Here is a 55,588-nt window from a genome sequence, read left to right as displayed (position 1 = left end):
TACGTGGTGATCACCTCGGTGGACCGCGACGACCTGCGTGACGGCGGTGCCCAGCACTTTGCCGACTGCATCCGCGAGATCCGTGCGCTGTCCCCGGGCGTCCAACTGGAAACCCTGGTGCCGGACTACCGTGGCCGCATGGACGTGGCCCTGGCCATCACTGCCCAGGAGCCGCCGGATGTGTTCAACCACAACCTGGAAACCGTACCGCGCCTTTACAAGGCCGCGCGTCCGGGTTCGGACTACCAGTGGTCGCTGACCCTGCTGGAGAAGTTCAAGGAGCTGGTGCCGCACGTACCGACCAAGTCCGGCCTGATGCTGGGCCTGGGCGAGACCGACGAGGAAGTGATCGAGGTGATGCAGCGCATGCGCGAGCACAACATCGACATGCTGACCCTCGGCCAGTACCTGCAACCATCGCGCAGCCACCTGCCGGTGCAGCGTTTCGTGCACCCGGACACCTTCGCCTGGTTCGCCGAGGAAGGCTACAAGATGGGCTTCAAGAACGTCGCTTCCGGCCCGCTGGTACGTTCCTCGTACCATGCTGACCAGCAGGCGCACGAGGCCAAGATCAAGCTCTGATCGCGCGGCCATGAAAAAGCCCCCGTACCTGTGAAGGTCCGGGGGCTTTTTGTTGTCTGTTCGGGCCTCATCGCTGGCAAGCCAGCTCCCACAGGGACCGCGGTGCACGCAATCCTTGTGGGAGCTGGCTTGCCAGCGATAGGGCCCGGGAGAGCTCAGCGAGTCTTGAGGCTATCCAGCAGCTTATGGGTCGGATATCCATCCGCCGGCCAGCCCCGCTGCTGCTGGGCATTGCGAATCGCCTTGCGGGTATTGGCGCCAATGATCCCGTCTGCATTCCCCGCCTCGTGCCCGCTGGCATTGAGCAGCTCCTGCAGCTCGATCCGCTCGCTGCGGCTCAGCGGCAGGTCATCCTTGGGCCAGGCACCACGAATGAAGCCCGAGCCCTCGAAGCGCTCGCTCAGCAGGCTGACCGCCAGGGCGTAGGCTGACGAGTTGTTGTACTTGAGAATGGCGCGGAAGTTGTCCAGCACCAGGAACGCCGGGCCACGGTAGCCCGCGGGCAACAGCAGGGCAGCGGAAAGTTGTTCGCTGCCGGCCGGGACACGGGCACCCGCCGGCAGTTGCACGCCCAGGCGCAGCCATTCGGCAACGGTCTTGCGCTGCGCGCCATCGGCGATCCAGTAGTCGAAGCCGCTCGGCACGGTGACCTCGAAGCCCCACGGCTCGCCACGCTTCCAGCCCGAACTCTGCAGGTAATGGGCAGTGGAGGCGAGGGCGTCGGCTGAGCTGTTCCAGATATCGCGGCGGCCATCGCCATCGAAGTCCACCGCATGCGTGTCGTAGGTGGTGGGAATGAACTGGGTCTGGCCCATCGCGCCGGCCCAGGAGCCACGCATGGCCTCGGGAGCGATGTCGCCGTTCTGCAGGATCTTCAGCGCGGCCAGCAACTGCTCCTGGGCAAACACGGGGCGGCGGCCTTCATAGGCCAGGGTCGCCAGGGAGCGGATCACCGACTTGTTGCCCTGGAACTGGCCGAAGTTGCTTTCCATGCCCCACACCGACACCAGTACGTCCCGTTCAACGCCATAGCGCTGTTCGATACGCCCCAGCAACTCGCTGTTTTGAGCCAGCAGGGCTTTGCCATTGCGCACACGCACCGGCGACAGGGCGCCCTCGAGGTATTCCCAGACTGGCCGGGTAAATTCAGGCTGGCTGCGGTCGGCCTTGATCACATCCATGTCCGGAGTGATGCCGGCGAACACGCGGTCGAACAGGCTGGCCGAGACACCGGCCTGCAGGGCTTGCTGACGGAAGTTGGCCTGCCATTGGGCGAAGGTCTGCTGCGGCAGGATTTCGATATCGGCGGCCGGGGTGGCCTGGGTGAGGACTGGCGCTGGCTGCACCGGCGCGATGGGCAGGGCATCGGCGGCGGTAGGGTGTTCGGCGCAGGCAACGAGCAGGACGAGGCTGGAAGCGGCGCTCAACTGGCGGAATTGCCGACGGCGGGGAAGGCGGAAAGGCATGCACTAATCCAGGTAATACGGGTCAGGTGACGACCATATCATGCCTGCGGTTTTCCTGCCTTTTCATGCAGCCATAAAGGAAGAAGCCTCCCAATCTCTCGATTGGAAGGCTTCGCGGCGGTAGCTGCCTTTGCCCTTTTCCGCTCGTTCCTGACGGCAACGGAACAGGGGCTGGGCGACGATGGATTTGGCCTTGTTGGGCCGGGACTTTGCCGGTTTTTTGCTCATGGCGGGGATCCTGCCTGGGTGGATTCGCGCGCACTATAGGACTGCTGTGCGTCCACTGCAAGACCGTCGGTCCCTCACTCCGCCGGCAACGCCAGGCGCTGGCCGGCCATCAGCAGCGACAGGCGGGTCAGGCTGGTCCATGGCGACCCCTGGGCCTGGCCCTTGATCTGCGCATCGATGCGCTGGGCGTCGAACAGCAACTGGCCCCAGCGTTGCGCCGAATGGCGCTGCAGGGCCTTGCTCATCAGCGGGCGGCGTTTGTCCCACACCGGTGGCTTGGCCTGGCTGAAGGCCTTGTCCAGTGGCACGCCCTGGCTGAATTGCTGGGCCAGGCCGGTCAGCACCCGCAGCTCCCGGGCCAGGGCCCAAAGGATCACCGGTGGCTCGACGCCTTCGCCGCGCAGGCCCTCGAGCATACGCAGGGCATGGGCCGCTTCGCCATTGAGCACGGCGTCTACCAGGCCGAAGACATCGAAGCGCGCGCTGTCCGCCACGGCACCCTGCACGGTTTCCACGGTGATGGTGTTGCCGTCGGCCAGCAGCTTGAGCTTTTCGATTTCCTGGGCGGCCGCCAGCAGGTTGCCCTCGACCCGCGCCGCGATCAGCTCTACAGCGTCGCGTTGCGCAGAGAGCCCGGCCTGGGCCAGGCGCTGGTTGATCCATTGCGGCAGTTGCTGGGTATCCACGGGCCAGATCTGGATGAACTGGACCTGCTGGCCATCGATCAGCGCCTTGCCCCACTTGGTTTTCTGCGCGCTGCCATCAAGCTTGGGCAGGCTGACCAGCAGCAGGGTGTCGTCAGCGGGGCGCGAGCAATATTCGATCAGCGCTGCGGCGCCTTTATCGCCGGGCTTGCCGGAGGGCAGGCGCAGCTCCAGCACGCGTTTCTGGGCGAACAAGGAAAGGCTGGCACCGGCCTGGAGCAGGGTGCCCCAGTCGAAGTTGGCGTCGGCGCTGAATACCTGGCGCTCGTCGAAGCCTTGCTGGCGCGCGGCCAGGCGAATGGAATCGGCGGCTTCCTGGCACAGCAGCGGATCGTCGCCGCTGACCACGTAGACCGGGGCAAGGGCGCCTTGCAGGTGTTTGTTGAGTTGGGCGGGGGCAAGTTTCATAAAGAAGTCGGGGCGCCGAAGCGCCCCGTCCGCTCTCAGTTGGCCGGAATTTCCAGCGGCGATTGCTGTGGCTGGGCATCCTGGGCACGTTGGGCGGCTTCCAGTGCCGCCGCTTCGGCTTTGGCGCGGTCGTCAGCCTTGGCTTGCAGTTCATCCAGTTGGGCAGGCGTCAGTTGCTGCAGGCGCAGGATCATCCGTTGTACCAGCTCGCGGCGCATTTCCTTGCGAATCTGTCCGGACTCCTGGCCGGAGCCTGTGATGTTGTTGCCGTCATACAGGTAGACCTTCTGCACTTCGAGCTTGTCGCTCAGCAGGACGGTGTTGTTGCGGCCCTGGATGTCGTAGCTCAATTGGGTTTGCAGTTCGTACTCCACCGAACGGCCGCTGCCGGCATAACTGGCTGCACGCTGGGTTTCGGCCTCGTTGGTCAGAACCAGCCTGTACGGTGCGCCGCTATGGACGTTGACGCCGCTGTTCTTCAGAACGTCGCGCAGTTGGGTGACCGTCTCGCCGTAAGCGTTGCGCGCGCTGACTTCGAGCTCCTTGATCGCCAGCTCGTTGCTATCGGTACCGCGCAGGTGGAAACCGCAGGCGCTGAGCATTACGGCCAGGCCCATCACCAGCAGATTGCGTTTGATCATCTTGTTGCTCCCTGGAAACCTTTGGGGATATCTGTACGGGCGCCCCGCAAGGCGCCCGATCCTGTCAGTTGGCGACGATGTTGACCAGCTTGCCGGGAACCACGATGACCTTGCGGATGCTCAGGCCTTCGGTGAAGCGCAGCACGTTCTCGTTGCTGCGCGCGGCGGCTTCTACTTCCTCGCGGCTGGCACCGGCCGGCATGTCGATCTGGCCACGGAGCTTGCCGTTGACCTGGATGACCAGCTGGATGCTGTCCTGTACCAGCGCGCTGTCGTCGACGCTCGGCCAGCCGGCATCGATCGCCGCACCCTGGTGACCCAGGCTCTGCCACAGGCCGTGGCTGATGTGCGGGGTGATCGGGGCGAGGATCAGGGTCACGGCTTCCAGGCCTTCCTGGATCAGGGCGCGATCCAGTTCGCTGGTTTGCGAGGCTTTTTCCAGCACGTTCATCAGGGTCATCACCTGGGCGATGGCGGTGTTGAACTTGTGGTGCTGACCGACATCGATGCTGGCCTGACGGATCGCCAGGTGCGTGGCGCGACGTACGGCTTTCTGTGCGTCGTCCAGCGCCGAGAAATCAGCCTTGGCCGGCAAGCCCTGGGCCACATGGGCCTGGGCCAGGCGCCAGACACGGCGCAGGAAGCGGCTCGCACCCTCGACACCGGAGTCGGACCATTCCAGGCTCATGTCGGGCGGCGAGGCGAACATCATGAACAGGCGGCAGGTGTCGGCGCCGTAGGCATCGATCATGGCCTGCGGGTCGACGCCGTTGTTCTTCGACTTGGACATCTTCTCGGTGCCACCGATTTCCACCGGCAGGCCGTCGGTCTTCAGGCGGGCGCCGATGATCTTGGCCTTGGCATCACGCTCGATCTCGACGTCGGCCGGGTTGAACCAGTCCTTGCCGCCGTTGGCCGCGACGCGGTAGTAGGTCTCAGCGACCACCATGCCCTGGGTCAGCAGGTTCTTGAACGGCTCGTTCGAGCTGACCAGGCCTTCGTCACGCATCAGCTTGTGGAAGAAGCGCGCGTAGAGCAGGTGCAGGATGGCGTGTTCGATACCGCCGATGTACTGGTCGACCGGCAGCCAGTGGTTGGCGGCTTTCGGATCCACCAGGCCACCCTCGTAGTTCGGCGAGGCGTAGCGGGCGAAGTACCAGGACGACTCGACGAAGGTGTCCATGGTGTCGGTTTCGCGCTTGGCCGCAGTACCGCATTTCGGGCAGGTGCACTCGTAGAACTCGGGCATCCGCGCCAGTGGCGAACCGGCGCCGTCCGGCACCACGTTCTCCGGCAGGGTGACCGGCAACTGGTCTTCCGGCACCGGCACATCGCCGCAGGACGGGCAGTGGATGATCGGGATCGGGCAGCCCCAGTAGCGCTGGCGGCTGATGCCCCAGTCGCGCAGGCGGAACTGGGTACGGGATTTGCCCAGTTCCTTGCTGATCAGCGCGGCTTCGATGGCGTCGAAGGCGCCGGCGAAGTCCAGGCCGTCGAATTCGCCGGAGTTGATCAGTTGGCCATGCTCGCCGTACGCGGCCTGCCACTCAGTACCGACTTCGTCGCCGGCGCTGGTGCGGACCACGGCCTTGATCGGCAACTGGTACTTGCTGGCGAACTCGAAGTCACGCTCGTCGTGGGCCGGAACGGCCATGACCGCACCGTCGCCGTAGTGCATCAGCACGTAGTTGGCGACCCATACCGGCAGTTTCTCGCCGGTCAGCGGGTGGCGGACCATCAGGGAAGTGGCAACGCCTTTCTTCTCCTGGGTGGCGATGTCGGCTTCGGCCACGCTGCCGCTCTTGCACTCGTCGATGAAGGCTTGCAGCGCCGGGTTGCCCTGGGCGGCCAGGGTGGCCAGCGGGTGCTCGGCGGCAACGGCGACGTAGGTGGCGCCCATCAGGGTGTCCGGACGGGTGGTGAAGACTTTCAGTGCGCCGGACTGGCCGATGCTGGCCTCGTCATAAGGGAACTGCACTTCCATGCCGCGGGACTTGCCGATCCAGTTGCGCTGCATGGTCTTGACCTGCTCGGGCCAGCCCGGCAGCTCGTCGAGGCTTTCCAGCAGCTCGTCGGCGTAGTCGGTGATCTTGAAGTAGTACATCGGGATTTCGCGCTTCTCGATCAGCGCGCCCGAACGCCAGCCACGGCCGTCGATGACCTGCTCGTTGGCCAGCACGGTCTGGTCGGCCGGGTCCCAGTTCACGGTACCGTTCTTGCGGTAGATCACGCCTTTTTCGAACAGGCGGGTGAACAGCCATTGTTCCCAGCGGTAGTAGTCCGGCTTGCAGGTGGTGACCTCGCGGGACCAGTCGATCGCCAGGCCCAGGCTTTTCAGCTGGGCTTTCATGTAGGCGATGTTCTCGTAGGTCCACTTGGCCGGCGCGACGTTGTTCTTCATCGCGGCGTTTTCTGCCGGCATGCCGAAGGCGTCCCAGCCCATCGGCTGCAGGACGTTCTTGCCGAGCATGCGCTGGTAGCGCGCGATCACGTCGCCGATGGTGTAGTTGCGCACGTGGCCCATGTGTAGCTTGCCGCTCGGGTACGGGAACATCGACAGGCAGTAGTAGGTGTCCTTGCCTGGCTGTTCACTGACTTCAAAAGACTTGTGCTCGTCCCAGTAGGACTGGGCGGCGGCTTCGATTTCGCGGGGCTGATAGTGTTCGTGCATGGCTACTTTGCGCTGAGAAATGGGAGACCTTATCCAGGCTGGTCGCTGACCGTTTTCGCCCGGCAATCCGGTGTCAAGAAACGCCGTAGCATACATGACCCCCAATGGTCGTGGGAAACCCTGATTGCATCGCCAGGCGCCGCCGCGGGCCGTTGGTCGCGGCGTCCGGCCGGTTTCCCGGGTGACGCTAAGCTCATTCGTGGGGGAGATGAATTTTATCTTCAATGAGGTGAACGGATGGGAGAGTCGCAGCAACATGCACCGAAACCGGAAGTCTACGAACGCCTGATCGACCGCCTGGGACTGGCCCTGGACACGGCCCGCACCTCGCTGCGATTGCGCGATGAAATGCCCGCCGAGCTTGAGTTGCGCGGCCTCAGCCGTGCCGAGTTCGACGTCATCAAGGCCTGGCTGGAAGCCGCTCCGGCGCGGGGCCAGAAGATTTCCGTCGCTTTACCCCCGGTAGAAACGCCCACCCCGGGCCGGGTCATCTGGCTCAAGGACCGGAAACGTTCCGCCACAGCACTCAAGTCCAGAACGCTGAACTGCAAATAATCGTTCGGGATATCAACGGCGCAGGATGGAGTGCGCCACGCGGGATTCTCGTCTCTGACCGGCGCCTGGTTTTGCCAGGCGCCGTTTTTCATTAGGCTTGCGGCACTTTCAGGGAGATGCCCAATGCCGCTTCGCTTTTTCATCAAGCAATGGTTGATGCCGCCAGGTGTGCTGCTGCTTTTGCTGCTCGTGGCCTGGTGGTTGCGCACATCGTGGCCGCGCACGGCGCGCGTGTGCTTTATCGGCGGGCTGGGCGGGTTGTGGCTGATGAGCCTGCCGGTGGTGATGCAGCATCTGGCCGGACGAATCGAGACCGTGCCGCCCCTGGCGGTGAGCGAGTGGGCGGGGTTGGCCGGGCGGGCAGATGCGATCGTTGTCCTGGGGGCGGGGCGTGAGCGCGGTGATCCGGCCTGGGGCGGGCAGGACCAGCCGACCGGCGTGGTCCTGGAGCGCATGCGCTATGCGGCGCAGTTGGCCAAGGCTTCGGGGCTGCCGCTATTGACGAGCGGTGGTCTGCACTACGGCTCGCCGCCGAGCGAGGCGCGGTTGATGGCGGACTCGTTGCAGCGCGATTTCGGAGTGCCAGTGCGTTGGCTGGAAGAGGAGAGCCGCACCACCTGGGAAAACGCCGAACTGAGCGCGGCGATCCTTCTGCCACAAGGCGTCAGGCGGGTGGTGGTGGTGACCCAGGCCTGGCATATGCAGCGCTCGGTGTGGAGTTTCCAGCGGGCCGGCTTCGACGTGGTGGGGGCGCCGGTGGGGTTCATGGGGGTCGACAACGGACGGCCGTTCGGCGGCTGGGTGCCGGATAGCAAGGCGGTGTGGCAGAACGGCCAGCTGTTCAATGAGGTGGCCGGGTTGATCGGTTATCGGCTGTTCTATTGAGTTGTTTTTGATGGCCTCATCGCTGGCAAGCCAGCTCCCACAGGGTTCTGCGGCGCACGCAATACCTGTGGGAGCCGGCGTTGCCGGCGATGAGGCCATTAGCAACACTCCAAATCAGACGGTCTTGGCGATCCGGCTGGTAACCAGCGCCCAGCCCAGCAGCAAGGTGCACAGGATGATCAGCGGCCACGAACGCCATTGCAGATACGGCGTCAACTGCTGCATCGGCACCACGTCACCATAGAGAATCCCCCGCTCGAACTGCGGAATCTGCGCCGTCACCCGGCCAAACGGGTCGATCAACCCGGTCACCCCGTTGTTGGTCGCGCGGATCATCCAGCGTCCGGCCTCCAGCGCACGCATCTGTGCCATCTGCAGGTGCTGCAGCGGGCCGATGGACTTGCCGAACCAGGTGTCGTTGCTGATGGTCAGCAGAATGTCGCTGCGCGCCGCCAGGCTGGCGGCCAGCTCCGGATAGACCACTTCGTAGCAGATGAACGGTGCCAACTGGTAGCCCTTGGCCTGCAGCAGCGCCTGGTCGGCCGGGCCGCGGGCGAAGTCGGACATCGGCAGGTCGAAGAACTCGATCACGCCGCGTAGCAGGTCCTGCAGCGGTACGTATTCGCCGAACGGCACCAGTTTCTGCTTGAGGTAGGTACCGTCGCCTTCACCCATGGCGGTGATGCCGTTGAAGTAACGGCGTTGCCCATGCTCGAACAGACGTACCGGTACCCCGGTGATCAGCGCCGAATGCCGGTCGCCGGCAAAGCCGCTCATCATGTCCAGGTAGCCCTGGACGCTGTCCTTGAACACCGGCACCGCCGTTTCCGGCCAGACGATCAGGTCCGCCGGCTTGCTGGTGAAGCTCATGTCGCGGTACAGCTCCAGTTGATGACGCAACTGATCCGGTTCCCACTTCAGGCTTTGTTCGATATTGCCCTGGATCGCCGCGACCCGCAGCGGCTCGCCGGACGGCACGGTCCAGGCGTGGCCTTTCAGTGCGAGGCCGACGGCCCATGGACCGATCAGCAGCGCGATGCCGGCAGCCAGGAATGCCTTGCGCTGGCGCAGGCGATGCAGGTTGCACAGCAGCGCAGCGGTCAGGGCCAGGGTGAAGGAGATCAGCCACATGCCACCCAGCGGCGCAAGGCCGGCCAGGGGGCCGTCGAGCTGGCTGTAGCCAGCGTAGAGCCAGGGGAACCCGGTGAGGAACCAGCCACGGAAGGCTTCCTGGCCCAGCCACAAGGCGGCAAAGCCGAGGGCGTCAGCCAGCGGTGCTTCGTTGCGCCGCAGCCAGCGCGCCCAGACCCAGGCGGGCAGGGCGAAAAACCAGGCGATGGCGGCGAAGAAGGCCAGCATCAAGCCACCGGCCAGCAACGCCGAGGCGCCGCCGTAGTCGTGGATGCTGACGTAGATCCACCAGGTGCCGGCGGCGAACAGGCCGAAGCCGTAGTGCCAGCCGCGCCAGAGTGCCTGGCGCGGGCTCAGCTCGCGCAGGCCGAGGTAGAACAGGCCCAGGGCGACCAGGGCCAGAGGCCAGAGGTCGAACGGGGCCAGGGCCGGAGTGGTCAGGGCGCCGGCCGCCACGGCCAGCAGGTTACCGGGCCAGCCGGGGCGGGTGATCCAGCGCATGGTTGTCCTTAACGGGTGACGGGTGTCAGGCGCAGCAAGTGTATCCGGCGGCTGTCGGCGTTGAGGATACGGAAGCGGTAAGGCCCGATTTCAGTGGTTTCATTGCGCTTGGGCAGGTGCCCGAAGGCGCTCATGACCAGGCCGCCAACGGTGTCGAACTCGTCGTCGGAGAACTCGCTGTCGAAGAACTCGTTGAAGTTCTCGATCGGCGTCAGTGCCTTGACCAGGAAGTCACCGCTGGGCAGCGGCTTGATGTAGCTGTCTTCCTCGACGTCGTGCTCGTCCTCGATATCGCCGACGATCTGCTCCAGCACATCCTCGATGGTCACCAGCCCCGCCACGCCGCCGTATTCGTCGATGACGATGGCCATGTGGTTGTGGTTGGCGCGGAATTCGCGCAGCAGCACGTTGAGGCGCTTGGACTCGGGCACGAAGGTGGCCGGGCGGAGCAGGTCCTTGATATTGAAGCTGTCGCCGTTCTCCTTGAGGATCAACGGCAACAGGTCCTTGGCCAGCAGCACGCCGAGGACATCGTCATGGCTTTCGCCGATCACCGGATAGCGCGAGTGCGCGGCGTCGATGATCGCCGGCAGGAACTCCCGCGGCGACTGCGAGGCCTTGATGCTGATCATCTGCGAGCGCGGCACCATGATGTCGCGGACCTGCAGGTCGGCGACCTGGATGGCGCCTTCGACGATGGTCAGGGCTTCGCTGTCGAGCAGCTTGTTCTGGTGGGCTTCGCGCAGCAGCTCAAGGAGCTCCTGGCGGTTTTTCGGCTCATGGGCAAAAGCCTGGGTCAGCTTGCCAAGCCATGACTTCTGCCCGTTGCTCGATCGATCTTCGCTCATGGCGGTTACTCGTGATCCTTGCTGTTTTCAGTGTGTGGGGTGTCGTCTTCGTCGTCGGCGTAAGGGTCCGGATGACCCAGTTCGGCAAGCAACGTTCGTTCCAGCGCTTCCATTTCCTCGGCCTCATCGTCGTCGATGTGGTCGTAGCCCAGCAGGTGCAGGCAGCCGTGGATGACCAGGTGCGCCCAGTGGGCCTCGAGGGATTTGCCTTGCTCGGCGGCCTCGCGCTCGACCACCGCGACGCAGATCACCAGATCGCCCAGCAGCGGGATATCGAGCATGTCGTCAGGTACGTCGGCGGGGAAGGACAGGACGTTGGTGGCGTAGTCCTTGTGCCGGTAGGTGTGATTCAGCTCGCGGCCTTCGGCTTCATCCACCAGACGGATGGTCATTTCCGAATCCGCCGTGCGCTGGCGCAGGGCCAGTTCGCACCAGCGGCGGAACAGGGCTTCGTCGGGCGCGGCCGCTTCGGTCGCGATCTGCAGGTCCAGTTCAAGCATTGCGTGGGTTGCCTTCGGCCTGCTGGTCGTCGAAACGCTCGTAGGCTTCGACGATGCGCTGTACCAGTGGGTGGCGCACCACGTCCTTCGGCTGGAAGTGGGTGAAGCTGATGCCCGGCACGTCCTTGAGCACCTGGATGACATGGGCCAGGCCGGACTTGGTGCCACGCGGCAGGTCGACCTGGGTGATGTCGCCGGTGATCACGGCGGTGGAGCCGAAACCGATGCGGGTCAGGAACATCTTCATCTGCTCGACCGTGGTGTTCTGGCTTTCGTCGAGGATGATGAAGCTGTTGTTCAGGGTGCGGCCGCGCATGTAGGCCAGCGGGGCGATCTCGATCACCTGGCGCTCGATCAGCTTGGCCACGTGTTCGAAGCCGAGCATTTCATACAGTGCGTCGTACAGCGGACGCAGGTACGGGTCGATCTTCTGCGCCAGGTCGCCGGGCAGGAAGCCGAGCTTTTCGCCCGCCTCGACCGCCGGGCGCACCAGCAGGATGCGCCGCACTTGCTCGCGTTCCAGCGCATCGACGGCGCAGGCCACGGCCAGGTAGGTCTTGCCGGTACCGGCGGGGCCGATGCCGAAGTTGATGTCGTTGTTGAGGACTTCCTTGACGTAGCGCTGCTGGTTGAGGCCGCGCGGACGAATGACGCCCTTGCGCGTGCGCAGCGATACGCTGACTTCGTTGACCGCCGGGTTTTCCAGCGCTTCGACGGAGGATTCCTGCAGGTAGAGATGGACCATTTCCGGCGACAGCTCGGTGGCCTTGGTCTCGCGATAGAGACGGCGCAGCAGCTGCTCGGCGGTGGAGGTGACCCGGGGCTCGCCGATCAGTTCGAACTGGTTGCCGCGGTTGCGGATCTCGATGGCCAGGCGTTGCTCGATCAGGCGCAGGTGCTCGTCGAACTGGCCGCACAGATTGGCGAAACGGTGAGCTTCGAAAGGCTCGAGCATGAAACGATGGGGTTCGATGGGTGCGTTCAAGGTTGTTTTAAGCCGCCCTTGGGCAAGGAATATGGTTTCAAGAATAACCTCGACTGCCTGGCCGCGAAAGCGCTGAAACGATCAATGGGGTGCCAGGGCGCGAATGGCGGGGCAGGCTGTCGATCCGCCCGGGCATTGTCGCAGTGGAAGTTGACGATTCGGTTATGCCGTCAAGGCAAGCAACTGCCAGCCGGCCAAGGCCCCTGTGCTATGATTCGCGACCTTTTTGACTGCCATTCTCCCTGCCGAACATGACCAAGCGCGAAGCCCCCATCTACAAAGTGATCTTCCTCAACCAGGGCCAGGTGTTCGAGATGTACGCCAAGCAGATCTACCAGAGCGATCTGTGGGGCTTCCTGGAAATCGAGGAGTTCGTTTTCGGCGAGCGCACCCAGGTGGTGGTCGATCCAAGCGAAGAAAAGCTCAAGGCGCAGTTCGAAGGGGTGACCCGCAGCTTCGTGCCGATGCATTCCATCGTGCGCATCGACGAGGTGGAGCGCCTGGGCACGCCGAAGATCAGCGAGGCCAAGGGCACGGGCAATGTCATGCCCTTCCCGATGCCGATGCCGGAAAGATAAGCAGGCTCAGGGAAGCGGCGAGAAGGGCGTGCGTCCGTCGGCGGACTGCAGCTCCAGCAGGTATTTGCGGAAGATCTGGCCCAGCACCTGGGTGGCGTTTTCCAGCTCGTCGCGCTGCATCCGCGCCGACACTTCGTCGGCCTCGTCCAGCGCATCCTCGGCGCCGTTGACCGCCGCCATCTTCAGCAGGATATAGGCCTGCACGTTGTTGGCCGCCACGCCTTCGCCGCGGGCGAACATCATCCCCAGCTTGTATTGCGCATCGGCATGGCCCTGCAGCGAGGCCTGTTCGAAGTAGCTCAGCGCCTGGTTCAGATCGCGGGGAGTGTTCTTGCCATCGAAATAGAACGCGCCCAGCTCGTATTGCGCCTGCGCATCACCGGACTGCGCGACCTGCTTGCAGCGGTTCACGGCGTCGGCGAGCTCTTCGGGGGACGTGTTGAGGGTGCAGCGGCCCGTGGTGGGGATCAGCAACGAGTTACCGCCTGCCGCAATGGCCAGCAGGGGCTGAAGTAGCAACAGGCAGCCCAGGGCGAGGGCGCGGCCGGCGCGGTTCATGGTGATCGACTTACCTCTGCAAAGCTGCGGCCAAAGTGTGTCTGGTGGCACATTATGGGTTAAGCAGCGCCCACCTTACAAAGTCTTTACCAGAATTTCTGCCAATGAGGCGCAATTCCGTCATAAGGCTGTGGGGCTTTCTTACAAAACAGGGGCGAAAGGCTTACCTGCCTGACGCCCCTGCCTTTTTCCCGAACGCCTTATTTCAGGGCGGCAAATGCCCGCTCGGCGGCATCCAGGGTGATCTTCAGCTCGGTCTCGCCGTGGGCGATCGAGGTGAAGCCGGCTTCGAAGGCACTTGGCGCCAGGTACACGCCGCCTTCCAGCATCAGGTGGAAGAAGCGCTTGAAGCGCTCGACGTCGCTGCCCATCACGTCATCGAAGGTCACGATATCGTCGGCACCGGTGAAGTACAGGCCGAACATGCCACCGGCTTGCGTGGTGACGAACGGTACGCCCGCCGCATCGGCGCGCTGTTGCAGGCCATCCAGCAGGCGGCTGGTGAAGGCGCTCAGTTCGTCGTGGAAGCCCGGGCGGCTGATCAGCTTCAGGGTGGTCAGGCCGGCGGCCATGGCCAGCGGGTTGCCGGACAGGGTGCCGGCCTGGTAGACCGGGCCCAGCGGGGCGATCTGCTCCATGATGTGGCGCTTGCCGCCGAAGCAGCCGACCGGCATGCCGCCGCCGACGATCTTGCCGAAGGTCGACAGGTCCGGGGTCACGCCGTAGTGCGCCTGGGCGCCGCCGAGGGCGACGCGGAAACCGGTCATCACTTCGTCGAAGATCAGCACCACGCCGTGCTGGTCGCACAGGCTGCGCAGGCCTTCGAGGAAGCCCGGCGCCGGCGGGACGCAGTTCATGTTGCCGGCCACCGGCTCGACGATGATGCAGGCCACGTCCTTGCCGACATTGCCGAGCATCTCGGCGACCGCGTCGATGTCGTTGAACGGCAGGGTCAGGGTGTGCTTGGCGAAGTCCGCCGGCACGCCGGCAGAGCTCGGTACGCCCTGGGTCAGCAGGCCGGAGCCGGCTTTCACCAGCAGGCTGTCGGAGTGGCCGTGGTAGCAGCCTTCGAACTTGATGATGCTGTCGCGACCGGTGAAGCCACGGGCCAGGCGGATGGCGCTCATGGTCGCCTCGGTGCCGGAGCTGACCATGCGCACCATTTCCATCGACGGCACCAGCGAGCAGACCAGGTCGGCCATCTCGGTTTCCATGGCGGTCGGAGCGCCGTAGGACAGGCCGTGGGCCAGTTGCTTGCGCACCGATTCCAGCACGTCCGGGTGGCTGTGGCCGAGGATCATCGGACCCCAGGAGCCGACGTAGTCGACATAGCGCTTGTCATCTTCGTCGGTGACGTAGGCACCTTCGGCATGCTTGAAGAACAGCGGGGTGCCGCCGACGCTGCGGAAGGCGCGGACCGGCGAGTTCACACCGCCGGGAATGTGTTTCTGGGCGCTGGCGAACAGGCTTTCGGAACGGGACATGGGAGTTCCTCGTAAATCAGAGACTGGAGAAAAGGGCGTTGAAGGCACGGGCGCGGCGTGTCACTTCTTGCGTGCTGTCGGCACCGAACAACCCGTGGATCACCGCCAGCAGGTCGGCACCGTGCTCGACCAGCGGCGTGGCGTTGTCCAGGGTGATGCCGCCGATCACCGCCACCGGCAGCTTGACCCGCGCCTTGGCCTGGCCGATCAGGGCGAGGTCGCAGGCGGGGGCACCGGGTTTGGTCAGCGAATTGAAGAAGCGTCCGAAGGCGACATAGCTGGCGCCTTCCTGGCTGGCCTGCTCGGCCAGCTCTAGTTGTGCGTGACAGGTGGAGCCGATGATCGCGTCCTTGCCCAGCAAGGTGCGCGCCGGGGTCAGCGGACCGTCGGTCTGCCCCAGGTGCAGGCCGACGCCCAGGCGTGCGGCCAGTTCGGCGTCGTCGTTGATGATCAGGCGGGTCTTGTAGCGCTCGCACAGATCGCGCAGGGCCTCGGCCTCGCGCAGGCGCTGGGCCTGGTTGTCGCTCTTGTCGCGGTACTGCAGCAGGGTCACCCCGCCTTCCAGCGCGGCTTCGACATAAGGAAGAAAACGTCCGGCCAGCAGTTGGCTGTCGGTGATCGCATACAGACCGCGTAGCTTCATTACAGGCGCCTCACAGCGAAAAAACCTGCTTCAGGAGCAGAAATCCAGGGGCAGGCGACGGGGCACGTATTGGCCCTTGCCCAGTTGTTCGGCGTCGCGCAGGGTCCGCCAGGTGTAGTCCAGGGCGCTGCGCACGGCGCTGTGCAGTTGCTCGCCGAGGGCCAGGCGACCGGCCAGGGCGCTGGCCAGGGTGCAGCCGGAACCATGGTAGCTGCCCGGCAGGCGCTGGCAGGTCCAGGTATGACGCTGGCCGTCGCGGCTGTACAGGCGGTTGTGGATCTCGGTCTCGTCGCCGTGGCCGCCGGTGATCAGCAGGTGCTCGACATACGGCAGCAGCTTCTCTGCGCATTCATCGGCGCTGCCTTCCGGCAGTTCGGCGAGGATGCGCGCCTCCGGCAGGTTCGGCGTGGCGATCGTGGCCAAGGGCAGCAGGCGTTCGCGCATGGCGTAGCCGACTTCGTCCTTGCCCAGGCGACCGCCACCACCGGCGCGCAGCACCGGGTCGCAGACCATCGGCAGGTGCGGGTGGGCCGTCAGCAGTTCGACCACGGTATCGACCATTTCCAGCGAACCGAGCATGCCCAGCTTGACCGCCGCGACGTCGGAGTCGGCGAGGACGATATTGGCCTGGGCCAGTACCCATTCGCGGTCGAGCACGCGGAAGTCCTGGACATTGACGGTATCCTGCACGGTCAGGGCGGTCACGGCGGGAGCGGCGTGACAGCCTTGCGCGATCAGGGCTTCGATATCTGCCTGCAGGCCGGCGCCGCCACTGGGGTCGTGGCCGGAGAGACAGAGGACAACGGGGCGGGAGCTGTAGATAGTCATAGGTGCGCGAGCTTACCACCAAACGCTTTTGCCGGGATGGCCGTCGCTTGGGAGTTTTCTGGTCGATTGGTCAAGAATTGTTCTTGTATGCGCTGAAAGTGCCGTTCCAGAGCCGTCAAAGGCATATTAGCCTCGCCGGCGGTGGTGCGAAGCCGCTATGCTAGAGTGCTTTGAAAATGACATCAGGCTCTGCCGGATCTCGTCGTCTCACAAGGACTGGGGCATCACGACGCGACCGTACAGGCCACGCTGGGGCTGTATGCGCTATCTGCTGATCGTTCTACTGGGCTGGCTGCCCTTGCTGGCCGGGGCCGTCGACTTCGACGACTCGACCCGAAACCTGCCCCTGGGCCGCGTCATGCAGGTCTTCGAGGACGTTGATGGCAGCGCCTCCATCGAACAGGTCAGTTCGCCTGCCTTCGCCGCTTCCTTCAAACCCCATCATGCCGATGTGCTCAACGCCGGGTACTCGAGTTCCGCGTTCTGGCTCAAGGTCGACCTGCGCTACATCGCCATGCCCAAGGCCGCGCCACGTACCTGGCTGCTGGAACTGGCCTATCCGCCGCTGGATCATCTCGAACTCTATCTGCCCGATGCGACGGGCCACTACCGCCTGGTCCAGCGCACTGGCGATGCCTTGCCCTACGCCAGTCGACAGATCGAGCAGGCCAGTTATGTTTTCGAACTGCCGATGGCGCCGGACCAGGAGCTGACCGCCTACCTGCGCCTGCAGAGCGAAGGCTCGGTGCAGGCGCCGCTGAGCTTGTGGTCGACCCAGGCCTATATCGAAGCGTTGCCGGCGAAGATCTATGTGCTCGGGCTGATCTACGGCGTGCTGCTGGGGATGCTGGTTTACAACCTGTTCATCTATGTCAGCGTCCGCGATATCAGTTACCTGTGGTACATCCTCTATATCGCTTCGTTCGGCCTCTACCAGCTCTCGGTCAACGGCGCTGCAGTGGCCTATTTCTGGCCCGATAGCCCGTGGTGGGCGAATGCCTCGACACCGCTGTTCATCGGTGCGGCGGGACTGTTCGGTTGCCAGTTCGCCCGCAGCTTCCTGCGCCTGGCCAGCCATGGCCGGGCCTTCGACCGGCTTCTGCAAGGGCTGGTGCTGTGTTCGGCGCTGGTTATGCTGATGTCGCTGGCCTCCAGCTACGGCCTGGCCCTGCGCCTCGCGACCCTGCTGGCCCTGGCTTTCACCCTGTGCATCTTCGCCGCCGGGCTGTTCGCCTGGTGGCGCGGGCTGCGGGTGGCGCGCTACTTCATCATCGCCTGGTCGGCGTTTTTGCTCGGTGGCCTGGTCAACACGCTGATGGTCCTCGGCCATCTGCCCAATGTGTTCCTGACCATGTACGCCAGCCAGATCGGCGCGGCGCTGGAGGTCTGCCTGCTGTCCCTGGCCCTGGCCGACCGGATCAACGCCATGCGCGAGGACAAGGCTGCGGTCCTGCGCGAAACGGGGCAGAAGCTGGAATTGCTCAACCGCCAACTGGCCCACAGCAACCAGCTCAAGGACCAGTTCCTTGCTACCGTCACCCACGAGCTGCGCACGCCGATGAACGGCGTGATCGGTTCGCTGGAGCTGATGCAGACCCAACCGATGGGCGCCGAGCTGGGTCAGTACCAGCACACCGCCAGTATCGCGGCGCAGAACATGCTGCGCATGATCGACGGCATCCTCATCCTCAGCGAACTCCAGGCCGGTCATCTGCAGGCCCGGGTCGAGTCGTTCAGCCTGCGCGGACTGGTCCAGGAACTGCGCACGCGTTTTATCTCGCCAGCCATGGACAAGGACCTGCTGCTGCACCTGGACGTCGCCGACGACCTGGCCGACCGCCTGCTTGGCGACCGCCACAAGCTGGCCCTGTGCCTGGGCTACCTGCTGGACAACGCCATCAAGTTCACCCATCGCGGCGGGGTCAACCTGCAGGTGCGCGGCACGCTCAGCCAGCACTTGCTGGCCCTGACCTTCACCGTGCGCGACAGCGGGATCGGCTTCGTCGCCCTCGACGATTCCTTGCTGTACCAGCGTTTCTTCCAGGTCGATGGCTCGATGAGCCGGGAATACGGCGGTCTCGGCATCGGCCTGTCGATCTGCCGCAAGCTCGCCGAACTGATGGGCGCGCGCCTGAGCCACAACTCGGTGCCGGGCCAGGGCAGCAGCTTCGAGCTGAGCATCGCCCTGGCCGTGGCGGTGCCGCTGGAGCATGGGTAGGTACACATCGTTTCTGAATAGTGGTGGCTGCGAGGTGCTTGTCAGAGAACCGCGTTATGGCCACTAGGCGCATGCCGGTAGATCTTCAGCGCCCTCAAGATCGAGCGCCGCCCGCGCGGCGCATCGCTGGCAAGCCAGCTCCCACATTTGTTGCAACGCGCCATGGCCTGTGAGATCTCCGCTGCCAGCCTTTGGCGGCTCGGCGATACATAGTGGGGAGGCTGTTGAGCTCGACGCGACATAGCGTCGTACAAACAAGGCGGTCAACTATGGCCTCACAGGCATAGGTACGTTGCAACAAATGTGGGAGCTGGCTTGCCAGCGATGCGCCGCGCGGGCGGCGCTCGATCTCAAGAGCGCTAGAGAAGTCGTGGCAAGCACCTGTCAGCCCTGACGCGATCTACTGCCGGGGCTTCTCAGTTCAAAAGGTGTGTAGATACCCATACCGCTGGACGGCGGATATATCGCGCCGCGTTAGGCGTTTTTGTCACTTTGTGCCGGGTTCGAGGCGTGATTCACTGGGTTTTTCAGATACGTCCTATCAGGAGCCCCGGATGAACCTGCATCAGTACGCTGAAACCCATGACGTCACCAACCAGCCGCCGTCCCTCGATGGCGCCAACCTCTACCGCCTCGACCTGCCACTGCAGGAGTGGGGCCGCAGGTTCGGAGCCGGTTGGGCCGAGTCGCGGATCGATGCCTACGGGGCCCTGGCCGGCGGGCCACTGATGGAGGCGGGTTTTCTCGCGAACCAGAACAAGCCGCAGTTCGCCAGCCATGACCGCTTCGGTCACCGTATCGACCTGGTGGAATTCCACCCGGCCTATCACCAACTGATGCGCACGGCCATCGAGCACGGCCTGCCGTCGCTGCCCTGGACCGACCCCCGTGACGGCGCCCATGTCGCCCGGGCCTGCATGACCTACCTGCACAGCCAGGCCGAAGCCGGCAGCGGCTGTCCGTTGACCATGACCTTCGCCGCCGTACCTGCGCTGAAGCTGCAACCCGAACTGGCGGAATACTGGCTGCCCAGGGTCCTCGCCACCGAATACGACCCGCGCAATGTCGGCGACCGGCACAAGGCCGGGGTGACCATCGGCATGGCCATGACCGAGAAGCAGGGCGGCACCGATGTCCGTGCCAACACAACCCGGGCTTATCCGGTGGGCGCGCCGGGTTCGGGCCAGGCCTATGAACTGGTCGGCCACAAGTGGTTCTGCTCGGCGCCGATGTGCGACGCCTTCCTCACGTTGGCCCAGACCGACAAGGGCCTGAGCTGCTTTCTTCTGCCGCGCCATCGCCCGGACGACCAGCGCAACCAGTTCTATATCCAGCGCCTGAAGAACAAGCTCGGCAACTGGTCCAACGCCTCCAGCGAAGTGGAGTTCCGGGGCGCCCTGGCCTGGATGATCGGCGAGGAGGGGCGCGGCGTACCGACCATCATCGAGATGGTCGCCATGACCCGTTTCGACTGCATGGTCGGCTCCAGTGCCCTGATGCGCCAGGCCCTGACCCAGGCCGCGCACCACTGCGCCCACCGCCAGGTCGGCGGCCGGGTGCTGGCAGACCAGCCATTGATGCAGAACGTCATCGCCGACCTGGCCCTGGAAAGCGAGGCGGCGCTGGCTTTGAGCCTGCGCATGGGTCAGGCCCTGGACCATCTCGACGATCCGCAACAGGCGCATTTCTCGCGGCTGGTGACGGCGGTGGGCAAGTACTGGATCTGCAAGCGCGCCCCGGCCATGATCAACGAGGCCGCCGAGTGCATGGGCGGCGCCGGCTATGTCGAGGACAGCATCCTGCCGCGGCTCTACCGCGAAGCGCCGGTCAACTCCACCTGGGAAGGCTCCGGCAATGTGCAATGCCTGGATGTGCTGCGCGCCCTGTCCAAGGAGCCGGGCGTGCTCGACAGCCTGTTTATCGAACTGGGCGATGGCCATGGCGACCGCCGGCTGGCGGCCCATATCGCCAATCTCAAGACTGCGTTCAGCGATACCAGTGATATCCAGTACCGCGCCCGCCAGCTCACCGAGGACATCGCCGTCGGCCTGCAGGCCAAGCTGTTGCTGGAGGCGGGCAATGCCACGGTCAGCGACGCCTTTATCGCCAGCCGCTTGGGCCAGGGCGGGAGGGTCTACGGCACCTTGCCGCGGGGCATCGACGTCGCCGCCCTGGTCCAGCGCTCGACGCCGAACTGGCCGCAATGAACGTGCGTGCCTTTGCAACAGGATGTAGGCAAGATGGAAACCTGCATGTCAGACAGGAAGTAACCCGTGAGCCGTTTTGATGAAGCCTTCGTTGTCGTAGAAACCGCCGAGCAAGCCGTCGATCGTCTGGCGTCCCTGCACCAGACTGCCACCGAGGCCCTGAGCCAGGCGCTCAAGCGCTACCTGAAGGACCGCACCGAGCCGGACGCCGACGAGCGTTCGCTGTTCCGCTACCCCGAGCTGCGCCTGACCTACCACTGCCATGGTGAAGTGCCCGCGACCACCCGGGCCTACGCCAAGGTCCAGCTGCCGGGCACCTACAGCGTCACCGTGACCCACCCGGCGGCCTTCCGAGGCTACCTGCTGGAGCAGTTGCGGCCGTTGATGAAGGACTTCACTGTCAAGGTCGAAGTCGGTGTCAGCGAGCAGAACATTCCTTACCCCTACGTGGTCGAGCAGGGCGATGAACTGGCCGGCACCGGCATCACCGCTGCCGCGCTGGCGCGGGTTTTCCCCAGCACCGACCTGTCCGCCGCCACCGACGGCATCGCCGACGGCCTGTACGACTGGGGCCGCGCCGAAACCCTGCCGCTGGCGCTGTTCGACGCTGCACGGGTGGATTTCTCCCTGCGTCGCATCGTCCATTACACCGGCAGCGACTGGCGCCATGTGCAGCCGTGGATCCTGCTGACCAACTACCACCGCTATGTCGACCAGTTCATCAGCCATGGCCTGGAGCGCCTGCGTGACGACCCGCGTTTCGTGCGCATGGTCCTGCCGGGCAACGTGATCATCGAAAAGGCCATGGACAACGGCGAGGCCCAGGCCCTGGTCGCCGGGGTGGTCTGGCACCGCTACCAGATGCCGGCCTACCACCTGATCGCCGCCGATGGCGACGGCATCACCCTGGTCAATATCGGCGTCGGTCCGTCCAACGCCAAGAACATCACCGACCACCTGGCGGTGCTGCGTCCGCACTGCTGGCTGATGATCGGCCACTGCGGCGGCCTGCGGCAGTCGCAGACCATCGGCGACTACGTGCTGGCCCACGCCTATATGCGCCGTGACGGCATTCTGGACCGCGTGGTGCCGCCGAACATCCCGATCCCGGCCCTGGCCGAAGTCCAGCTGGCCTTGCAGGAGGCGGCGGCGCAGGTCACCGGCGAGCGTGGCGACGAGCTGAAAAAGCGCCTGCGCACCGGCACCGTGCTGACCTACGACGACCGCAACTGGGAACTGCGCTGGGCCGAGGAACGACCGCTGATCAACCTGTCCCGCGCCGTGGCGGTGGACATGGAAAGCGGCACCATCGCCGCCCAGGGTTATCGCCTGCGGGTGCCGTACGGCACGCTGCTGTGCGTCTCGGACAAACCGCTGCACAGCGAGATCAAGTTGCCGGGGGCGGCCAACGCCTTCTACAACCGTGCGGTCAGCCAGCATTTGAAGATCGGCATCGCCGCCCTCGACCTGCTGCGCACCGAACTCAACTCGCTGCACTCGCGTAAACTGCGCAGTTTCGACGAGCCGCCGTTCCGCTGAGGTTTCATGCCGCTACCCCCACGCAACACGCCGCGCCGCCCCGCGGCCAAACCCGCCGGTCCGCGACGCCCGCCCAAGGCGCCGCCGGCCGAGCCGCGGTTGATCCTGTTCAACAAGCCCTTCGACGTGCTGACCCAGTTCAGCGACGGCGAGGGGCGGGCGACCCTCAAGGATTTCATCGCGGTGCCCGGTGTCTATCCCGCCGGACGCCTCGACCGCGACAGCGAGGGCCTGCTGCTGCTGACCAACGATGGCCAGTTGCAGGCGCGCATCGCCGACCCGAAGCACAAGCTGCCGAAGACCTATTGGGTACAGGTGGAAGGTGAGCCGACGGCAGAGCAGATCCAGCGCCTGCGCGATGGCGTCGAGCTGAACGACGGCCCGACCCTGCCGGCCCAGGCCCGTCAGTTGGATGAGCCGCAGCTGTGGCCGCGCAATCCGCCGGTGCGCTTTCGCAAGAGCGTGCCGACCAGTTGGCTGGAATTGATCATCAAGGAAGGTCGCAATCGCCAGGTGCGTCGGATGACGGCGGCGGTGGGTCTGCCGACCCTGCGCCTGGTGCGGGTCAGGATCGGCGACTGGACGCTGGACGGGCTCGAGCCTGGCCAGTGGAAGGAAGTGCCCGCGAAGCGTTGAGGCTTACTGGTTGAGCTCGATCCAGGTGATCACCACGCTCTTGATGATGAAGGCAAGGATGCCCAGCCCGAGCACGAAAAACAGGATGAACGTGCCGAACTTGCCGGCCTTGGATTTCTTCGCCAGGTCATAGACGATGAAGCCCATGAAACCAATCAGGACGGTGACGAGGATGGTCATCATCCACTCTTCGAACAACACAGGATCCATCGATTCTCTCCGGCAGCGTGAAGCGCCGGATTATACGCCTATCGCAGGTGGGTCAATGGCAGCTCGGTCGAGGCCAAAACCTGATTCAGGACAAAACTCGAGCGAACACTGGTGACACCCTCGATGCGGGTCAGGTGGCCGAGCAGCAGTTTCTGGTAGTGATCCATGTCCGGCACCACCACCTTGAGCTGGTAGTCGGCGTCCATCCCGGTCACCAGGCTGCATTCCAGCACCTGGGGCAGGTTGCGGATCGCCGCCTCGAAGGTCTCGAAGCGCTCGGGGGTGTGCCGGTCCATGCCGATCAGCACGTAGGCGGTCAGGCTCAGGCCAAGCTTCTTGCGGTCGAGCAGGGCGACCTGGCGGGAGATGAAGCCGTCGTCTTCCAGTTGCTTGACCCGCCGCGAGCAGGGCGATGGCGACAACCCGATGCGCTCGGCCAGTTCCTGGTTGGAGATGCGCGCATCGCGCTGCAATTCGGCGAGGATGCTCAGGTCGTAGCGGTCCAGCTTGCTCATGGATCAGGCCTTTTATGGATGGATTGCTGGTAATTATTAATATTTAGCGAAAAATTGCGCAAGTGGTGTTTATATCCGCAATCTTCGCAATCCTGTGCCTGCACGCTTTCCCTATCATTGTTTCCAGAATCACTGCTCGGACACATGTCCACGGCGACCTCCCCAATCAGGAGGGTCGCGGCCAGCAATCCCACAGGGTTGTGCTCGGCCCCCGAGCTACACACGGTCCACAAGACAGGTGTGAGGTGAGCCGGCGTCACAAGCGTCGAGCCAGGACAAGTTTCTCGAAGGGCGGCCCATGGGTCGCCCTTTTTTATTGGAGCTGCAAGCTATAAGCCGCAAGCGATAAGAAAAGGCTGCGGCGGCGCGGACTGCTTTTTCTTGCAGCTTGAAGCTTGTGGCTTACAGCTCCCATATTTCACCTGCCGAGCCGGAGCGCCCCTGCTAGAGTGGCCGTGAGATTAATCCCACGTGGGTAGAGGAACAGCATGACATCGCGTATCTGGCCACTGGCAGCCATCGGCCTGCTGTGCGTGAGCCTGAATGTATTCGCCGAGGGCGACTATGACCATCGCGGCGATGACCGTGGTCGTGGCGAACAGCGAGATCAGCGTGAGCAGCGTCCGGGCGGCTCGCCCCTGCAGTCCAAGCCCGGAGAAGTCTGGCAGACCCAGGAGCCGCGTCAGGGCTATTACCAGGACATCCCCCGGCGCAACGACGGCAACCAGCACTGGCAGACCGGCCCGCGTGGCCAACAGCCGAACTGGGCAGGGCGGCCGAGCGGGCATGGCAATGGCTGGGGCCCTGGGCCGCAGTACCGGCCGGGGCATGCCATCGACCGCTTCCCGGATCGTTATTGGAAAGTGCCGTATCGTGGGCAGGACTACTTCTACTCGGGCGGCTACTGGTATCGCCCGCATGGCTCGGGCTACGTGGTGGTGACGCCGCCGTATGGCGTGCGGGTGAGCTACCTGCCGGACTATGCGCGGGAGATGTGGATTGGCGGGGCGCTGTTCTTCCTGGTGGCGGATACCTATTACCAGTATCAGCAGGCCAGCCAGGAATATGTGGTGGTGAACCCGCCGCAGGTGCAGCAGCCGGTACCGGTGCAACAGGGTAGCGGGTATGACGTGATCGCCTACCCGATGCAGGGGCAGTCGCCACAGCAGCAGGAGCAGGATCGCTACCAGTGCCATCGCTGGGCGGTGGACCAGAGTGGTTTCGATCCATCCTATGCCAACCAGGCGCCGCCGGCGCAGGTGGCGGATACCTATCGCCGGGCGATGGGCGCTTGCCTGGCTGGGCGCGGGTATAGCGTCAACTGAAGACTTGCTGTGTGTTCGAGGGCCCTATCGCTGGCAAGCCAGCTCCCACAGGTTTCGCGGCGCACGCTGTACCCTGTGGGAGCTGGCTTGCCAGCGATGAGGCCCTAAAGAACACCCACTAAACCGGATCTGCATGCACCAGCACTTCAGCCCGCGGATACTCCCGACTGATCGCCGCCGAAGCCTCCACACACAACGCATGCGCCCTGGTCAGCGGCAGTTCCCCCGGCAACTCCAGATGCACCTGCACGAACCACCGGTTCCCCGAAACCCGCGTGCGCAGGTCATGCGCCCCGACCACCCCGGGCACCGCACAAACCAGCGCCAGCATCCGCTCGCTGACCTCCGCCGGCAACTCTTCATCCATCAAGGTGGCAAAGCTCTCCCGGGCGATGGTCAGCGCACTCCAGAAGATGTATACCGCGATCCCCAGCCCGAAGAACGCATCCAGTTGCGGCCAGCCATAGGCTGCCAACAACAGCGCCACCAGGATGCTGGCGTTCAGCAACAGGTCCGAGCGGTAGTGCAGCGAGTCGGCCCGTACCGCCGTCGACCCGGTCTCGCGGATCACCCGGCCCTGCACCATCAGCAGCGCCACGGTCAGCACCAGCGACAACACCATCACCGCCACGCCAAGCCCGGTATTGCCCAAGGGCTGCGGATCCTGCAAACGCTCATAGGCCTGGAACGCGATCAACACCGCGCTCACCCCGATGAACAACGCCTGCGCCATCCCCGCCAGCGACTCGGCCTTTCCATGTCCGTAACGGTGATCCTCATCCGCCGGCCGCAACGCATAGCGCACCGCCAGCAGATTGAGCAGCGACGCCGCGCCATCCAGCAGCGAGTCGGTCAGCCCGGCCAGCAAACTGACCGAGCCGCTCAACCACCAGGCGATCGCCTTGCTGACGATCAGGATGCACGCCACCGCGAGCGAGGCCCGGGTGGCGAGGCGCAGCAGGCGCGCGTGTTCGCTGGAAGTGGCCGTCATGTCAGGCAGCAGGCACCAGGCCGTACATCGCCAGTTGCTGCAGGCTGCCCTTGTGCTGGACCAGGCGCGGGTCGTTCAGCGGCAGGTTCTGGCCCAGTTCGCTTTCGAGGATGGCCTGCAGGCGGCTGTTGTCCACCTTGCCGTCGGCGCCGATGGCTTCGTTGAGTTTTTCCGGCGACACCTGCGCGGTGCTGCCGCCCGGCAGGTAGATCGCGCCGGTGGCGAAGTCGATACCGAAGGCAATCAGCCCGGGAATGACATAGAAGAGGATGCCGACGGCGTCGAGGGCGACGATCACCGGGTCGACCTTGCCTTCGATCTGGCCGCGACGATCCGGATAGAACAGGGTGCCGCAGGCCGTGAGCTGGGTCAGCAGGGTTGCGACCAGGATGCCGCCAGTGACACGGGAAGGAATACGCATTGAAAATCTCCGCAAGGATAGCCGCAACGATACCGGCAAAAGGCCGGCTTCAGAGGATAAGACCATGATAGGGCAGGCCGGGTTCGCCGTTATACTCGCCCCTCTGTTAGAGGGCTACCATGATTTCCTTACCGATTGATGCCGTACTGCCATCGTTGCGCGAAGCCCTGGCGGCGCGTCACGAAGCCGTGCTCGAAGCACCGCCCGGCGCGGGCAAGACCACCCGTGTGCCGCTGGCGCTGTTGCACGAGCCGTGGCTGGCCGGGCAGACGATCCTCATGCTCGAACCCCGCCGCCTCGCCGCCCGCGCCGCCGCCGAGCGACTGGCCAGCGTGTTGGGGGAAAAGGTCGGGGAAACCGTGGGTTACCGCATCCGCCTGGACAGCAAGGTCGGCCCGCGGACGCGGATCGAGGTGGTCACCGAAGGCATCCTCACCCGTCGCTTGCAGGATGATCCGGCGCTGGACGGCGTCGGCCTGCTGATCTTCGACGAGTTCCACGAACGCAGCCTCGACGCCGACCTCGCCCTGGCCCTCAGCCTCAATGGCCGCGAACTGCTGCGCGACGAACCTCCGCTGAAGATCCTGTTGATGTCCGCCACCCTCGAAGGCGAGCGCCTGTCGGCGCTGCTCGACGATGCTCCGGTGATCAGCAGCCAGGGCCGCATGTTCCCGGTGCAGATGCGCTGGGGCCGACCGTTCCAGCCGGGCGAGTACATCGAGCCGCGTGTCACCGACACCGTGTTGCAGGCGCTGGACGAGGAAAGCGGCAGCCTGCTGGTGTTCCTGCCCGGTCAGGCGGAGATTCGCCGGGTGCATCAATCGTTGCAGGACGCCCTCGGCGAGCGCCCGGATATCCTGCTCTGCCCGTTGCATGGCGAGCTCGACCTGTCCGCCCAGCGCGCCGCCATCGAGCCGGCGCCGGTCGGCACGCGCAAGGTGGTGCTGGCGACCAATATCGCCGAGACCAGCCTGACCATCGACGGCGTGCGCGTGGTGATCGACGCCGGGCTGGCGCGGGTGCCGCGTTTCGATCCGGGCAGCGGCATGACCCGGCTCGACACCCAGCGGATTTCCCGCGCCAGTGCCACCCAGCGCGCCGGCCGGGCGGGGCGCCTGGAGCCGGGCGTGTGCTACCGGCTGTGGTCCGAGGCGCAGCATGAGCAGCTCGCCGCTTATGGCACCGCTGAAATCATCCAGGCCGATCTGTCCGGGCTGGCCCTGCAGTTGAATCGCTGGGGTGTGACGCCTGAGCAACTGAGCTGGCTGGATGTGCCGCCAACTGCGGCCTATGCCCAGGCGCAGGATCTGTTGCGTCGCTTGGGAGCCCTGAGCGATGACCGTCTCACCAGCCACGGACAGGCGATGGCCGAGCTGCCGGCTCATCCGCGTATCGCCCACCTGCTGTTGCGCGGCCAGGATCTTGGTCTGACCGCCATGGCTTGCGATGTCGCCGCCTTGCTTGGTGAGCGTGACATCCTGCGCGGTGCGGGTGCTGATTTGCACAGTCGTCTGAGCCTGCTCAGCGGCGAGACCCGGGCCAATCGCGGCAGCCAGGGCGGCGTGCAGCGCGCCCGGCAACTGGCGCGGCAGTACCGTGGTTATCTGCGGGGCAAGCCCGGTGCGGCGGTGGCCGATCCGGAGCATCCGCGCTGGCTCGGCGCCTTGCTGGCGCTGGCCTATCCCGACCGTGTCGCCCAGCAGCGGCGTGCCGGTGGTGCTGAATATCGTCTGGCCAACGGCCGTGCCGCGCAGTTTGGCGAGGTCGATGCGCTGATGAAGGAACCGTGGCTGGTGGTGGCTGACCTGGGTAGCCGCCAGGGGCAGCGCGAGGAGCGAATCTACCTCGCCGCCGAACTCGATCCCGGGTTGTTCGACGAGGTGCTGGCCGAGCAGGTCAGCGTGGTCGAGCAGCTTGAATGGGATGAAAAGGAAAATGTCCTGCGTGCCGAGCGCCAGCGCAAGGTGGGTGAACTGGTCCTCAGCCGCGAACCGCTGACCGGCCTGGACGACGACGCCCGGGCCCGCGCCTTGCTCGACCTGGTCCGGCGCAAGGGGCTGGCGCTGTTGCCGTGGACCCCGGAGCTGCGCCAGTGGCAGGCGCGGGTCGCCTTGCTGCGTCAGCTTGATCTCGCCAACGGCGGCGACAGCGAATGGCCCGACTTGAGCGACGATGCCCTGCTGGCGACCCTGCCCGACTGGCTGCAACCCTACCTGGGCAAGGTCACACGCCTCAGCCACTTCGCCAACCTCGATCTCTCCTCGATCCTGCGCAACCTGCTGCCCTGGCCGCTGCCGCAGCGCCTGGACGAATGGGCGCCGGTGCATATCGGCGTGCCGTCGGGATCGAATATCCGTGTGGATTACAGCGAGCACCCGCCGGTGCTGGCGGTGCGCATGCAGGAGCTGTTCGGGCTGGCGGATACGCCGCGTATCGCTCAGGGTCGGCAGAAGGTCCTGTTGCACCTGCTGTCGCCGGCACGGCGGCCGGTGCAGGTGACGCAGGATCTGGCGAACTTCTGGCGCAGTACTTATGCGGAGGTGAAGAAGGATTTGAAGGGGCGGTATCCGAAGCATTACTGGCCGGATGATCCGCTGGTAGCGGAAGCCACCGCGCGGGCCAAGCCGCGCGGGACCTGAGGTTCAGCCGGCTTCGGAGAAGTCGGCAACTTTCACGTTACGCCGGAAGCCACCCGTCAGCACCAGCAGATAGGCGATACCGATAGCGAACCAGATCAGCCCGATGGTCAGGGTCAGGCTCGACAGGCTGGTCCACAGCCACAGGGTCAACGCCAGGCCCACCATTGGCACCACGCCATGGAGCAGCAGGTTCTTCGGTCGCCCCTTGGCCAGCAGGTGGGTGCGCAGCACCGCCATGTTCACCGCCGAGAAGGCCACCAGCGCGCCGAAGCTGATCAGCGAGGCCAGGGTTTCCAGGCTGATCACCAGGGCGATCAGCGAAACCGCAGAGACCAGCAGGGTGGCATTCACCGGCGTGCCGAAGCGCGCCGACAGGGTGCCGAAGAAGCGCTCCGGCAGCAGCCGGTCGCGGCCCATGCTGTAGATGATCCGCGATACCGCAGCCTGCGACGCCAGCGCCGAACCCAGGCTGCCGGCGACATAGGCGGCGGTGAAGAAGTTGGCGAGGAACTGGCCGCCGATCTGCAGCATCACTTCATTGGCGGCTGCGTCGGCATTGTCGAAATGGCTGCCCGGGATCGCCAGCTGGCTGAGGTAGGCGAGCAGGGTGAACAGGGCTCCGGCGACCAGGGTGGTCAGCATGATCGCCCGCGGTACGTCACGGCGCGCGTCGCGGGTTTCCTCGGCGAGGGTGGAGACCGCATCGAAACCGAGGAACGACAGGCACAGCACGGCGGCGCCGGCCATCAACGGATCGAAGCCCGGCTTGCTGCCATCGCCGACCAGCGGCGCCAGCCAGTCCACCGGGCCGTTGCCCAGCGAATGGCAAGACAGCGCGATGAACAACACGATAAAGATCACCTGCGCCCCGACGATCAGGTTGCTGGCCTTGGCCACCGAGCGGATGCCCATCACGTTGAGCACGGTCACCAGGGCGATGCACACCAGCACGAAGACCCAGGCGGGCACGGCGGGGAAGGCGATGTTCAGGAACAGCCCGATCAGCAGGTAATTGATCATCGGGATGAACAGGTAATCCAGCAGCAGCGACCAGCCGGCGAGGAAGCCGACATTCGGGCCGAAGGCGATATTGGTGTAGGAATAGGCCGAGCCGGCCACCGGGAAGCGCTTGACCATGATCCCGTAGGACGCGGCGGTGAACAGCATCGCTGCCAGGGTCACCAGGTAGGCCCCGGCGGTGCGGCCACCGGTGGTCTCGGTGACTATGCCGTAGGTGGTGAAGATGGTCAGCGGGACCATGTAGACGAGCCCGAAGAAAACCAGCGCCGGAAGGCCGAGCACGCGGCGAAGTTGATCATCGCCAGCGGCCGCTGTCGTGGAGTGCTGCTTGGTCATGGATGTCCCTTTGTACTTTTTATAGGGCTGCACGCGTGAATCGCGAACGGGTGAGGTGGCGATACCTGCCGGTGGGTCCGTGTGTGCGGCCTAGGCTAGCGGGGTGAGGGGGGAAAGAACATTGCAGTGGTGCAAGGGGTGATTGCCGGGGTGCCATATGGCTGGTTTCGATGTTGTTCTCTCGGCCCCTATCGCTGGCAAGCCAGCTCCCACAGGTACTGCACATGACTCAAGGCATGCAGTGACCCTGTGGGAGCTGGCTTGCCAGCGATAGGGCCATCAGCATCACCCCGAAACCGCCTGCCGTTCGATGCTCTTCAAGAGCGACGCAACGATAGCTTTCGAAGCTTCCAGACCATGCTGCGTCGCCAGCACCATCTTCGCCAGCCGCCCCTCTGCGATCTCGCTGGCCTGAAAGTTGTTTTCATGAGCCAGGCGCAGGAGGGACATGAGCTGTTCGAGCGCATGCTTCATCTCCACACCATCACGCACGGCGAACAGCGCGGTTTCGCCTTCATCGCAAAAGCAGAATTCGGTGTAGGTGGTGGTGAGGTCGGGGAGGGCGAGGTCTTTTTTCTTCATGATGTCCGACTGGCAAGTGTGGGAACCCGCTAGTGGCTGTCTGCCGCTATGTACGGGTAGGAAATCAACTTGCACGGTCTGTCAAAACCGGTCACTGGAAATCAATGACCCGCCAAGACTAGGCAACCCTTCCCCCACAGCGCAACGGCTGAAAAGCCGGAAAAGTGTGCTTGGGAAATTGCCTACGAGTTAGTCGGAGATTGAGGCAGATTGTTGCGCCAGCCTCCGCCTCAATCCCGAAACCCCAAGGCCGCCGATATCTCCCGACTCGCCCCCAGCAACGCGTGCAGAAACGCCTCCTGCGCCACCGCCGTATCCATCACCGCATCCGGCCCCGACAGGTTGATCGCCGCCGTGATCGCCCCACTGTGATCGCGAATCCCGGCAGCGATCGCGGTCGAGTAATCCGACCGATGCAGCACCCAGCCCCGTGCCCGGTCCTCGGCAATCAATTGCTGCAACTCCGGCAAGGTGCGCGGTGCCGGGGGCGGGTAATCATCCAGCCGCACATGCTGGTACAGCTGGCTCAACGCGCCCTCGGTCAAACCCGTCAGCAACACCCGGCCCAAGGCCGTGCCATGGCAGGGCAGGCGCGTGCCGATGGGAATATTGACGGTCAGCCGCTGCGGCGCGAAGGCGCGGTAGACGTAGAGACTGTCGGTCTGCTCGCGAATGCTCAGGTGACACGACAGTGAAGTCCGGTCCCGCAGGTCATTGAGATAGGGCATCGCCACCTCGACGATGTCGCGGCTGGCGAGGTAGGCGAAGCCGTCGGAGATGACCCGGCTGCCCAGCTCGAAATCGCTGCGCCCGGCCTTGCGCAGGTAGCCCATGTCCACCAGCGTCTGGACGATGCGGTAGACGGCGGAGGGGCTGATTGCAAGGCGCTCGGCCATGTCCTGCATACTCAGGCTGCGCTGGCGGGCGTTGAACATGCCGAGGATGGTGAGGCCGCGCTGGAGGGCGGGGACTCGGTAGTCCATGGGTTCTATTACAGTCATGGTTGAAGTCCTGTGGTGACTGGGCGGGCCTCATCGCTGGCAAGCCAGCTCCCACAGGATCCGCGTGTACCGCCGAACCTGTGGGGGCTCAACAACACATCAGCTGAGCAAGTTCTCCAGGTCCACCGGCACCCCACCAAACTCCCCCATGGCATCCAGCACCGCACCCTGGAAATACGCTACCGAAGCCCGATCACACAGCAGATAGAACCTGGCCAGCTCCGCACTCCCGGCATTGATCACGATCACGTTCAACCGCGCCACCGAAGTCTGCGCCACGCTCCCCACCGGGAACGCCTCGGCGCGCAGGTCCACGCCGCAGATCTTCGCCATCACCTCGGCCACATGTTTCCCGGACAACTGCAACCAGGCATGGCTGTCCTGGCGCGGCAGCAGGTAATTGCGCTCCTCGCCCAACACCCAGCCAGCCTCTTCGGCGGCAATCCGCTGCCCCCGGTCCGCCAGGCTGCCCAGCAGGAAATACTCGGTCTGCGACAACCGCGCCACCAGGGTTCCATCGTCACAGGCCACAGCCTGATTGGCCGCCGATGGCAGCGAGTACCCTCGCGCCGTCAGCCACCCGGCGGCATCCACGCCACGGAAACCCACCCGTGGCAGATCGGTCAGGTCGATGAGCGCGCAGCGCTCGATAGGATTGAGACTGGTCATGGCTCAGAGCTCCTGGCGCTGGTTGTCGGGATCGAAGAACGGCAGTTTCACCACGGTGGCCTGGACGATTTCACCACCCTCCACGCGGATCGGAATGCGCATCCCAGGCTCCGCCTGATCGGCACCGGCATAGGCCAAGCCAATGATCTGCCCGAGGGTCGCGGAGTATTCGCAGGAGGTGACGTTGCCGCTGATATCCGCACCGCTCAGCACCAGGTGGCCTTCCAGCGGCTGCGCACTGCCCTTGGGTAGGCTGAAGCCGACCAGCTTGCGCTTGAGCGGCTGGCGCTCGAGGATCTCGATGGAGCGCTTGCCGACGAAGAACGGCTTCTTCCGGCCGATCGCCCACTGCATGTCGATCTCTCCCGGATGGGTCATGCCATCGGTGTCCTGGCTGATGATCACGTGGCCTTTTTCCAGGCGCAGCAAGCGCTGGCTTTCCACGCCGAACGGACGAATCCCGAACTCGGCCCCGGCCTCCATCAGCACATCCCAGAGCTTGCCGCCGTGACGGGCCGGCACGTGGATTTCATAGCCCAGCTCACCGACGAAACCGACACGCATCAAGCGCGCCGGAATCCCCGAAACGCTGCCGGTCCGCACGCCGAGATAAGGGAAGCCTTCCGCCGACAGGTCCACATCGCTGCAGATCTTCTCCATCACCTTGCGCGACAACGGGCCGGCCACGTTCACCGCCGCCAGCGCCGCAGTGACGTTGGCGATATCCACATCCAGGCGCCATTGTGCGTTCCACTTGAGCATCTGCTGGTAGATGCGATCGACGCCGCTGGTGGTGGCGGTCACGTAGAAATGCCGCTCGGACAGACGGGCGATCACGCCATCGTCGATCACCACGCCATGCTCGTTGGTCATCAGGCCATAGCGGGTCCGGCCCACCGGCTGCTTCTTGAACGGCATGGTGTACATGCGCTCCAGCAGTTCGGCGGCATCCGGGCCGCGTACGTCGAGGCCGCCCAGGGTGGAGACGTCGATCAGGCCGACCTTCTCCCGCACATGGCGCACTTCCTCCTGCATGCAGCGCTCGCGCTCACCCGGCTTGCCGTAGTAGGCGGGGCGCTGCCAGATACCGGCAGGCATCAGCTTGGCACCCGCAGCCACATGGCGGCTGTGCATGGCGGTATGGCGATACGGATCGAAGGCACGTCCGGCGACATGCGCCAGTTTCTCCGCCTCGAACGGCGGCCGCGCCGTGGTCACCCCGGTCTCGCTGATGCTGCGCTTGGTCGCCTGGGCCACCAGCCGGGCCGTCGGCAGCGCCGAATGACGACCTTGGGACGGGCCCATGCCCACGGTGGAGAAGCGCTTGACCAGTTGTACATCGCGATAGCCATGGCGGGTGGCGTTGACGATATCGCGCACCTGCAGGTCCTCGTCGAAGTCGACGAAGTCCTTGCCTTTCGGGTGGGCGAAGATCGGCCATTCGAAGTTGACCCGCGCCTCGCCGGCGAACTCGGCAGCGCCCACGCCCGGCTCCAGACCCAGCGCCTGCACGGCGGCAGCGGCAACCCGGCTGCCATCCAGCAGCACGTTGTCCAGTTGATGACGACCATTCACCGAGCCGGCGACTGTCAGTCCGTCCGGCAGACCGCTGATGGCGAACTCCGCACGCTGTTCGTCATACGCCAGCTTGCCGCCGGCCTGGCACAGCAACTGATAGACCGGCATATAGCCCGCCGACATGCACAGCAGGTCGCACGCCAGGCTCAGCCCCTGCTCGGCCACCTGGCCTTGGGCGGTGATGCGGCGAATTTCCACGCCGCTGACATGACGCATGCCTTTCTCGTGCTGCGCCTCGTACACCGTGCTGCCCAGGTGCACCGGAATCCCGCGCTTCTCCAGCGCCACTTTCAGCGCCACATCGGCGGGCTGCACACGCATGTCCACCAGCGCGACGACCTGCACGCCCTGGTCCGCCAGGTCGAGCGCGGCGAGGTAGCCGTCATCGTTGCCGGTCAGCACCACGCCGCATTTGCCCGGCTTCACCGCATACAGCTTCATCAGGCGTTGCGCGGCGCTGGCGAGCATCACGCCCGGCAGGTCGTTGTTGCGGAACACCACCGGCTGGTCGAAGGACCCGGCGGCGACGATGCATTGTTTGGCCCGCACCTTGTACATGCGCTTGCCCTGGATCACCGGCAGGTAGTTGTCGGTGAACCAGGCGTTGCAGGTGGCCTGGGTCAGCACCTGGATATTGGCGTGGCCTTGCACGGCACTCAGCAACTCGCGGCGCAGGGCATCGGCGCGCTGGCCTTCGGCGTCGAAGCGGGCGTAGGTCAGCGAGCCGCCGAGCACCGCCTGCTGTTCGATCAGCAGCACCCGCGCGCCGGCATTGGCGGCGGTGAGCGCAGCGCTCAAACCTGCCGGCCCCGCACCGATCACAGCCACATCAACAAAAAGATAAGCCTTGTCGTAGTACTGCGGCTTGAAGTTCAGATCCAGCACTCCAAGACCCGCCTTCTTGCGAATCAGCGGCTCCCAGATCTTCCACATGCCCTTGGGCTTGAAGAACGAGCGGTAGTAGAAGCCCACCGGCATGAAGCGCGAGAACTTGCCGAGGTAGGCGTCGCGGTCGCTGTCCAGCGAGCCGTTGAAGTTCTGCCCGGTGACGGTCATCCCGGCCGCCAGCCCCTGGGCGTCGGCCAGCACATTGGGCTCGTCCGGCAGTTGCACCAGGGTATTGGCATCCTGCCCGGCCATGGTCAGCGGGCCACGGGGGCGGTGGTACTTGAACGAGCGCGACAGCAGCCAGCGGCCATTGGCGAGCAGGGCGCTGGCGATGCTGTCGCCGGCGAAGCCCTGGTAGTCGGTGCCGTCGAAACTGAAACGCAGGGGCTGATCGCGGTCGATCAGCAGGCCCATCGGGGCGGCCAGGCGGCTCATGCGACACCCTCCTCATGGGCCGTGAACTCGACCCGCTGGTTGAACACGTCCTTCGCGTCGAAGGTGCGGATGATCTGGTCGGTGACCGTGTGCCGTTCGGCGAGGAACCAGTAGCTGGAGGCGTTGTGCATCCACCACTCGCGCACCACCCCGGCCTCGTTGTCGCTGTTGAACACGTAGTCGGCCCACTCGGCGTCGCTGCAGGTGGCCGGGTCGGGCATCACCTTGAACTCGCCGCCGTAGGTGAACTCGCTGATGTTTCTCGGCCCGTTGAGCGGGCAATTCATGATCTTCATGGCATTCCCCTTAGTGGCTGGCCGCAGTGGCGCCCATTTCGTTGACCTGCTGGAAGGTGCTGAAGCGCTCCAGGGCGAACGGCTTGATCAGCTCCGGCACGCGGCCGCCGCTGGCGACCAGCTCGGCCATGGTCTTGCCGCAGATCGGCGTGGCCTTGAAGCCCCAGGTGCCCCAGCCGGCGTCGAGGTAGTAATTTTTCACCGGCGACAGGCCCATGATCGGGCTGTAGTCCGGGGTCATGTCGGTGATCCCGGCCCACTGGCGCATCAGCTTGGCATTGGCCATGAACGGGAACATCTCGATGGCGTGGGCCAGCAGGCTTTCCTTGAGGTCCAGGGTCGAACGGGTGTTGTACAGCGGGTACGGGTCGGAGCCGCCGCCGAAGACGATCTCGCCGCGGCTGGTCTGCTGCACGTAGCAGTGCAGGGCGGAGGAACTGACCAGCGGATCGAGGAACGGCTTGAACGGCTGGGTGACCATGGCCTGCAACGGGTAGGTGTGGATCGGTGCGCGGATCCCGGCTTTCTTCAGCATCAGCGAGCTGGCGCCGGCGATGGCCTGCACCGCGCAACCGCATTTCACCGTGCCGCGATTGGTCTTCACCGCGGTGATGCGGCCGTTCTCGATGACCAGGTCCTGGACCTCGGTGAGCTGGTGGATTTCCACCCCGCGCTTGGCCGCCTGCTTGGCGTAGCCCCAGGCCACGGCGTCGTGGCGGGCGGTGGCGCCGTCGATATGCCAGAGGCCGGCGAGCACCGGGATATGGCCCGGGTCGAGGTTCAGGCTCGGCACCAGTTCGCGGATCTGCTGGCGGTCGATCATCTCGGTGCGTCCGCCGAAATGCTTGTTCACTTCCGCACGCTGGCGGAAGGCGCGCACCGTGGCGTCGGTGTGGGCCAGGGTCAGCTGGCCGCGTTCGGAATACATGATGTTGAAGTCGAACTCGTTGGACAGCTCCTGGAACATCCGCACCGACTCGATATAGAAGCGCACGCCTTCGCTGGTCAGGTAGTTGGAGCGGATCACTGCGGTGTTGCGCGCGGTGTTGCCGCCACCCAGGTAGGACTTCTCCAGCACCGCGACGTTGGTGATGCCGTGGTACTTCGACAGGTAGTAGGCGATGGCCAGGCCATGGCCGCCGGCGCCGATGATCACCACGTCGTAGGAAGACTTCAGCTCGGTCGGCGGCGGCAGGTCGACCTCCGCCGGGTACTCGGAACTCAGGCCGTATTTCAGGAGATTGAAGGGCATGGGGCCTCCTGCTGCAGGCGTGCGGCGGTCAGGGTGTTTTTCATCAGGAAGGCGATGGTCATCGGGCCGACGCCACCGGGTACCGGGGTAATGGCCGCGACCTTGGGCAGGGCGCTGTCGAAGTCGACGTCACCCACCAGCCGCGAGCGCTCGCCCTCGGTGATGCGGTTGATGCCGACATCGATCACCACCGCGCCGGGCTTGAGCCAGTCGGCGTCCACCAGGCGCGGGCGGCCGACGGCGGCGACGACGATATCCGCCTGGCGGCACAGTTCCTTCAGGTTGGCGCTGCGCGAGTGGACCACGGTCACCGTGCAATGGGCCTTGAGCAGCAGGGCGGCCATGGGCTTGCCGACGATGTTCGAGCGGCCGATCACCACCGCGTGCTTGCCGCTGAGGTCGCGGATGCTGTCTTCCAGCAGGCGCATGCAGCCGGCGGGGGTGCAGGGGGTGAGCACGTCGCGGCCCTGGCTGAGGCCGCCGACGTTCTCGGCGTGGAAGCCGTCGACGTCCTTGCGCGGGTCGATGGCCTGGAGCACGCGGGTTTCATCGATATGGGCCGGCAAAGGCAGTTGCACGAGGATGCCATGGACGCTGGCGTCGGCGTTCAGTTCGCCGATCAGGGCGAGCAGGGTGGCCTCGCTGGTGTCCGCCGGCAGCCGGTGTTCCTCGGAGCGAATGCCGCATTCCTCGGCGCGCAGTACCTTGTTGCGCACGTAGACCTGGCTGGCCGGGTCCTGGCCGACGAGGATCACCGTCAGTGCCGGGGCGATGCCCTTGGCCTTCATGTCTTCGACCTGGGTCTTCACTTCCGCGATCACGCGGGCGGCGGCGGCCTTGCCGTCGATCAACTTGATGGGGGCTGGAGTATTCACCGGAAGATCACCGTACGGTCGCCATTGAGGAATACCCGGTGCTCGAGGTGGTATTTCACCGCCTTGGACAGGGCCACGGTTTCGGTATCGCGGCCGACCGACACCAGGTCGTCGGCGAGGTAGGCGTGGTCCACGCGCTGCACTTCCTGCTCGATGATCGGGCCTTCGTCGAGGTCGGAGGTGACGTAGTGGGCGGTGGCGCCGATCAGCTTGACGCCGCGGGCGTAGGCCTGGTGGTACGGCTTGGCGCCCTTGAAGCCGGGGAGGAACGAGTGGTGGATATTGATGGCGCGGCCGGCAAGCTGTTTGCAAAGGTCATCGGAAAGGATCTGCATGTAGCGGGCGAGGACCACCAGTTCGGTGCCGGTTTCCTCGACGATCTGCAGCAGGGCGGCTTCCTGTTGCGACTTGGTGTCCTTGGTCACGGGCAGGTAGATGAAGCGGATGCCCTCGCGCTCGGCCATGGGCCGCAGGTCGAGGTGGTTGGAGACGATGGCGGTGATCTGCATGTCCATCTCGCCCTTGTGGTGGCGGTAGAGCAGGTCGGCCAGGCAGTGATCGTACTTGCTGACCATCAGCAGCACGCGCATCGGCTGGGTGCTGCCGTGCAGGCTCCAGTCCATGTCGAGGCGCTGGGCCACGCTGTCGAAGCCTTGCTCGACTTCGTCGATGTCGCCTTGGTAGTTGTCGTTGAAACGGAACACCGCACGCATGAAGAAGCGCCCGCTGGTGTCGTCGTCGAACTGCGACATCTCGCTGATGTAGCAACCTTTTTCCGCCAGGTAGGTAGTGACTGCCGCGACGATGCCGGAGGTGGCCGGACAGCTGATCTTGAGGATGTAGTGGCTGGTGGCGTGATGCATTTCGGGTCCTCGGATGAAGTGGCGGCAGCGGTCGCAAGGCGGAAATTTCAGCGGTGAAGCGAGGTTTTGTCGGTGAAAATTATTTATTGGTGGGAATAAAATATTCCTTTTTCGCTTTTATAGGCGAAAGGAAGGTGCAGGTCTAGCCTGTGGGGAAAATTTTTATCTTGGGAGGAAACTGAAAGGCAGGGGATTTTTGTGGTGGGGTTTAGGGCCTCATCGCTGGCAAGCCAGCTCCCACAGGGATTGCATGCACCGCTGAACCTGTGGGAGCTGGCTTGCCAGCGATGAGGCCCTGAAGGGCACTAGAGAAGTTCAGTCATTCCCATAGTTCATGATCGACAACAACTTGATCGGCACCTGCACCAGCTTCTCCGGCCCATGGGGCACATCCCCGTCGAAGGTCAGGCTGTCCCCGGCCTGCATGTGATACAGCTGGTTGCCATGCCGGTACACCAACTCGCCCTCCAGCAAATGCAGGAACTCGGTCCCCGGATGAGCGAAGGTCGGAAACTCCTCGCTCGCATCATCCATGCTCACCATGTACGCCTCGAAGTTCTTCTTCGGCCCGCGGGTGTGGTTGAGCAGTTGATAGGTATGTCCCTTCTCGGTCCCGCGCCGCACCACCTCCATCCCCTCGCCAGCCTTGACCAGGATCGCACTGCCATCGGGCTGGTCGTACTGGCTGAACAGCTTGGACATGGGCATGCCCAGCACGTCGCACAAGCGGCTGAGGATATCCAGGCTGGTGGAGACCTGGGCGTTCTCGATCTTGCTCAACATGCCCTGGCTGATCCCGGCGATGCGTGCCACATCCGCCAGTTTCAGTTCCTGGGCCTGGCGCTCGCGGCGAATCTGCATGCCCAGGTATTGCTCCAGGCGCAGGCGGGGTGGGGTCTCGGTGGTCACGGTCGGTCAATCCTGCTTGTTTTCGGTTCAGGAAAATTAATTTCGCACTGAGAAAGTGCAAAACATCCCGGCCGCGATCAGGCGAAGGCCGGGACTTTCCTCGGATGAAAGAGAGTTTCCCATATAAACAGCAGGCCGGTGCAACGCCGGGGCCATTTCCTGTTGTGTCTTCAAAACTGGCAAGCGCCTTGCATTCCTCTCAGGAAACTAAATTTCCTTGATGGAATCAGCCGTACCTGACCTGCTTAGAAACCTTGTTCTCCTGCCTTATCGACCGCCTTGCCCTTTTTCAGGAGTGAAGACCCATGTTGCCAGTTGAAACGCAGCGCATCATCGAACAGCACGGCATCAAGTACGTGCTGGCCCAGTTCGTCGATATCCATGGCGCCGCGAAGACCAAATCCGTCCCGGTCACCGGCCTCAAGGCGGTCGCCGAGGATGGCGCCGGCTTTGCCGGTTTCGCCATCTGCGGCATGGGCATGGAACCCCACGGCCCGGACTTCATGGCCCGTGGCGATCTCTCCACCCTGATTCCGGTGCCCTGGCAGCCTGGCTACGGCCGCATCGTCTGCATCGGCCACGTCAATGGCGAGCCATGGCCGTATGACACCCGCTACGTCCTGCAACAGCAGGTCGAGCGCCTGAAAGACAAGGGCTGGACCCTCAACACCGGCCTGGAACCCGAATTCAGCCTGTTCCGTCGCGATGCCGGGGGCAAGCTGCAACTGGTCGACGCCTCCGACAACCTCGACAAGCCCTGCTACGACTACAAGGGCCTGTCCCGCTCCCGCGAATTCCTCGAGCGCCTGACCGAAGCCCTGCAGCCAGTGGGCTTCGACATCTACCAGATCGACCACGAGGACGCCAACGGCCAGTTCGAGATCAACTACACCTACAGCGACGCCCTGGAGTCGGCCGACCGCTTCACCTTCTTCCGCATGGCCGCCGGCGAGATCGCCAACGACATGGGCATGATCTGCTCGTTCATGCCCAAGCCCGATCCGAAGCGCGCCGGCAACGGCATGCACTTCCACCTGTCGATCGCCAGCGCCAGCAACAAGAACCTCTTCCACGATGCCAGCGACCCGAGTGGCATGGGCCTGTCGAAGCTGGCCTACCACTTCGCCGCCGGCCTGCTGGCCCACGGCCCGGCCCTGTGCGCCTTCGCCGCGCCGACCGTGAACTCCTACAAGCGCCTGGTCGTCGGCCGTTCGCTGTCCGGCTCGACCTGGGCCCCGGCCTTCGTCGCCTTCGGTTCCAACAACCGCTCGGCCATGGTCCGCGTGCCGTATGGTCGCCTCGAATTCCGCCTGCCGGATGCCGGCTGCAACCCGTACCTGGTCACCGCCGCGATCATCGCTGCCGGCCTCGACGGCATCGAGCGCCAGCTGGAACCGGACTTCGTCTGCAACGAGAACCTCTACAACCTCAGCCTCGAAGAGATCGCCGCCCGCGGCATCAAGACCCTGCCGCAGTCGCTCAAGGAAGCCACCGACGCCCTGGCCGCCAACCCGCTGTTCCGCGAGGTGCTGGGGGCCGAGATCGTCGACGAGTTCATCCGCCAGAAACGCATGGAATGGGTGGAGTACAGCCGGCATGTCTCCGACTGGGAGATCCAGCGCTACACCGAGTTCTTTTGAGCCACAAGTTTCAAGCCGCAAGCTGCAAGCAAGAGCAGTTCGCGGCAAACAACCCAATCCCCGTTCAACACGGACAACTTGCAGCTTGCCGCTTAAAGCTTGCTGCTGAATACAGTGAGGCTCTGTTCTATGTGCGGAATCGTAGGTCTGTACCTGAAGAAGCCCGAGCTCGAAGGCCAGCTCGGCAAACTGTTCGAACCCATGCTCGAAGCCATGACCGATCGCGGCCCGGACAGCGCCGGCTTCGCCATCTACGGCGATGAAGTGGCCGACGGCTGGGTCAAGCTGACCCTGCAGGCCGGCGACATCGGCTACGACTGGAAAAAACTGATGGGCGAACTGGAAGGCCGCCTCGGCTGCTCCCTCGACTGGTTCCAGAATGCCAGCGCCGCCGTGCTCAAGGCCCACAGCGCCGAAGAGCCGGTCCGTGCAGCCCTCGCCGAGCTGGCCCCGGACGTGCGCATCATGAGCGCCGGCCAGAGCATCGAGATCCTCAAGGGCATGGGCCTGCCGCGGGAAATCTCCGAGCGCTTCGGCCTGGCCGGCATGAAGGGCAGCCACATCATCGGCCACACCCGCATGGCCACCGAAAGCGCCGTGACCATGGAAGGCAGCCACCCGTTCTCCACCGGCGCCGACCTGTGCCTGGTGCACAACGGCTCGCTGTCCAACCACTTCCGCCTGCGCCAGGAACTCAAGCGCGAAGGCATCACCTTCGAGACCGACAACGACACCGAAGTTGCCGCCGGCTACCTGACCTGGCGCCTGCGCCAGGGCGACTCGCTGAAAGAGGCCCTGGACAAGTCCCTGGAAGACCTCGACGGCTTCTTCACCTTCGCCATCGGCACCCGCAACGGCTTTGCCGTGATCCGCGACCCGATCGCCTGCAAGCCGGCGATCCTCGCCGAAACCGACGACTACGTCGCCATGGCCTCCGAGTACCAGGCCCTGGCCAGCCTGCCGGGCATCGACAAAGCCAAAGTGTGGGAACCCGAACCCGCCACCATGTACATCTGGGAACGTGCCTGAGGAGCATTCATATGAAAACCATCGACCTGTCCAGCGCCTCGGTGCGTGAACTGAACCAGACCCTGCACGGCGACGTGCAGGACCGCGAGTGGGTGGTCACCCACCCGGACGGCAAGCACAACCTGGCGGTGGGCCTGAACCAGGCCGTCAGCATCGATATCGAGGGGCATGCCGGCTACTACTGCGCCGGGATGAACCAGAAGGCCAGCATCACCGTGCACGGCAACGTCGGCGTGGGCGTGGCGGAAAACATGATGTCCGGCTCGGTGCGGGTCAAAGGCAGCGCCTCCCAGGCGGCCGGCGCCACTGCCCATGGCGGCTTGCTGGTGATCGAAGGCGATGCCGGCGCCCGCTGCGGGATCTCCATGAAGGGTGTCGACATCGTGGTCGGCGGCAGCATCGGCCATATGAGCTGCTTCATGGCCCAGGCCGGTCGCCTGGTGGTGTGCGGCGATGCGGGCGACGCCCTCGGCGACTCGCTGTACGAGACCCGCATCTACGTGAAGGGCGAGGTCAAGTCGCTGGGTTCGGACTGCATCGAGAAGGAAATGCGCGCCGAGCACCTGGCCGAACTGGCCGAGCTGCTCAATCGCGCCGGCTTCCCGGAAGACCCGGCGAGCTTCAAGCGCTACGGCTCGGCACGCCAGCTGTACAACTTCAAAGTCGATAACGCATCCGCGTACTGATCCGCGTCGAGGACATTCCCATGAGCGAAAAGAACACTCCCGTGCTGCGCGAATCGGCCACCTTCGATCGCCTGACCATCCAGGAAATCCAGCGCGCCGCCGAAACCGGCATCTATGACATCCGTGGCGGCGGCACCAAGCGCAAGCTGCCGCACTTCGACGACCTGCTGCTGCTCGGCGCCTCGGTGTCGCGCTATCCGCTGGAAGGCTACCGCGAGAAATGCGGTACCGACGTGGTCCTCGGCACCCGCTTCGCCAAGAAGCCGATCCACCTGAAGATTCCGGTGACCATCGCCGGCATGAGCTTCGGCGCGCTGTCGGCCAACGCCAAGGAAGCCCTCGGCCGCGGCGCCAGCATCGCCGGCACCAGCACCACCACCGGCGACGGCGGCATGACCCCGGAAGAGCGTGGGCAGTCGCAGCACCTGGTCTACCAATACCTGCCGTCGCGCTACGGCATGAACCCGGATGACCTGCGCAAGGCCGACGCCATCGAGATCGTCCTCGGCCAGGGCGCCAAGCCGGGCGGCGGCGGCATGCTGCTGGGCATGAAGGTCACCGAGCGCGTGGCCGGCATGCGCACCCTGCCGATCGGTGTCGACCAGCGCAGCGCCTGCCGTCACCCGGACTGGACCGGCCCGGACGACCTGGCGATCAAGATTGCCGAACTGCGCGAGATCACTGACTGGGAAAAGCCGATCTACGTGAAGATCGGTGCCAGCCGCCCGTACTACGACGTCAAGCTGGCGGTGAAGGCCGGGGCCGATGTGATTGTGCTCGATGGCATGCAAGGTGGTACGGCGGCGACCCAGGAAGTGTTTATCGAACACGTGGGGATCCCGATCCTGCCGGCCATTCCGCAAGCCGTGCAGGCGCTGCAGGAGATGGGCATGCACCGCAAGGTCCAGCTGATCGTGTCCGGTGGTATCCGCAACGGTGCGGACGTGGCCAAGGCCATGGCCCTCGGTGCTGACGCGGTGGCGATCGGTACGGCGGCACTGGTGGCGCTGGGCGACAACCATCCGCGCCTGGATGACGAACTGAAGAAGATCGGTTCGGCGGCGGGCTTCTACGATGACTGGCAGAACGGTCGTGACCCGGCGGGTATCACCACCCAGGATCCGGAGCTGTCCAAGCGTCTCGATCCGGTGGAGGCGGGGCGTCGCCTGGCCAACTACCTGCGGGTGCTGGTGCTGGAAGCGCAGACCATGGCCCGGGCGTGCGGCAAGTCGCACCTGCACAACCTCGATCCGGAAGACCTGGTGGCGCTGACCGTGGAAGCGGCGGCGATGGCCCGGGTACCGCTGGCGGGGACCAGTTGGGTGCCGGGGCAGCAGTACTGATCCGATTGTGAGGTTGCTCTTTCTGGCCTCATCGCTGGCAAGCCAGCTCCCACAGGGACCGCGTGCACCGCCGGACCTGTGGGAGCTGGCTTGCCAGCGATAGGGCCCGAAAGAACCCTGAAAAACATGGATCAGGATTGAGGAGCAACAGGCAACAAAAGCCGGGCACTCACCGGCAAATGATCCGAGATCTCCAGGGTATCCTGCTGCAACACCTCGGCCTCCACCCGCCGCAGCTTGGGACTGTGGAACAGATAATCCAGCGTCCGGTCCGGCCCCTCCAGCGCGGGATCATTCGGGAAGTGCGTCAGCCAGTTCGCCCGATCCGCCCCCGTCGCCTCGGCATTCGCCGGAATCATCGGGTACTTGTCCCACAACAGGTGCAACTCGCTATCAGCCGAATACAACGGCTGCTGCTCCGGCTTCAACCTTCGGTACTGCCCCAGCGGCAACAGGTTGAAATCCCCGCCCAACAGCCATGGCGTGCCCTGGCGTTCGAACTGATCGACCATCTTCTCCAGCGCCTGCACCTGCCGCAGTTGCACATCGCTGCCCGCTTCCTGCTTGCCCAGCCGGGTATTCATCACCGCCAGTTGCCCTTCACCCATCTGCAGATAACTGACCAGCACCGCCGGCTGTGGCTTGAGCAAGCGGTTCAGGATATTGTCCGATGCCAGCGGCAACTGCACCCGCTGCGCCCGCTGGATCGGATAACGACTGAGGGTTGCCAGCGTCCGCCCGACACTCCCGGCGATATGCGTATCCGGCACGAACTCGGCCTTCCAGTCGTAGGCCTGGACGGCACAGGGATAGAGGTCGGCGAGGCGTTCGCGGAGGAGGGCGAGCTGGTCCTGGTAGTCGCTGGCCTTGGCGTTGTTGTCCAGCTCCTGGAGCAGGACCAGGTCCGGCTGCTCGGCACGGATCACCCGGGCGACTTCATCGAGGTTGAAGGCGAGGTCTTCATCGGTGGGGCGGGTGTCGTCGCCACGGGCTTCGTCGTACCAGAACACATAGCGCTTGCCCGCCAGGTACTGCACGTTCCAGGTCATCACCTTCAACGGCTGGCCCGGCACCAGTGGGGTGCCGGGGCCGGTGCAGGCGACCGGCAGGTCTTCCAGTGGCTCCGGCCGCCAACCGGCCTGGGAGGCCAGCAGCCAGAGCAGGATGGCGATCAGCAGCAAGGACAGCAAAACATTGCGCAGTAGTCGGGTCATCGGGCTCGCACGGGTCAGGGTAGACGGTTGAGCATAGCCGCCGTGTTCAGGAACGTGCCGCTGGCGCCTCGCTGACCAGCATGTACAGGCGGAACAGGACCACGGTGCTGAACAGTTGCAGGAAGCTGTTGAACACACTGACCAGCAGTTCCAGGACCGGGTTCACCTCCTCGGGCAGCAGCCCCAGGGTGATGCCGCTGATCAGCCACAGCGGCGCCATCACCCCGAGCATGCAGATGAGGATGTGCCAGAAGTTGCCGCGGACCATCTGGAAGCTCTCGCGCATGGCCGCGATCGGCGCCATGCCGCGCAGCACCAGCAGGTATTCGGCGAACACCAGGTTGGTCATCACCCAGATGCCCGGGAGGATGAACAGCGAGATGCCGAACATGATCAGCAGCGAACTGAGCGCCACCAGCAGGGCGAACGACGGCCAGAGCTGCAGGGCGCGGGCCAGCAGGTTGCGCTTGAGCGGTTCGTGGCCGTCGCTGCGGGCGTCGAGGTAGAGGATCAGCGCGGCGCTGTACAGCGGATAGAACAGCAGGCCGACCAGCAGGCCGTAGCCCATCGAGGCATCCTTGCCCAGTTGGCCGTAGAGCAACTGGACGGCCAGCGCCTCGAGGATCACCAGCGGCAGGCACAGCCCGGCGATGCTGACCAGGTGGCGGCGGAAGAAGTACAGGGAGTCGCGCAGAACGGTGAGCGGATTCATGGGTCGATTTCGAAGTCCAAAGCAGGCGTCACTTTAGCTCAGGGGCAGAACCTGAACAAAGTTTCATGGGCTGGGATGCTTGAAAGCGCCATGCTTGTCCCAATCTTCACTGCAACCGGTAATCCAGAGAGGTCGCGTCATGAACCACGAAGAGCAAACCCTGATCGAAGGCCTGTTCACCAGGCTGCGCCAGGCCGAGGCCGAAGGCGCCCCGCGCGACGCCCAGGCCCAGGCGCATATCGCCGGGCTTGTTCAGCAGCATGCGGCGGCTCCTTACTACATGGCCCAGGCGATCCTGGTCCAGGAAGCGGCGCTCAAGCGCATGGACGAACAGAATCGCCAGTTGCAGGCGGAGTTGGCGCAGGCCAAGGCCGCCGCACCGGCGCCGCAGCAACAAGGCAGCGGCGGGTTCCTGTCGAGCATCTTCGGGTCGTCCAGTCCACGGCCGGCGGCGGCACCTGCTCCTGCGCCTGCGCCTTCGAGCAGTGGCGGCTGGCGCGATGGTCCGGGTGTGGCGCCGCAGTCCAACTGGGGAGCTCCACCTGCGCAGCAAGCCGCACCCGCGCGCAGTGGCGCCAGCAGCTTCCTTGGGGGGGCATTGCAGACCGCAGCCGGTGTCGCCGGTGGCGTGATGCTGGCGCAGGGGATCAGCAGCCTGTTCCATCACAACTCGCAGCCGGAGGAGATCGTCGAGGTCATCAAGGAAGAGCCGGCCCAGGTCAATGACCAGGGTGGCGGCTGGAATGATGACAGCCAGCGGTATGTAGCGGATGACAGCAGCAGTTATGGCGATGATGGTGGCGGGTTCTTCTCGGACGATGATTACGTCTGAGGATCTTCGTTGCTCTTGAGGGCCTCATCGCTGGCAAGCCAGCTCCCACAGGTCCGGCGGTGCATGCGGTCACTGTGGGAGCTGGCTTGCCAGCGATTAGGCCCTCGAATCCACTGCAAGCCTCCCGGCATGTCATACTCCCTCCCTTTGCCACCCAAGGCCCGGTCTCGAAGGAGGGGTTTAGTGAAGAAAATCGCGCTGTTCGTCGATGTCCAGAACCTCTACTACACCGTGCGCCAGGCCTATGGCTGCCATTTCAACTACGCCGCGTTCTGGGCCGATGTGAGCCGTGACGGCGAGATCGTCGAAGCCTTCGCCTACGCCATCGACCGTGGCGACGCCAAGCAGCAGCAGTTCCAGCAGATCCTGCGCAACCTCGGGTTCACCGTGAAGCTCAAGCCCTATATCCAGCGTGCCGACGGCTCCGCCAAGGGCGACTGGGACGTGGGCATCACCCTCGACGTGGTCGACGCCGCCCCCCGGGTCGACCAGGTGGTCCTGGCTTCCGGCGACGGAGATTTCGACCTGCTCCTGGAACGGGTGATCCAGCGCCATGGCGTCGAGGCCGTGGCCTATGGCGTCCCCGGCCTGACCGCGCATTCGCTGATCCGCGCCGCTTCCCGCTATGTGCCCATCGAAGGCGCGCTGCTGCTCAAACACTGAGGTTTTTTCGTGGAACGTATCGCTGTTATCGACTTTGAAACCACCGGCATCACGCCCGGCGCCGGTTGCCGCGCCACCGAGGTGGCGGTGGTGATGCTGGAGCAGGGCCGCATCGTCGAGCGCTACCAGAGCCTGATGAACGCCGGCGTGCCGGTGCCGGCCTTCGTCGCCGGGCTGACCGGGATCACCACTGCCATGCTGCGCAGCGCGCCGCCGGTGGAGCGGGTGATGAACGAAGTCGCCGAGTTTGTCGGCACCACGCCGCTGCTGGCGCACAACGCCGCCTTCGACCAGAAGTTCTGGGACTACGAACTGAGCCGCATCGGCCGCAACCGCAGCCAGTCCTTTGCCTGTTCCCTGCTGCTGTCGCGGCGCCTGCTGCCGGCGGCGCCGAACCACAAGCTCGGCACCCTGACCCGCTGGGCCGGCCTGCCGGACACCGGCACCGCGCACCGGGCGATGGCCGATGCCGAGATGGCCGCCAACCTCCTGCAACACCTGGTCGGCGAGCTGCGTCAGACCCACGGCATCCAGGAACTGTCGCATTCCTTCCTCTGCCGCCTGCAGAAAGTCCCCGCCGCGAAAATCCGCGAAACCCTGATCAAGTACCGTTAAGTCTTCTTCTCCAACTGCGCCAGGGGCACCCGCCGCTCCACGGCGCTGGAGAGGATGATCGAGGTCTTGCTGAAGCCGAACTGCGCCACCCGGTTGATCAGCTCTTCCAGCTCCGGCATCGAGCCCACCGCCGCCTGCATGATCACGCACGGATCACCGGTGACCCGATGGCATTCGGTGAGCTGGGGAATCTGCGTCAGGGCTTCGTAGGCCTGCTGGTTGCCGTGACTGGCCAGGCGCAACTCGATCACGCACTGGATCGGCAGGCCGATCTTGCTCATGTCGACCTTGGCCTGGTAGCCGGTGATCACCCCGCTGGATTCCAGCTTCGCCACCCGTTCCGCCACCGCCGGCGCGGACAGGTTGACCGTGCGCGCGAGCTGGGCGAAGGAGGCGCGGCCGTTGTCGAGAAGGGCGGCGAGCAGCATGCGGTCGTACTTGTCCATGGTCGTCTTGTGAAAAAGAAGGAAAAGGCCTGGTAGATCCGTTTTTTCGAAAGTCCAGGTGCTCGATAAGCGTTTTTTGAAACTTAATTTTACCCGTGAAGCTTTTTAAAATAGCGCCACAACTACTCGAATACGAGCCTCCCATGCCTGCCTCCCGTCGTTCTACCTGGATGTTGATCGGTGCCTTTCTCGCGTTGTATCTGGTCTGGGGGTCTACCTACCTGGCCATCCGTATCGGCGTGGAGTCCTGGCCGCCGATGCTGATGGCCGGATTCCGCTTCATCATCGCCGGCGGCCTGATGTACGGCTTCCTGCGCTGGCGCGGGGTGCCGGCGCCGACCTGGCAGCAATGGAAGGCGGCGGGGGCGATCGGCTTTCTCCTGCTCAGTTGCGGTAACGGTGGCGTGACCGTGGCCGAGCATGCCGGGGTCGCCTCGGGCGTCGCGGCGCTGGCGGTGGCGACCGTGCCGCTGTTCACCTTGCTGTTCGGCCTGTTCTGGGGCCATCGCAATACCCGTCTGGAATGGGCCGGGATCTTCATGGGCCTGGCCGGTATCGGCCTGCTCAACCTCGGCTCCAACCTGCAGGCCAGCCCCATGGGTGCGGCGCTGATCCTGTTCGCTGCGGCTTCCTGGGCCTTCGGCTCGGTGTGGAGCAAGAGCCTGCCGCTGCCCCAGGGGCCGATGGCCAGTGCCGCGGAAATGCTGGTGGGCGGCTTGGTCCTGCTGGCCGGCAGCTTCTTCAGCGGCGAACGCCTGACCCAGATGCCCACCGCCGCGGGCTGGGGCGCGCTGGCCTACCTGGTGGTGTTCGGTTCGATCATCGCCTTCAGCGCCTACATGTACCTGCTCAAGCATGTGCGCCCTGCGGCAGCCACCAGCTATGCCTACGTCAACCCGGCGGTAGCCGTGATGCTTGGGATCCTGTTCGCCGGTGAAGAGATCGGCGCCGAGGAGTGCCTGGCCATGGCGGTGATCATCGGTGCAGTGGTGCTGATCGGCATTCCGCAGTGGCGCAAGGCGCCGCAGGTGCCGGTGGTCGAAGGCGAGATGACCGGGACTCGGTGAAGCGGGGCCGAACAGGGTAGACTTCGCGCCATTGCACGAAGCCCCTGACGGTATTTCCATGACATTCGCCAAACTCGGCCTGATCGAACCGCTGCTGCGCGCCCTCGACGGCCTCAACTACAACACCCCGACGCCGGTCCAGGCCCAGGCGATCCCCGCCGTGCTGGCCGGCCGCGACCTGATGGCCGCGGCCCAGACCGGCACCGGCAAGACCGCCGGTTTCGCCCTGCCGCTGCTGCAGCGCCTGACCCTCGAAGGCGCCCAGGTTGCCAGCAACTCGGTGCGCGCCCTGGTGCTGGTGCCGACCCGCGAGCTGGCCGAGCAGGTCCACGAGAACATCCGCGAATACGCCGAGCACCTGCCGCTGCGCACCTACGCGGTGTACGGCGGGGTCAGCATCAACCCGCAGATGATGAAGCTGCGCAAAGGCATCGACCTGTTGGTGGCGACCCCCGGCCGCCTGCTCGACCTGTTCCGCCAGAACGCGGTCAAGTTCAACCAGCTCCAGGCCCTGGTGCTGGACGAGGCCGACCGCATGCTCGACCTCGGTTTCGCCGAGGAACTGCGCTCGATCTACGCCGCCCTGCCGGTGAAGCGCCAGACCCTGCTGTTCTCCGCCACCTTCTCCGACGAGATCCGCCTGATGGCCGGGCAGATGCTCGCCGATCCGCTGAGCGTCGAAGTCAGCCCGCGCAATGTCGCGGCGAGTTCGGTGAAGCAGTGGATCGTCACTGTGGATAAAAAGCGCAAGGCCGAGCTGTTCTGCCATCTCCTGCGCAAGCAGCGCTGGAGCCAGGTGCTGGTGTTCGCCAAGACCCGCAACGGTGTGGACCAGTTGGTCGAGCGCCTGGTGGGCCTGGGCATCAATGCCGACGGCATCCACGGCGACCGCCCGCAGGCGACCCGCCAGCGTGCGCTGGACAGCTTCAAGGCGCGGGAAGTGCAGATTCTGGTGGCCACCGATGTGGCGGCGCGGGGGCTGGATATCGATGATCTGCCGCTGGTGGTGAACTTCGATTTGCCGATCGTGGCTGAGGACTATATCCACCGGATCGGCCGAACGGGCCGGGCGGGGAATACCGGGGAAGCGATCTCGCTGGTGTGTGCCGACGAGGTGCAACTGTTGTCGGCGATCGAGACCCTGACCCGCAAGACTCTGCCGCGTCACGACGAGCCAGGCTTCGAGCCGGATCACCGGGTGCCGGTGACGGATGCCAGCGGGCAGATCCTGAAGAAGCCGAAGAAACCGAAGAAGCCCAAGGTGACCGGGGCCAAGGGCAGCCTGGGGCGCTGGACCGACAGTGGTGACGCGCCAGTGCCGGCGAAGGCGGTGCGCAAGGTGCCGTCGTTCAATACCGGGCCGAAAAAGCGTAAGCCCTGAGGTCTTCTGTTGCCTGTACTGGCCTCATCGCTGGCAAGCCAGCTCCCACAGGTACCGCGGCGCTCTTGAAGCCAGTGGTGAACCTGTGGGAGCTGGCTTGCCAGCGATAGGGCCAGTGAAGGCAACCCATCAGTCTCGGCCAAGCCACTCCAGCACCGCCAACCCGGCCCTCTTGCCACTGGCAAAGCAAGCCGTCAGCAAATACCCCCCGGTAGGCGCCTCCCAATCCAGCATCTCCCCGGCACAGAACACCCCCGGCACCTGCTTCAGCAGCAACCCCTCATCCAGCGCCTCGAAGCGCACCCCGCCCGCCGTACTGATCGCCTCATCCAGCGGCCGCGCCCGCACCAGCACGATGGGCAGGGCCTTGATCGCCGCTGCCAGCTTCTGCGGATCGGCAAACACCTGCGCCCCGGTCAGCTCGCGCAACAACGAAGCCTTCACCCCGTCGAGCCCCAACTGTCCCTGAAGATGCTTGGCCATCGACCGCGACCCACGCGGCTTGCTCAACGCCGCCGCAATCTTGTCCACAGCCTTGTTCGGCAGCAGGTCCAGCAGCAGCGTGGCCTGGCCTTCGCGGTTGATGGTTTCGCGAATCTGCGCCGACCAGGCGTACACCAGGCTGCCTTCCACGCCGCCTTCGGTCAGGACGAACTCGCCCAAGCGCGGCGCCTGACCCGGCAGGCTCAAGGCGATGTTCTTCAACGGCGCCCCGGCGAACTTCTGCTTGAGCAGCTCACTCCAGGCCTCCACCTCGAACCCACTGTTGGCCGCCTGCAACGGCGCGATATCCACAGCCCGCTCGGCCAGCCACGGCAGCCAGGCACCATCCGAGCCCAGGCGCGCCCAGCTTCCACCGCCAAGAGCGAGGATCGTGGCATCGGGCTTGATCGCCAGTTCTCCCTGTGGATAACCAATCCGCAGCGCACCTTCGTCATTCCAGCCAAGCCAGCGATGCCGGGTGTGGATAACTACCCCGGCATCGCGCAACCGCTTGAGCCAGGCACGCAACAACGGCGCCGCCTTCATGTCCGTGGGGAACACCCGCCCCGAAGTGCCGACGAAGGTCGTTATCCCCAGGCCATGAATCCATTCGCGCAAGGCATCGGCATCGAAACCCTGCAACAGCGCGCCGATCTCCCCGCTGCGCTCGGCATACCGCGAGACAAACGCCGGGTACGGTTCGGAGTGGGTGATGTTCATCCCGCCGACCCCGGCCAGCAGGAACTTGCGCCCCACCGAGGGCATGGCGTCGTACAGATCGACCCGGATCCCGGCCAGGGCAAGGACTTCAGCCGCCATCAGGCCGGCGGGGCCGCCTCCGATAATGGCGACGTGGGCAGGGGCGGTGGTGCGGGAATCGGTCATGGCGGCGGCAGGCTGGGGATAAGTGAGCCGCGCATTCTACCCGAGGCAGGGCGGGCAGGGCACTGTACAAAAAACGATCAATCGCCGCGCAGCCCCGGTTTCACGGGGCCGGAAGGGCTTTCCCGCAGGTTATCCACAAGCGGTTCCACAGTCATTGTGGGTAATCCAGCACCCGCTGCGCGCTGTGATGGAGGATGCCGTGGCGCCGGGCCAGGGCTTCGCGGTCCTTGCTGTAGCCGCCGCCGATCACCCCGACCACCGGGATATCCCGGCCCAGGCAATGGCGCAGTACGCAGGTATCACGGGCGGCGATCCCTTCGTCGGTGAGTTGCAGGTAGCCGAGGGCGTCGTCCTTGTGCACATCGACGCCGGCGTCGTAGAGCACCAGGTCCGGCTGGTACAGCGGCAGCAGGTAGTTCAGGGCGTCGTCGACGATCTTCAGGTATTCGGCGTCGCCCATGCCCCGGTGCAGGGGGATGTCCCAGTCGCTGCGGGCCTTGCGCACGGGGAAGTTCTGTTCGCAGTGCAGGGACACGGTGATCGCATCCGCGGTGTGTTCGAGAATCCGCGCCGTGCCGTCGCCCTGGTGCACGTCGCAATCGAAGATCAGCACCCGGTGCACCCGCCCGGCTTCCAGCAGGTAATGGCTGATCACCGCCAGGTCGTTGAAGATGCAGAAGCCCGCCGGGTGGTCGTAATGGGCGTGGTGGGTGCCGCCGGCCAGATGGCAGGCGATGCCGTGTTGCAACGCCAGTTCGGCGGCCAGCAGCGAACCGCCCACCGCGCGCACGGTACGCCGGGCCAGGGCCTCGCTCCAGGGCAGGCCGAGGCGGCGCTGGTCCTCGCGGGACAGCTCGCCGTTCATGTAGCGCTCGATATAGGCGCGGTCGTGGGCCAGGGCAAGGATGTCGTTGGGGCAGATTTCCGGACGATGCAGCTCGGCGTCGGTGGTCAGGCCGCTGGCGATCAGGTGATCGTGCAGCAGGCGGAACTTGTCCATGGGAAAGCGGTGGCCTTCGGGGAATTCCGGGCTGTAGTCATCGTGGTAAACAAGGGGCAGGCGCATGGCGGGTCCGGCGGTGGGCACCGGGTGATCTTGCCCGATGATGGCCGGGCGTAGCCAGCATTGCCTGCCTACGCTGTAGACTGCGAGGCCACGGACCCTGGAGCCATCGATGACGCAGATTCTCGAGCTGGAAAGCGCGCGCCTGGTGCTGCGCCAATGGCAGGACGACGACCTCAAGGAGTTCGCCGCGCTGTGTGCCGATCCGCAGGTGATGCGTTACTTCCCCGCGCCCCTGAGCCGGCTGGAGAGCGCGGCGCTGATCGGCCGCATCCGCGGGCATTTCGCCGAATACGGCTATGGCCTGTGGGCGCTGGAGCGCAAGGACACCGGGGCCTTTATCGGCATGACCGGCCTGCTCAACGTCGGCTTCGACGCCGACTTCACCCCGGCGGTGGAAATCGGCTGGCGCCTGGCCCGTCGCCACTGGGGCCTGGGCTTTGCCAGCGAGGCGGCCTGGACCAGCCTGCGCTGCGCCTTCGCCCGGTTGGGGCTGCAGGAAGTGGTGTCCTTCACCACCCGCGACAACCTCGCCTCGCAGAAGGTCATGCAGGCCATCGGCATGCAGGCCGACCCTGCCGGCGATTTCGAGCACCCGAAACTGGAACCCGGTCACCCCCTGCGTCCCCATGTGCTGTACCGCATCGACCGCGCCCATTGGCAGGCCACCCTGCGCGGCTGAATCAGCGAACATACGGGCCAGTAATGACAAACCCTGTATCATTTGCCGCCTGGGCCTTGCTTTGGAGAATCTCGAATGAGCCATGTGTTGGACGATCTGGTCGATCTGTTGAGTCTGGAAGCGATCGAGGAAAACCTCTTCCGCGGCCGTAGCCAGGACCTGGGTTTCCGCCAGCTCTACGGTGGCCAGGTGCTCGGCCAGTCGCTCTCGGCGGCGAGCCAGACGGTCGAGGAGGCGCGCCATGTGCACTCCCTGCATGGCTACTTCCTGCGTCCGGGCGACGCGACCATGCCGGTGGTCTACTCGGTCGACCGCGTGCGTGACGGCGGGAGCTTCAGTACCCGGCGGGTGACGGCGATCCAGAAGGGCAACCCGATCTTCACCTGCAGCGCCTCGTTCCAGTACGACGAGGAAGGCTTCGAGCACCAGGGGCAGATGCCCGATGTGGTCGGCCCGGAGAACCTGCCGTCGGAAGTCGAGCTGGCGCAGTCCATGGCCGACAAGCTGCCGGAGCATATCCGCGACAAGCTGCTGTGCGCCAAGCCTATCGAAGTGCGTCCGGTCACCGAGAAGGACCCGTTCAATCCCAAGCCCGGCGACCCGGTGAAATACGCCTGGTTCCGCGCCGACGGCACCCTGCCGGACTCCCAGGCGCTGCATAAATACATGCTCGCCTATGCCTCCGATTTCGGCCTGCTGACCACCTCGCTGATGCCCCACGGCAAGTCGGTCTGGCACAAGGACATGCAGATCGCCAGCCTCGACCACGCCCTGTGGTTCCACGGCAACCTGCGAGCGGACGAATGGCTGTTGTACGCGATGGACAGCCCGTGGGCGGGCAATGCCCGTGGTTTCTCCCGTGGCAGCATCTTCAACCGCGCCGGGCAACTGGTGGCGTCGTCCTGCCAGGAAGGCCTGATCCGTCACCGCAAGGACTGGGCATGAGCCTCAAGGACATTCGCCACTGGGTGTTCGACATGGACGGCACCCTGACCGTGGCCGTGCATGACTTCGCCGCGATCCGCGAAGCGCTGGGCATTCCGCCGGAGGACGACATCCTCACGCACCTTGCCGCCTTGCCGGCTGAGGAAGCGCAGGCCAAGCATGCCTGGCTGCTGGAGCACGAGCGCGATCTGGCGATTGCTTCGAAACCTGCCGAGGGCGCGGTGGAGCTGGTGCGGGAACTGGCCGGGCGTGGCTATCAGTTGGGCATTCTGACCCGCAATGCGCGGGAGCTGGCCCATGT

The 55,588-nt window shown here is 64.8% G+C and carries 54 protein-coding genes (2 of these 54 running past the window's edge); 22 read left to right on the top strand and 32 right to left on the bottom strand.

Annotated features, from left to right (window positions below; genetic code table 11):
• Nucleotides 1-582, top strand: partial view of a lipoyl synthase gene (lipA, locus tag AC2CQI_RS17075; protein ID WP_075802241.1) — the 3' portion only. The gene continues 417 nt to the left of window position 1, outside the view; only the last 582 of its 999 coding nucleotides appear in the window; its start codon lies off the left edge, out of view; it ends in the stop codon at nucleotides 580-582.
• Nucleotides 583-737: 155 nt separating this feature from the next.
• Here the strand turns inward: lipA and AC2CQI_RS17070 are convergent, their stop codons facing one another.
• From AC2CQI_RS17070 to leuS, 5 genes are all read right to left on the bottom strand, one after another.
• Entirely contained in the window at nucleotides 738-2,048 is a 1,311-nt protein-coding gene (locus tag AC2CQI_RS17070) for a lytic murein transglycosylase (RefSeq protein WP_075802240.1), read from the bottom strand.
• A 63-nt stretch (nucleotides 2,049-2,111) separates the two neighbouring features.
• The gene (gene arfA, locus AC2CQI_RS17065) at nucleotides 2,112-2,276 is read right to left on the bottom strand and encodes an alternative ribosome rescue factor ArfA (RefSeq protein ID WP_075802239.1); all 165 of its coding nucleotides are present in this window, start codon (nucleotides 2,274-2,276) and stop codon (nucleotides 2,112-2,114) included.
• A 74-nt stretch (nucleotides 2,277-2,350) separates the two neighbouring features.
• Nucleotides 2,351-3,388: a DNA polymerase III subunit delta gene (holA, locus tag AC2CQI_RS17060; protein WP_075802238.1), complete on the bottom strand. Its 1,038-nt coding sequence runs from the start codon at nucleotides 3,386-3,388 to the stop codon at nucleotides 2,351-2,353.
• Nucleotides 3,389-3,423: 35 nt separating this feature from the next.
• A complete protein-coding gene (locus AC2CQI_RS17055; RefSeq protein WP_484577402.1) occupies nucleotides 3,424-4,029 on the bottom strand; it encodes an LPS-assembly lipoprotein LptE in 606 nt (201 codons plus the stop codon).
• Nucleotides 4,030-4,093: 64 nt separating this feature from the next.
• A complete protein-coding gene (leuS, locus tag AC2CQI_RS17050; RefSeq protein WP_484577401.1) occupies nucleotides 4,094-6,700 on the bottom strand; it encodes a leucine--tRNA ligase in 2,607 nt (868 codons plus the stop codon).
• 237 nt (nucleotides 6,701-6,937) lie between these two features.
• Between leuS and AC2CQI_RS17045 the strand changes: the two genes are divergently transcribed.
• The gene (locus AC2CQI_RS17045) at nucleotides 6,938-7,255 is read left to right on the top strand and encodes a hypothetical protein (protein WP_075802235.1); all 318 of its coding nucleotides are present in this window, start codon (nucleotides 6,938-6,940) and stop codon (nucleotides 7,253-7,255) included.
• Between the two features lie 123 nt (nucleotides 7,256-7,378).
• The gene (locus tag AC2CQI_RS17040) at nucleotides 7,379-8,140 is read left to right on the top strand and encodes a YdcF family protein (RefSeq protein ID WP_484577400.1); all 762 of its coding nucleotides are present in this window, start codon (nucleotides 7,379-7,381) and stop codon (nucleotides 8,138-8,140) included.
• Nucleotides 8,141-8,254: 114 nt separating this feature from the next.
• On the opposite strand, the gene lnt is transcribed toward AC2CQI_RS17040, so the two are convergent.
• From lnt to AC2CQI_RS17020, 4 genes are read right to left on the bottom strand one after another with little or no spacing between them, the layout of a single operon-like run.
• A complete protein-coding gene (lnt, locus tag AC2CQI_RS17035; RefSeq protein WP_075802233.1) occupies nucleotides 8,255-9,772 on the bottom strand; it encodes an apolipoprotein N-acyltransferase in 1,518 nt (505 codons plus the stop codon).
• Between the two features lie 8 nt (nucleotides 9,773-9,780).
• Nucleotides 9,781-10,620: a CorC family transporter gene (locus AC2CQI_RS17030; protein WP_075802232.1), complete on the bottom strand. Its 840-nt coding sequence runs from the start codon at nucleotides 10,618-10,620 to the stop codon at nucleotides 9,781-9,783.
• A gap of 5 nt (nucleotides 10,621-10,625) precedes the next feature.
• Nucleotides 10,626-11,120, bottom strand: a complete 495-nt coding sequence (gene ybeY / locus AC2CQI_RS17025) for an rRNA maturation RNase YbeY (RefSeq protein WP_075802231.1) — start codon at nucleotides 11,118-11,120, stop codon at nucleotides 10,626-10,628.
• The gene (locus AC2CQI_RS17020; RefSeq protein WP_075802230.1) at nucleotides 11,113-12,105 is read right to left on the bottom strand and encodes a PhoH family protein; all 993 of its coding nucleotides are present in this window, start codon (nucleotides 12,103-12,105) and stop codon (nucleotides 11,113-11,115) included. The genes ybeY and AC2CQI_RS17020 overlap by 8 nt, the downstream gene beginning before the upstream one ends.
• 251 nt (nucleotides 12,106-12,356) lie before the next feature.
• Between AC2CQI_RS17020 and AC2CQI_RS17015 the strand changes: the two genes are divergently transcribed.
• The gene (locus AC2CQI_RS17015) at nucleotides 12,357-12,683 is read left to right on the top strand and encodes a DUF1820 family protein (protein ID WP_484577399.1); all 327 of its coding nucleotides are present in this window, start codon (nucleotides 12,357-12,359) and stop codon (nucleotides 12,681-12,683) included.
• 6 nt (nucleotides 12,684-12,689) lie between these two features.
• Here AC2CQI_RS17015 and AC2CQI_RS17010 read toward each other — a convergent pair whose 3' ends face one another.
• The 4 genes from AC2CQI_RS17010 to AC2CQI_RS16995 form a co-directional block, all read right to left on the bottom strand.
• A complete protein-coding gene (locus AC2CQI_RS17010; RefSeq protein ID WP_075802228.1) occupies nucleotides 12,690-13,241 on the bottom strand; it encodes a tetratricopeptide repeat protein in 552 nt (183 codons plus the stop codon).
• A 200-nt stretch (nucleotides 13,242-13,441) separates the two neighbouring features.
• On the bottom strand, nucleotides 13,442-14,725 hold the full coding sequence (gene hemL, locus AC2CQI_RS17005) for a glutamate-1-semialdehyde 2,1-aminomutase (RefSeq protein ID WP_484577398.1): 1,284 nt from the start codon (nucleotides 14,723-14,725) through the stop codon (nucleotides 13,442-13,444).
• A gap of 16 nt (nucleotides 14,726-14,741) precedes the next feature.
• On the bottom strand, nucleotides 14,742-15,368 hold the full coding sequence (gene thiE / locus AC2CQI_RS17000) for a thiamine phosphate synthase (RefSeq protein ID WP_484577397.1): 627 nt from the start codon (nucleotides 15,366-15,368) through the stop codon (nucleotides 14,742-14,744).
• A gap of 30 nt (nucleotides 15,369-15,398) precedes the next feature.
• Entirely contained in the window at nucleotides 15,399-16,196 is a 798-nt protein-coding gene (locus AC2CQI_RS16995) for a hydroxymethylpyrimidine/phosphomethylpyrimidine kinase (RefSeq protein WP_484577396.1), read from the bottom strand.
• Nucleotides 16,197-16,455: 259 nt separating this feature from the next.
• Here AC2CQI_RS16995 and AC2CQI_RS16990 point away from each other — a divergent pair, with 259 nt between their 5' ends.
• From AC2CQI_RS16990 to AC2CQI_RS16975, 4 genes are all read left to right on the top strand, one after another.
• On the top strand, nucleotides 16,456-18,414 hold the full coding sequence (locus AC2CQI_RS16990; protein WP_484577395.1) for a sensor histidine kinase: 1,959 nt from the start codon (nucleotides 16,456-16,458) through the stop codon (nucleotides 18,412-18,414).
• A gap of 554 nt (nucleotides 18,415-18,968) precedes the next feature.
• Nucleotides 18,969-20,621, top strand: a complete 1,653-nt coding sequence (locus AC2CQI_RS16985; protein ID WP_484577394.1) for an acyl-CoA dehydrogenase family protein — start codon at nucleotides 18,969-18,971, stop codon at nucleotides 20,619-20,621.
• Nucleotides 20,622-20,687: 66 nt separating this feature from the next.
• Nucleotides 20,688-22,160 (top strand): AMP nucleosidase, encoded by a 1,473-nt coding sequence (amn, locus tag AC2CQI_RS16980; protein WP_075802222.1) that lies wholly within the window; start codon nucleotides 20,688-20,690, stop codon nucleotides 22,158-22,160.
• 6 nt (nucleotides 22,161-22,166) lie between these two features.
• Nucleotides 22,167-22,796 carry an rRNA large subunit pseudouridine synthase E gene (locus tag AC2CQI_RS16975; RefSeq protein ID WP_484577393.1) on the top strand — a complete coding sequence of 210 codons (630 nt, stop codon included), beginning with the start codon at nucleotides 22,167-22,169 and terminating at the stop codon, nucleotides 22,794-22,796.
• A gap of 3 nt (nucleotides 22,797-22,799) precedes the next feature.
• Here the strand turns inward: AC2CQI_RS16975 and AC2CQI_RS16970 are convergent, their stop codons facing one another.
• Together AC2CQI_RS16970 and AC2CQI_RS16965 are read right to left on the bottom strand one after the other, a co-directional pair.
• Nucleotides 22,800-23,006, bottom strand: coding sequence for a DUF2788 domain-containing protein (locus tag AC2CQI_RS16970; RefSeq protein ID WP_075802220.1), 207 nt, complete (start codon nucleotides 23,004-23,006; stop codon nucleotides 22,800-22,802).
• 38 nt (nucleotides 23,007-23,044) lie between these two features.
• The gene (locus AC2CQI_RS16965; protein ID WP_009394930.1) at nucleotides 23,045-23,521 is read right to left on the bottom strand and encodes an Lrp/AsnC family transcriptional regulator; all 477 of its coding nucleotides are present in this window, start codon (nucleotides 23,519-23,521) and stop codon (nucleotides 23,045-23,047) included.
• A gap of 488 nt (nucleotides 23,522-24,009) precedes the next feature.
• Between AC2CQI_RS16965 and AC2CQI_RS16960 the strand changes: the two genes are divergently transcribed.
• On the top strand, nucleotides 24,010-24,846 hold the full coding sequence (locus AC2CQI_RS16960) for a DUF6515 family protein (protein ID WP_484577392.1): 837 nt from the start codon (nucleotides 24,010-24,012) through the stop codon (nucleotides 24,844-24,846).
• A 118-nt stretch (nucleotides 24,847-24,964) separates the two neighbouring features.
• On the opposite strand, the gene AC2CQI_RS16955 is transcribed toward AC2CQI_RS16960, so the two are convergent.
• Both AC2CQI_RS16955 and AC2CQI_RS16950 read right to left on the bottom strand, forming a co-directional pair.
• Nucleotides 24,965-25,837 carry a cation diffusion facilitator family transporter gene (locus AC2CQI_RS16955; RefSeq protein ID WP_484577391.1) on the bottom strand — a complete coding sequence of 291 codons (873 nt, stop codon included), beginning with the start codon at nucleotides 25,835-25,837 and terminating at the stop codon, nucleotides 24,965-24,967.
• 1 nt (nucleotide 25,838) lies between these two features.
• Nucleotides 25,839-26,258 (bottom strand): polyribonucleotide nucleotidyltransferase, encoded by a 420-nt coding sequence (locus AC2CQI_RS16950; RefSeq protein WP_484577390.1) that lies wholly within the window; start codon nucleotides 26,256-26,258, stop codon nucleotides 25,839-25,841.
• A 119-nt stretch (nucleotides 26,259-26,377) separates the two neighbouring features.
• On the opposite strand from AC2CQI_RS16950, the gene hrpB reads away from it, so the two are divergent.
• Entirely contained in the window at nucleotides 26,378-28,897 is a 2,520-nt protein-coding gene (hrpB, locus tag AC2CQI_RS16945) for an ATP-dependent helicase HrpB (protein ID WP_484577389.1), read from the top strand.
• Nucleotides 28,898-28,900: 3 nt separating this feature from the next.
• Here the strand turns inward: hrpB and AC2CQI_RS16940 are convergent, their stop codons facing one another.
• The 10 genes from AC2CQI_RS16940 to AC2CQI_RS16895 form a co-directional block, all read right to left on the bottom strand.
• Entirely contained in the window at nucleotides 28,901-30,253 is a 1,353-nt protein-coding gene (locus AC2CQI_RS16940) for an APC family permease (RefSeq protein ID WP_484577388.1), read from the bottom strand.
• A gap of 285 nt (nucleotides 30,254-30,538) precedes the next feature.
• Nucleotides 30,539-30,835 (bottom strand): DUF3077 domain-containing protein, encoded by a 297-nt coding sequence (locus AC2CQI_RS16935; protein WP_075802214.1) that lies wholly within the window; start codon nucleotides 30,833-30,835, stop codon nucleotides 30,539-30,541.
• 230 nt (nucleotides 30,836-31,065) lie between these two features.
• Nucleotides 31,066-31,836 (bottom strand): IclR family transcriptional regulator, encoded by a 771-nt coding sequence (locus AC2CQI_RS16930; RefSeq protein ID WP_484577387.1) that lies wholly within the window; start codon nucleotides 31,834-31,836, stop codon nucleotides 31,066-31,068.
• A gap of 99 nt (nucleotides 31,837-31,935) precedes the next feature.
• Nucleotides 31,936-32,505 carry a sarcosine oxidase subunit gamma gene (locus tag AC2CQI_RS16925; protein ID WP_484577386.1) on the bottom strand — a complete coding sequence of 190 codons (570 nt, stop codon included), beginning with the start codon at nucleotides 32,503-32,505 and terminating at the stop codon, nucleotides 31,936-31,938.
• 3 nt (nucleotides 32,506-32,508) lie between these two features.
• Nucleotides 32,509-35,406, bottom strand: coding sequence for an FAD-dependent oxidoreductase (locus tag AC2CQI_RS16920; protein ID WP_484577385.1), 2,898 nt, complete (start codon nucleotides 35,404-35,406; stop codon nucleotides 32,509-32,511).
• A complete protein-coding gene (locus AC2CQI_RS16915; RefSeq protein WP_484577384.1) occupies nucleotides 35,403-35,702 on the bottom strand; it encodes a sarcosine oxidase subunit delta in 300 nt (99 codons plus the stop codon). The genes AC2CQI_RS16920 and AC2CQI_RS16915 overlap by 4 nt, the downstream gene beginning before the upstream one ends.
• A 10-nt stretch (nucleotides 35,703-35,712) precedes the next feature.
• Complete coding sequence (locus tag AC2CQI_RS16910) at nucleotides 35,713-36,954, bottom strand: FAD-dependent oxidoreductase (RefSeq protein WP_075802209.1); 1,242 nt, start codon at nucleotides 36,952-36,954, stop codon at nucleotides 35,713-35,715.
• Entirely contained in the window at nucleotides 36,936-37,829 is an 894-nt protein-coding gene (gene folD / locus AC2CQI_RS16905; RefSeq protein ID WP_484577383.1) for a bifunctional methylenetetrahydrofolate dehydrogenase/methenyltetrahydrofolate cyclohydrolase FolD, read from the bottom strand. The genes AC2CQI_RS16910 and folD overlap by 19 nt, the downstream gene beginning before the upstream one ends.
• Nucleotides 37,826-38,692: a formyltetrahydrofolate deformylase gene (gene purU / locus AC2CQI_RS16900; protein WP_484577382.1), complete on the bottom strand. Its 867-nt coding sequence runs from the start codon at nucleotides 38,690-38,692 to the stop codon at nucleotides 37,826-37,828. Before purU ends, folD begins: the two co-directional genes overlap by 4 nt.
• Before the next feature lie 315 nt (nucleotides 38,693-39,007).
• On the bottom strand, nucleotides 39,008-39,601 hold the full coding sequence (locus tag AC2CQI_RS16895) for a helix-turn-helix domain-containing protein (RefSeq protein ID WP_484577381.1): 594 nt from the start codon (nucleotides 39,599-39,601) through the stop codon (nucleotides 39,008-39,010).
• A 305-nt stretch (nucleotides 39,602-39,906) separates the two neighbouring features.
• Here AC2CQI_RS16895 and glnT point away from each other — a divergent pair, with 305 nt between their 5' ends.
• The 4 genes from glnT (at nucleotide 39,907) to AC2CQI_RS16875 (ending at nucleotide 44,299) form a co-directional block, all read left to right on the top strand.
• The gene (glnT, locus tag AC2CQI_RS16890; protein WP_075802205.1) at nucleotides 39,907-41,241 is read left to right on the top strand and encodes a type III glutamate--ammonia ligase; all 1,335 of its coding nucleotides are present in this window, start codon (nucleotides 39,907-39,909) and stop codon (nucleotides 41,239-41,241) included.
• A gap of 129 nt (nucleotides 41,242-41,370) precedes the next feature.
• Nucleotides 41,371-42,270 carry a class II glutamine amidotransferase gene (locus tag AC2CQI_RS16885; protein WP_484577380.1) on the top strand — a complete coding sequence of 300 codons (900 nt, stop codon included), beginning with the start codon at nucleotides 41,371-41,373 and terminating at the stop codon, nucleotides 42,268-42,270.
• 11 nt (nucleotides 42,271-42,281) lie between these two features.
• On the top strand, nucleotides 42,282-42,956 hold the full coding sequence (locus tag AC2CQI_RS16880) for a GltB/FmdC/FwdC-like GXGXG domain-containing protein (protein WP_075802203.1): 675 nt from the start codon (nucleotides 42,282-42,284) through the stop codon (nucleotides 42,954-42,956).
• 20 nt (nucleotides 42,957-42,976) lie between these two features.
• Nucleotides 42,977-44,299 (top strand): FMN-binding glutamate synthase family protein, encoded by a 1,323-nt coding sequence (locus AC2CQI_RS16875; RefSeq protein WP_075802202.1) that lies wholly within the window; start codon nucleotides 42,977-42,979, stop codon nucleotides 44,297-44,299.
• Between the two features lie 131 nt (nucleotides 44,300-44,430).
• On the opposite strand, the gene AC2CQI_RS16870 is transcribed toward AC2CQI_RS16875, so the two are convergent.
• Both AC2CQI_RS16870 and AC2CQI_RS16865 read right to left on the bottom strand, forming a co-directional pair.
• Nucleotides 44,431-45,513, bottom strand: a complete 1,083-nt coding sequence (locus tag AC2CQI_RS16870) for an endonuclease/exonuclease/phosphatase family protein (RefSeq protein WP_484577379.1) — start codon at nucleotides 45,511-45,513, stop codon at nucleotides 44,431-44,433.
• 46 nt (nucleotides 45,514-45,559) lie between these two features.
• A complete protein-coding gene (locus tag AC2CQI_RS16865) occupies nucleotides 45,560-46,225 on the bottom strand; it encodes a hypothetical protein (protein ID WP_075802200.1) in 666 nt (221 codons plus the stop codon).
• A gap of 139 nt (nucleotides 46,226-46,364) precedes the next feature.
• On the opposite strand from AC2CQI_RS16865, the gene AC2CQI_RS16860 reads away from it, so the two are divergent.
• From AC2CQI_RS16860 to AC2CQI_RS16850, 3 genes are all read left to right on the top strand, one after another.
• Entirely contained in the window at nucleotides 46,365-47,057 is a 693-nt protein-coding gene (locus AC2CQI_RS16860) for a DUF2076 domain-containing protein (protein WP_484577378.1), read from the top strand.
• Between the two features lie 183 nt (nucleotides 47,058-47,240).
• The gene (locus tag AC2CQI_RS16855; RefSeq protein WP_075802198.1) at nucleotides 47,241-47,720 is read left to right on the top strand and encodes a LabA-like NYN domain-containing protein; all 480 of its coding nucleotides are present in this window, start codon (nucleotides 47,241-47,243) and stop codon (nucleotides 47,718-47,720) included.
• 9 nt (nucleotides 47,721-47,729) lie between these two features.
• A complete protein-coding gene (locus AC2CQI_RS16850) occupies nucleotides 47,730-48,335 on the top strand; it encodes a 3'-5' exonuclease (RefSeq protein WP_484577377.1) in 606 nt (201 codons plus the stop codon).
• Here AC2CQI_RS16850 and AC2CQI_RS16845 read toward each other — a convergent pair.
• Nucleotides 48,332-48,781: an Lrp/AsnC family transcriptional regulator gene (locus AC2CQI_RS16845; RefSeq protein WP_075802196.1), complete on the bottom strand. Its 450-nt coding sequence runs from the start codon at nucleotides 48,779-48,781 to the stop codon at nucleotides 48,332-48,334. The genes AC2CQI_RS16850 and AC2CQI_RS16845 overlap by 4 nt on opposite strands.
• Before the next feature lie 143 nt (nucleotides 48,782-48,924).
• Between AC2CQI_RS16845 and yedA the strand changes: the two genes are divergently transcribed.
• A complete protein-coding gene (gene yedA, locus AC2CQI_RS16840; RefSeq protein WP_484577376.1) occupies nucleotides 48,925-49,848 on the top strand; it encodes a drug/metabolite exporter YedA in 924 nt (307 codons plus the stop codon).
• A gap of 58 nt (nucleotides 49,849-49,906) precedes the next feature.
• Nucleotides 49,907-51,229, top strand: a complete 1,323-nt coding sequence (rhlE1, locus tag AC2CQI_RS16835; RefSeq protein ID WP_484577375.1) for an RNA helicase RhlE1 — start codon at nucleotides 49,907-49,909, stop codon at nucleotides 51,227-51,229.
• 129 nt (nucleotides 51,230-51,358) lie between these two features.
• Here rhlE1 and AC2CQI_RS16830 read toward each other — a convergent pair whose 3' ends face one another.
• Nucleotides 51,359-52,597, bottom strand: coding sequence for a TIGR03862 family flavoprotein (locus tag AC2CQI_RS16830; RefSeq protein ID WP_484577374.1), 1,239 nt, complete (start codon nucleotides 52,595-52,597; stop codon nucleotides 51,359-51,361).
• Between the two features lie 151 nt (nucleotides 52,598-52,748).
• The gene (locus AC2CQI_RS16825) at nucleotides 52,749-53,663 is read right to left on the bottom strand and encodes a histone deacetylase family protein (protein ID WP_484577373.1); all 915 of its coding nucleotides are present in this window, start codon (nucleotides 53,661-53,663) and stop codon (nucleotides 52,749-52,751) included.
• A 109-nt stretch (nucleotides 53,664-53,772) separates the two neighbouring features.
• Here AC2CQI_RS16825 and AC2CQI_RS16820 point away from each other — a divergent pair, with 109 nt between their 5' ends.
• The 3 genes from AC2CQI_RS16820 to AC2CQI_RS16810 form a co-directional block, all read left to right on the top strand.
• Entirely contained in the window at nucleotides 53,773-54,342 is a 570-nt protein-coding gene (locus AC2CQI_RS16820) for a GNAT family N-acetyltransferase (RefSeq protein ID WP_484577372.1), read from the top strand.
• A 75-nt stretch (nucleotides 54,343-54,417) separates the two neighbouring features.
• Nucleotides 54,418-55,287 (top strand): acyl-CoA thioesterase II, encoded by an 870-nt coding sequence (gene tesB, locus AC2CQI_RS16815; RefSeq protein ID WP_075802190.1) that lies wholly within the window; start codon nucleotides 54,418-54,420, stop codon nucleotides 55,285-55,287.
• On the top strand, nucleotides 55,284-55,588 hold the 5' portion of the coding sequence (locus AC2CQI_RS16810; protein ID WP_484577371.1) for an HAD family hydrolase. The gene runs 289 nt beyond the window's last position; only the first 305 of its 594 coding nucleotides appear in the window; its start codon is at nucleotides 55,284-55,286; its stop codon lies off the right edge, out of view. Before tesB ends, AC2CQI_RS16810 begins: the two co-directional genes overlap by 4 nt.

It is taken from the genome of Pseudomonas sp. P2S-1, from assembly GCF_057197725.1.
The sequence above is the reverse complement of the archived record's forward strand: the minus strand, read 5'-3'. Positions and strand labels throughout refer to the sequence as shown.

Coding starts and splice junctions, on each gene's coding strand:
- AC2CQI_RS16925 (WP_484577386.1), bottom strand. CDS start 32,505: ATGACCAGTCTCAATCCTATCGAGCGCTGCGCGCTCATCGACCTGACC.
- hrpB (WP_484577389.1), top strand. CDS start 26,378: ATGATTTCCTTACCGATTGATGCCGTACTGCCATCGTTGCGCGAAGCC.
- AC2CQI_RS16970 (WP_075802220.1), bottom strand. CDS start 23,006: ATGGATCCTGTGTTGTTCGAAGAGTGGATGATGACCATCCTCGTCACC.
- AC2CQI_RS16960 (WP_484577392.1), top strand. CDS start 24,010: ATGACATCGCGTATCTGGCCACTGGCAGCCATCGGCCTGCTGTGCGTG.
- AC2CQI_RS16870 (WP_484577379.1), bottom strand. CDS start 45,513: ATGACCCGACTACTGCGCAATGTTTTGCTGTCCTTGCTGCTGATCGCC.
- AC2CQI_RS16845 (WP_075802196.1), bottom strand. CDS start 48,781: ATGGACAAGTACGACCGCATGCTGCTCGCCGCCCTTCTCGACAACGGC.
- AC2CQI_RS16825 (WP_484577373.1), bottom strand. CDS start 53,663: ATGCGCCTGCCCCTTGTTTACCACGATGACTACAGCCCGGAATTCCCC.
- AC2CQI_RS16950 (WP_484577390.1), bottom strand. CDS start 26,258: ATGCGTATTCCTTCCCGTGTCACTGGCGGCATCCTGGTCGCAACCCTG.
- leuS (WP_484577401.1), bottom strand. CDS start 6,700: ATGCACGAACACTATCAGCCCCGCGAAATCGAAGCCGCCGCCCAGTCC.
- purU (WP_484577382.1), bottom strand. CDS start 38,692: ATGCATCACGCCACCAGCCACTACATCCTCAAGATCAGCTGTCCGGCC.
- AC2CQI_RS16955 (WP_484577391.1), bottom strand. CDS start 25,837: ATGACGGCCACTTCCAGCGAACACGCGCGCCTGCTGCGCCTCGCCACC.
- arfA (WP_075802239.1), bottom strand. CDS start 2,276: ATGAGCAAAAAACCGGCAAAGTCCCGGCCCAACAAGGCCAAATCCATC.
- AC2CQI_RS17015 (WP_484577399.1), top strand. CDS start 12,357: ATGACCAAGCGCGAAGCCCCCATCTACAAAGTGATCTTCCTCAACCAG.
- AC2CQI_RS16875 (WP_075802202.1), top strand. CDS start 42,977: ATGAGCGAAAAGAACACTCCCGTGCTGCGCGAATCGGCCACCTTCGAT.
- hemL (WP_484577398.1), bottom strand. CDS start 14,725: ATGTCCCGTTCCGAAAGCCTGTTCGCCAGCGCCCAGAAACACATTCCC.
- AC2CQI_RS16820 (WP_484577372.1), top strand. CDS start 53,773: ATGACGCAGATTCTCGAGCTGGAAAGCGCGCGCCTGGTGCTGCGCCAA.
- thiE (WP_484577397.1), bottom strand. CDS start 15,368: ATGAAGCTACGCGGTCTGTATGCGATCACCGACAGCCAACTGCTGGCC.
- ybeY (WP_075802231.1), bottom strand. CDS start 11,120: ATGCTTGAACTGGACCTGCAGATCGCGACCGAAGCGGCCGCGCCCGAC.
- AC2CQI_RS17070 (WP_075802240.1), bottom strand. CDS start 2,048: ATGCCTTTCCGCCTTCCCCGCCGTCGGCAATTCCGCCAGTTGAGCGCC.
- AC2CQI_RS17010 (WP_075802228.1), bottom strand. CDS start 13,241: ATGAACCGCGCCGGCCGCGCCCTCGCCCTGGGCTGCCTGTTGCTACTT.
- AC2CQI_RS16965 (WP_009394930.1), bottom strand. CDS start 23,521: ATGAGCAAGCTGGACCGCTACGACCTGAGCATCCTCGCCGAATTGCAG.
- lnt (WP_075802233.1), bottom strand. CDS start 9,772: ATGCGCTGGATCACCCGCCCCGGCTGGCCCGGTAACCTGCTGGCCGTG.
- AC2CQI_RS16935 (WP_075802214.1), bottom strand. CDS start 30,835: ATGAAGAAAAAAGACCTCGCCCTCCCCGACCTCACCACCACCTACACC.
- holA (WP_075802238.1), bottom strand. CDS start 3,388: ATGAAACTTGCCCCCGCCCAACTCAACAAACACCTGCAAGGCGCCCTT.
- tesB (WP_075802190.1), top strand. CDS start 54,418: ATGAGCCATGTGTTGGACGATCTGGTCGATCTGTTGAGTCTGGAAGCG.
- AC2CQI_RS16975 (WP_484577393.1), top strand. CDS start 22,167: ATGCCGCTACCCCCACGCAACACGCCGCGCCGCCCCGCGGCCAAACCC.
- AC2CQI_RS16995 (WP_484577396.1), bottom strand. CDS start 16,196: ATGACTATCTACAGCTCCCGCCCCGTTGTCCTCTGTCTCTCCGGCCAC.
- AC2CQI_RS16885 (WP_484577380.1), top strand. CDS start 41,371: ATGTGCGGAATCGTAGGTCTGTACCTGAAGAAGCCCGAGCTCGAAGGC.
- AC2CQI_RS16985 (WP_484577394.1), top strand. CDS start 18,969: ATGAACCTGCATCAGTACGCTGAAACCCATGACGTCACCAACCAGCCG.
- AC2CQI_RS16860 (WP_484577378.1), top strand. CDS start 46,365: ATGAACCACGAAGAGCAAACCCTGATCGAAGGCCTGTTCACCAGGCTG.
- AC2CQI_RS17040 (WP_484577400.1), top strand. CDS start 7,379: ATGCCGCTTCGCTTTTTCATCAAGCAATGGTTGATGCCGCCAGGTGTG.
- glnT (WP_075802205.1), top strand. CDS start 39,907: ATGTTGCCAGTTGAAACGCAGCGCATCATCGAACAGCACGGCATCAAG.
- yedA (WP_484577376.1), top strand. CDS start 48,925: ATGCCTGCCTCCCGTCGTTCTACCTGGATGTTGATCGGTGCCTTTCTC.
- AC2CQI_RS16990 (WP_484577395.1), top strand. CDS start 16,456: ATGCGCTATCTGCTGATCGTTCTACTGGGCTGGCTGCCCTTGCTGGCC.
- AC2CQI_RS16920 (WP_484577385.1), bottom strand. CDS start 35,406: ATGAGCCGCCTGGCCGCCCCGATGGGCCTGCTGATCGACCGCGATCAG.
- rhlE1 (WP_484577375.1), top strand. CDS start 49,907: ATGACATTCGCCAAACTCGGCCTGATCGAACCGCTGCTGCGCGCCCTC.
- AC2CQI_RS16915 (WP_484577384.1), bottom strand. CDS start 35,702: ATGAAGATCATGAATTGCCCGCTCAACGGGCCGAGAAACATCAGCGAG.
- AC2CQI_RS16830 (WP_484577374.1), bottom strand. CDS start 52,597: ATGACCGATTCCCGCACCACCGCCCCTGCCCACGTCGCCATTATCGGA.
- AC2CQI_RS16865 (WP_075802200.1), bottom strand. CDS start 46,225: ATGAATCCGCTCACCGTTCTGCGCGACTCCCTGTACTTCTTCCGCCGC.
- AC2CQI_RS17030 (WP_075802232.1), bottom strand. CDS start 10,620: ATGAGCGAAGATCGATCGAGCAACGGGCAGAAGTCATGGCTTGGCAAG.
- AC2CQI_RS16910 (WP_075802209.1), bottom strand. CDS start 36,954: ATGCCCTTCAATCTCCTGAAATACGGCCTGAGTTCCGAGTACCCGGCG.
- AC2CQI_RS17055 (WP_484577402.1), bottom strand. CDS start 4,029: ATGATCAAACGCAATCTGCTGGTGATGGGCCTGGCCGTAATGCTCAGC.
- AC2CQI_RS16930 (WP_484577387.1), bottom strand. CDS start 31,836: ATGACTGTAATAGAACCCATGGACTACCGAGTCCCCGCCCTCCAGCGC.
- AC2CQI_RS16880 (WP_075802203.1), top strand. CDS start 42,282: ATGAAAACCATCGACCTGTCCAGCGCCTCGGTGCGTGAACTGAACCAG.
- AC2CQI_RS17045 (WP_075802235.1), top strand. CDS start 6,938: ATGGGAGAGTCGCAGCAACATGCACCGAAACCGGAAGTCTACGAACGC.
- AC2CQI_RS16940 (WP_484577388.1), bottom strand. CDS start 30,253: ATGACCAAGCAGCACTCCACGACAGCGGCCGCTGGCGATGATCAACTT.